Source organism: Gottschalkia acidurici 9a (assembly GCF_000299355.1).
Taxonomy (GTDB): Bacteria; Bacillota; Clostridia; order Tissierellales; family Gottschalkiaceae; genus Gottschalkia; species Gottschalkia acidurici.
The window spans coordinates 1,499,458-1,557,128 of record NC_018664.1 but is presented as its reverse complement, the minus strand read 5'-3'; the positions used below and the strand labels follow the sequence as shown (position 1 = coordinate 1,557,128).

General features: G+C 27.3%; 64 protein-coding genes (2 of these 64 only partly in view). 6 read left to right on the top strand and 58 right to left on the bottom strand.

All coding sequences use genetic code 11. The annotated features are described in order from the left end of the window. From CURI_RS07370 to CURI_RS15025, 8 genes are all read right to left on the bottom strand, one after another. Nucleotides 1-62, bottom strand: the beginning of a protein-coding gene (locus CURI_RS07370; protein WP_014967614.1) for a hypothetical protein. It extends 463 nt beyond the left edge of the window; 62 of the gene's 525 nt are visible here — the first part of the coding sequence; it begins with the start codon at nt 60-62; its stop codon lies off the left edge, out of view. Nucleotides 63-253: 191 nt separating this feature from the next. Beyond that, complete coding sequence (locus tag CURI_RS15825; protein ID WP_187287389.1) at nt 254-421, bottom strand: hypothetical protein; 168 nt, start codon at nt 419-421, stop codon at nt 254-256. A 311-nt stretch (nt 422-732) separates the two neighbouring features. After that, the gene (locus CURI_RS07365) at nt 733-1,125 is read right to left on the bottom strand and encodes a DUF6678 family protein (protein ID WP_041701647.1); all 393 of its coding nucleotides are present in this window, start codon (nt 1,123-1,125) and stop codon (nt 733-735) included. A gap of 279 nt (nt 1,126-1,404) precedes the next feature. After that, nucleotides 1,405-1,725, bottom strand: a complete 321-nt coding sequence (locus tag CURI_RS07360) for a hypothetical protein (RefSeq protein ID WP_014967611.1) — start codon at nt 1,723-1,725, stop codon at nt 1,405-1,407. Nucleotides 1,726-2,202: 477 nt separating this feature from the next. Then, nucleotides 2,203-2,382 (bottom strand): hypothetical protein, encoded by a 180-nt coding sequence (locus tag CURI_RS07355; RefSeq protein WP_014967610.1) that lies wholly within the window; start codon nt 2,380-2,382, stop codon nt 2,203-2,205. 152 nt (nt 2,383-2,534) lie between these two features. Beyond that, nucleotides 2,535-2,705 (bottom strand): hypothetical protein, encoded by a 171-nt coding sequence (locus CURI_RS15820; protein WP_014967609.1) that lies wholly within the window; start codon nt 2,703-2,705, stop codon nt 2,535-2,537. A 781-nt stretch (nt 2,706-3,486) separates the two neighbouring features. Continuing rightward, entirely contained in the window at nt 3,487-4,083 is a 597-nt protein-coding gene (locus CURI_RS07350) for a GNAT family N-acetyltransferase (RefSeq protein ID WP_014967608.1), read from the bottom strand. A 546-nt stretch (nt 4,084-4,629) separates the two neighbouring features. After that, nucleotides 4,630-4,998, bottom strand: a complete 369-nt coding sequence (locus tag CURI_RS15025; RefSeq protein WP_014967607.1) for a hypothetical protein — start codon at nt 4,996-4,998, stop codon at nt 4,630-4,632. A gap of 298 nt (nt 4,999-5,296) precedes the next feature. Here CURI_RS15025 and CURI_RS07340 point away from each other — a divergent pair, with 298 nt between their 5' ends. Beyond that, nucleotides 5,297-5,689, top strand: coding sequence for a DUF3888 domain-containing protein (locus CURI_RS07340; RefSeq protein WP_014967606.1), 393 nt, complete (start codon nt 5,297-5,299; stop codon nt 5,687-5,689). A 394-nt stretch (nt 5,690-6,083) separates the two neighbouring features. Here the strand turns inward: CURI_RS07340 and CURI_RS15345 are convergent, their stop codons facing one another. After that, on the bottom strand, nt 6,084-6,191 hold the full coding sequence (locus tag CURI_RS15345) for an AbrB/MazE/SpoVT family DNA-binding domain-containing protein (RefSeq protein WP_081580425.1): 108 nt from the start codon (nt 6,189-6,191) through the stop codon (nt 6,084-6,086). 231 nt (nt 6,192-6,422) lie between these two features. Between CURI_RS15345 and CURI_RS07335 the strand changes: the two genes are divergently transcribed. Further along, a complete protein-coding gene (locus CURI_RS07335; RefSeq protein WP_014967605.1) occupies nt 6,423-6,764 on the top strand; it encodes a hypothetical protein in 342 nt (113 codons plus the stop codon). A gap of 85 nt (nt 6,765-6,849) precedes the next feature. Beyond that, on the top strand, nt 6,850-7,110 hold the full coding sequence (locus CURI_RS07330; RefSeq protein WP_014967604.1) for a hypothetical protein: 261 nt from the start codon (nt 6,850-6,852) through the stop codon (nt 7,108-7,110). Nucleotides 7,111-7,986: 876 nt separating this feature from the next. On the opposite strand, the gene CURI_RS07325 is transcribed toward CURI_RS07330, so the two are convergent. From CURI_RS07325 to CURI_RS07305, 5 genes are all read right to left on the bottom strand, one after another. Next, on the bottom strand, nt 7,987-8,466 hold the full coding sequence (locus tag CURI_RS07325; RefSeq protein WP_014967603.1) for a hypothetical protein: 480 nt from the start codon (nt 8,464-8,466) through the stop codon (nt 7,987-7,989). Between the two features lie 748 nt (nt 8,467-9,214). Further along, nucleotides 9,215-9,385, bottom strand: a complete 171-nt coding sequence (locus CURI_RS15815; RefSeq protein WP_014967602.1) for a hypothetical protein — start codon at nt 9,383-9,385, stop codon at nt 9,215-9,217. 800 nt (nt 9,386-10,185) lie between these two features. After that, complete coding sequence (locus CURI_RS07315; RefSeq protein ID WP_014967601.1) at nt 10,186-10,755, bottom strand: GNAT family N-acetyltransferase; 570 nt, start codon at nt 10,753-10,755, stop codon at nt 10,186-10,188. A 251-nt stretch (nt 10,756-11,006) separates the two neighbouring features. After that, nucleotides 11,007-11,291 (bottom strand): hypothetical protein, encoded by a 285-nt coding sequence (locus CURI_RS07310; protein ID WP_014967600.1) that lies wholly within the window; start codon nt 11,289-11,291, stop codon nt 11,007-11,009. A gap of 699 nt (nt 11,292-11,990) precedes the next feature. Beyond that, complete coding sequence (locus CURI_RS07305) at nt 11,991-12,860, bottom strand: AraC family transcriptional regulator (RefSeq protein WP_014967599.1); 870 nt, start codon at nt 12,858-12,860, stop codon at nt 11,991-11,993. A gap of 543 nt (nt 12,861-13,403) precedes the next feature. Between CURI_RS07305 and CURI_RS16540 the strand changes: the two genes are divergently transcribed. Continuing rightward, on the top strand, nt 13,404-13,643 hold the full coding sequence (locus CURI_RS16540) for a DUF6485 family protein (protein ID WP_014967598.1): 240 nt from the start codon (nt 13,404-13,406) through the stop codon (nt 13,641-13,643). 1,502 nt (nt 13,644-15,145) lie between these two features. Here CURI_RS16540 and CURI_RS07295 read toward each other — a convergent pair. The 35 genes from CURI_RS07295 to CURI_RS07140 all read right to left on the bottom strand — a co-directional run bounded on the left by CURI_RS07295 (nt 15,146) and on the right by CURI_RS07140 (nt 46,952). Continuing rightward, complete coding sequence (locus tag CURI_RS07295; RefSeq protein WP_014967597.1) at nt 15,146-16,006, bottom strand: CPBP family intramembrane glutamic endopeptidase; 861 nt, start codon at nt 16,004-16,006, stop codon at nt 15,146-15,148. 588 nt (nt 16,007-16,594) lie between these two features. Continuing rightward, entirely contained in the window at nt 16,595-17,098 is a 504-nt protein-coding gene (locus CURI_RS07290) for a DNA-deoxyinosine glycosylase (RefSeq protein WP_014967596.1), read from the bottom strand. 446 nt (nt 17,099-17,544) lie between these two features. Next, the gene (locus CURI_RS07285; RefSeq protein ID WP_014967595.1) at nt 17,545-18,171 is read right to left on the bottom strand and encodes an AAA family ATPase; all 627 of its coding nucleotides are present in this window, start codon (nt 18,169-18,171) and stop codon (nt 17,545-17,547) included. 346 nt (nt 18,172-18,517) lie between these two features. Next, on the bottom strand, nt 18,518-19,231 hold the full coding sequence (locus tag CURI_RS07280) for an aspartate/glutamate racemase family protein (protein ID WP_014967594.1): 714 nt from the start codon (nt 19,229-19,231) through the stop codon (nt 18,518-18,520). 392 nt (nt 19,232-19,623) lie between these two features. Continuing rightward, nucleotides 19,624-20,088, bottom strand: a complete 465-nt coding sequence (locus CURI_RS07275) for a GNAT family N-acetyltransferase (protein WP_014967593.1) — start codon at nt 20,086-20,088, stop codon at nt 19,624-19,626. Nucleotides 20,089-21,338: 1,250 nt separating this feature from the next. Beyond that, on the bottom strand, nt 21,339-21,800 hold the full coding sequence (locus CURI_RS07270; protein WP_014967592.1) for a GNAT family N-acetyltransferase: 462 nt from the start codon (nt 21,798-21,800) through the stop codon (nt 21,339-21,341). A 38-nt stretch (nt 21,801-21,838) separates the two neighbouring features. After that, nucleotides 21,839-22,291: a peptide deformylase gene (gene def / locus CURI_RS07265; RefSeq protein WP_014967591.1), complete on the bottom strand. Its 453-nt coding sequence runs from the start codon at nt 22,289-22,291 to the stop codon at nt 21,839-21,841. Further along, a complete protein-coding gene (locus CURI_RS07260; RefSeq protein WP_014967590.1) occupies nt 22,292-22,528 on the bottom strand; it encodes a helix-turn-helix transcriptional regulator in 237 nt (78 codons plus the stop codon). Nucleotides 22,529-23,090: 562 nt separating this feature from the next. Further along, entirely contained in the window at nt 23,091-24,551 is a 1,461-nt protein-coding gene (gene pdxR, locus CURI_RS07255; RefSeq protein WP_014967589.1) for a MocR-like pyridoxine biosynthesis transcription factor PdxR, read from the bottom strand. A gap of 30 nt (nt 24,552-24,581) precedes the next feature. Continuing rightward, a complete protein-coding gene (locus CURI_RS07250; protein ID WP_014967588.1) occupies nt 24,582-25,169 on the bottom strand; it encodes a MerR family transcriptional regulator in 588 nt (195 codons plus the stop codon). Between the two features lie 130 nt (nt 25,170-25,299). Beyond that, complete coding sequence (locus tag CURI_RS07245; RefSeq protein WP_041701636.1) at nt 25,300-26,295, bottom strand: M42 family metallopeptidase; 996 nt, start codon at nt 26,293-26,295, stop codon at nt 25,300-25,302. Continuing rightward, entirely contained in the window at nt 26,282-27,280 is a 999-nt protein-coding gene (locus CURI_RS07240; protein WP_014967586.1) for a M42 family metallopeptidase, read from the bottom strand. Before CURI_RS07240 ends, CURI_RS07245 begins: the two co-directional genes overlap by 14 nt. Beyond that, nucleotides 27,271-28,326 carry a M42 family metallopeptidase gene (locus CURI_RS07235; protein ID WP_014967585.1) on the bottom strand — a complete coding sequence of 352 codons (1,056 nt, stop codon included), beginning with the start codon at nt 28,324-28,326 and terminating at the stop codon, nt 27,271-27,273. The genes CURI_RS07240 and CURI_RS07235 overlap by 10 nt, the downstream gene beginning before the upstream one ends. Nucleotides 28,327-28,417: 91 nt before the next feature. Then, nucleotides 28,418-29,200, bottom strand: coding sequence for a CheR family methyltransferase (locus CURI_RS07230; RefSeq protein ID WP_014967584.1), 783 nt, complete (start codon nt 29,198-29,200; stop codon nt 28,418-28,420). A gap of 102 nt (nt 29,201-29,302) precedes the next feature. Further along, on the bottom strand, nt 29,303-31,285 hold the full coding sequence (locus CURI_RS07225; RefSeq protein WP_014967583.1) for a bifunctional 4-hydroxy-3-methylbut-2-enyl diphosphate reductase/30S ribosomal protein S1: 1,983 nt from the start codon (nt 31,283-31,285) through the stop codon (nt 29,303-29,305). A gap of 33 nt (nt 31,286-31,318) precedes the next feature. Beyond that, a complete protein-coding gene (locus CURI_RS07220) occupies nt 31,319-31,897 on the bottom strand; it encodes a lysophospholipid acyltransferase family protein (protein WP_014967582.1) in 579 nt (192 codons plus the stop codon). Between the two features lies 1 nt (nt 31,898). After that, the gene (gene cmk / locus CURI_RS07215; RefSeq protein ID WP_014967581.1) at nt 31,899-32,555 is read right to left on the bottom strand and encodes a (d)CMP kinase; all 657 of its coding nucleotides are present in this window, start codon (nt 32,553-32,555) and stop codon (nt 31,899-31,901) included. Nucleotides 32,556-33,263: 708 nt separating this feature from the next. Further along, a complete protein-coding gene (locus CURI_RS07210) occupies nt 33,264-34,493 on the bottom strand; it encodes a BaiN/RdsA family NAD(P)/FAD-dependent oxidoreductase (protein ID WP_014967580.1) in 1,230 nt (409 codons plus the stop codon). Between the two features lie 2 nt (nt 34,494-34,495). Further along, nucleotides 34,496-35,107, bottom strand: a complete 612-nt coding sequence (locus CURI_RS07205; RefSeq protein WP_014967579.1) for a histidine phosphatase family protein — start codon at nt 35,105-35,107, stop codon at nt 34,496-34,498. A gap of 158 nt (nt 35,108-35,265) precedes the next feature. Further along, entirely contained in the window at nt 35,266-36,132 is an 867-nt protein-coding gene (locus tag CURI_RS07200) for a MurR/RpiR family transcriptional regulator (RefSeq protein WP_014967578.1), read from the bottom strand. Next, nucleotides 36,132-36,722 carry a tRNA 5-(aminomethyl)-2-thiouridylate-methyltransferase MnmM gene (mnmM, locus tag CURI_RS07195; protein ID WP_014967577.1) on the bottom strand — a complete coding sequence of 197 codons (591 nt, stop codon included), beginning with the start codon at nt 36,720-36,722 and terminating at the stop codon, nt 36,132-36,134. The genes CURI_RS07200 and mnmM overlap by 1 nt, the downstream gene beginning before the upstream one ends. A gap of 3 nt (nt 36,723-36,725) precedes the next feature. Continuing rightward, the gene (locus CURI_RS07190) at nt 36,726-37,157 is read right to left on the bottom strand and encodes a GNAT family N-acetyltransferase (RefSeq protein WP_014967576.1); all 432 of its coding nucleotides are present in this window, start codon (nt 37,155-37,157) and stop codon (nt 36,726-36,728) included. Nucleotides 37,158-37,290: 133 nt separating this feature from the next. After that, nucleotides 37,291-37,998, bottom strand: coding sequence for a pseudouridine synthase (locus CURI_RS07185; RefSeq protein WP_014967575.1), 708 nt, complete (start codon nt 37,996-37,998; stop codon nt 37,291-37,293). A 36-nt stretch (nt 37,999-38,034) separates the two neighbouring features. Next, a complete protein-coding gene (locus tag CURI_RS07180; RefSeq protein ID WP_014967574.1) occupies nt 38,035-38,520 on the bottom strand; it encodes an FAD-dependent oxidoreductase in 486 nt (161 codons plus the stop codon). Nucleotides 38,521-39,442: 922 nt separating this feature from the next. Continuing rightward, the gene (locus CURI_RS07175) at nt 39,443-40,201 is read right to left on the bottom strand and encodes a class I SAM-dependent methyltransferase (RefSeq protein WP_014967573.1); all 759 of its coding nucleotides are present in this window, start codon (nt 40,199-40,201) and stop codon (nt 39,443-39,445) included. A 999-nt stretch (nt 40,202-41,200) separates the two neighbouring features. Beyond that, nucleotides 41,201-41,374: a hypothetical protein gene (locus tag CURI_RS15810; protein ID WP_014967572.1), complete on the bottom strand. Its 174-nt coding sequence runs from the start codon at nt 41,372-41,374 to the stop codon at nt 41,201-41,203. A 789-nt stretch (nt 41,375-42,163) separates the two neighbouring features. Next, the gene (locus tag CURI_RS07170) at nt 42,164-42,844 is read right to left on the bottom strand and encodes a hypothetical protein (protein WP_014967571.1); all 681 of its coding nucleotides are present in this window, start codon (nt 42,842-42,844) and stop codon (nt 42,164-42,166) included. Between the two features lie 3 nt (nt 42,845-42,847). Next, nucleotides 42,848-43,051 (bottom strand): hypothetical protein, encoded by a 204-nt coding sequence (locus CURI_RS07165; RefSeq protein ID WP_014967570.1) that lies wholly within the window; start codon nt 43,049-43,051, stop codon nt 42,848-42,850. Nucleotides 43,052-43,053: 2 nt separating this feature from the next. Beyond that, entirely contained in the window at nt 43,054-43,299 is a 246-nt protein-coding gene (locus tag CURI_RS07160; protein ID WP_144276008.1) for a hypothetical protein, read from the bottom strand. Next, nucleotides 43,299-43,472, bottom strand: a complete 174-nt coding sequence (locus CURI_RS15805; protein WP_187287426.1) for a hypothetical protein — start codon at nt 43,470-43,472, stop codon at nt 43,299-43,301. Before CURI_RS15805 ends, CURI_RS07160 begins: the two co-directional genes overlap by 1 nt. Nucleotides 43,473-44,264: 792 nt before the next feature. Continuing rightward, nucleotides 44,265-44,426 (bottom strand): hypothetical protein, encoded by a 162-nt coding sequence (locus CURI_RS15800; RefSeq protein WP_187287425.1) that lies wholly within the window; start codon nt 44,424-44,426, stop codon nt 44,265-44,267. 623 nt (nt 44,427-45,049) lie between these two features. Then, the gene (locus CURI_RS07150; RefSeq protein ID WP_014967567.1) at nt 45,050-45,640 is read right to left on the bottom strand and encodes an accessory gene regulator B family protein; all 591 of its coding nucleotides are present in this window, start codon (nt 45,638-45,640) and stop codon (nt 45,050-45,052) included. Next, entirely contained in the window at nt 45,637-45,924 is a 288-nt protein-coding gene (locus CURI_RS07145; protein WP_014967566.1) for a hypothetical protein, read from the bottom strand. Before CURI_RS07145 ends, CURI_RS07150 begins: the two co-directional genes overlap by 4 nt. A 45-nt stretch (nt 45,925-45,969) precedes the next feature. Next, nucleotides 45,970-46,110 (bottom strand): hypothetical protein, encoded by a 141-nt coding sequence (locus tag CURI_RS15795; protein ID WP_187287424.1) that lies wholly within the window; start codon nt 46,108-46,110, stop codon nt 45,970-45,972. Then, entirely contained in the window at nt 46,107-46,952 is an 846-nt protein-coding gene (locus CURI_RS07140) for a hypothetical protein (RefSeq protein WP_420805156.1), read from the bottom strand. Before CURI_RS07140 ends, CURI_RS15795 begins: the two co-directional genes overlap by 4 nt. 857 nt (nt 46,953-47,809) lie before the next feature. On the opposite strand from CURI_RS07140, the gene CURI_RS07135 reads away from it, so the two are divergent. Then, nucleotides 47,810-49,525, top strand: coding sequence for a recombinase family protein (locus CURI_RS07135; protein ID WP_014967564.1), 1,716 nt, complete (start codon nt 47,810-47,812; stop codon nt 49,523-49,525). On the opposite strand, the gene CURI_RS07130 is transcribed toward CURI_RS07135, so the two are convergent. The 8 genes from CURI_RS07130 to CURI_RS07095 all read right to left on the bottom strand — a co-directional run bounded on the left by CURI_RS07130 (nt 49,520) and on the right by CURI_RS07095 (nt 55,669). Further along, complete coding sequence (locus tag CURI_RS07130) at nt 49,520-50,314, bottom strand: FAD-dependent oxidoreductase (protein ID WP_014967563.1); 795 nt, start codon at nt 50,312-50,314, stop codon at nt 49,520-49,522. The two genes, CURI_RS07135 and CURI_RS07130, sit on opposite strands and share 6 nt — an antisense overlap. Continuing rightward, nucleotides 50,307-51,275, bottom strand: a complete 969-nt coding sequence (locus CURI_RS07125; RefSeq protein WP_014967562.1) for a sulfide/dihydroorotate dehydrogenase-like FAD/NAD-binding protein — start codon at nt 51,273-51,275, stop codon at nt 50,307-50,309. Before CURI_RS07125 ends, CURI_RS07130 begins: the two co-directional genes overlap by 8 nt. 110 nt (nt 51,276-51,385) lie before the next feature. Beyond that, nucleotides 51,386-52,507, bottom strand: a complete 1,122-nt coding sequence (locus CURI_RS07120; protein WP_014967561.1) for a D-alanyl-D-alanine carboxypeptidase family protein — start codon at nt 52,505-52,507, stop codon at nt 51,386-51,388. A 58-nt stretch (nt 52,508-52,565) separates the two neighbouring features. Further along, nucleotides 52,566-52,988, bottom strand: a complete 423-nt coding sequence (gene ytfJ, locus CURI_RS07115) for a GerW family sporulation protein (protein ID WP_014967560.1) — start codon at nt 52,986-52,988, stop codon at nt 52,566-52,568. A gap of 27 nt (nt 52,989-53,015) precedes the next feature. Beyond that, nucleotides 53,016-53,630, bottom strand: coding sequence for a DUF2953 domain-containing protein (locus CURI_RS15020; RefSeq protein WP_014967559.1), 615 nt, complete (start codon nt 53,628-53,630; stop codon nt 53,016-53,018). 81 nt (nt 53,631-53,711) lie between these two features. Further along, nucleotides 53,712-54,251 carry an SMC-Scp complex subunit ScpB gene (scpB, locus tag CURI_RS07105; protein ID WP_014967558.1) on the bottom strand — a complete coding sequence of 180 codons (540 nt, stop codon included), beginning with the start codon at nt 54,249-54,251 and terminating at the stop codon, nt 53,712-53,714. 15 nt (nt 54,252-54,266) lie between these two features. Beyond that, complete coding sequence (locus CURI_RS07100) at nt 54,267-55,004, bottom strand: segregation and condensation protein A (RefSeq protein ID WP_014967557.1); 738 nt, start codon at nt 55,002-55,004, stop codon at nt 54,267-54,269. A gap of 20 nt (nt 55,005-55,024) precedes the next feature. Beyond that, entirely contained in the window at nt 55,025-55,669 is a 645-nt protein-coding gene (locus tag CURI_RS07095; protein WP_014967556.1) for a site-2 protease family protein, read from the bottom strand. 856 nt (nt 55,670-56,525) lie between these two features. Between CURI_RS07095 and CURI_RS07090 the strand changes: the two genes are divergently transcribed. Beyond that, nucleotides 56,526-56,747: a hypothetical protein gene (locus CURI_RS07090; RefSeq protein ID WP_041701627.1), complete on the top strand. Its 222-nt coding sequence runs from the start codon at nt 56,526-56,528 to the stop codon at nt 56,745-56,747. Nucleotides 56,748-56,959: 212 nt separating this feature from the next. Here CURI_RS07090 and CURI_RS07085 read toward each other — a convergent pair whose 3' ends face one another. After that, nucleotides 56,960-57,671, bottom strand: the 3' portion of a protein-coding gene (locus tag CURI_RS07085; RefSeq protein WP_014967555.1) for an alpha/beta fold hydrolase. The gene runs 101 nt beyond the window's last position; 712 of the gene's 813 nt are visible here — the last part of the coding sequence; its start codon lies beyond the right edge, outside the window — the gene reads right to left on this strand; it ends in the stop codon at nt 56,960-56,962.

Sequence of the window (57,671 nt, the reverse complement as noted above, 5' to 3'; positions counted from 1 at the left end):
ACAATTACTGTCCCTATAATGATTAAGAATATAATTATATAGTTCCTATAGTATTTCTTCATTTGTATCTTCCTCCTTTAAGTTCAATTATTTCATAATATCTAACGACTACGACCTAATTATTATCAAAACTATACCATATTTCCTATATATTTTATAGTTGAATAGAAAGTACGTTAACTTTCAAACATCTTATTATTCAATTTTCAAAGAACATTTTACTAATTAGTTTACAACTTAAGTAGTCTATATATTAATAAACTCTAGGACTATTCTGTATAGTACTCTCCAAGTGTAGTTGTCCTTTATTGTTTTTCATTTCTATTTTAAAATAGTCCAATGTTCCTTCATTTTCTGCTAACTTAAGTACATTATCTATATATTCATTCATCTTTTTATCTGAATTTAAACATAAAAACACCGTAAAATTCAACTTTTAATAATACGGTGTTTTTTATAAGTATTCAATTTTTATCATAATTCACAATATAAATAAATTTTAGCATCTACTATACTGACTGTCCTCCAATAACAATGATAATTCCAATAATTATTAAAAATCAAGAAGATACAAAGTATGCCAACCATTTTTCTATTCATTATTTTATCCCCTAACATTATTAATTTTTAGGTATAAATTTTCTAACTTATTATTTTTTTAAATCAAACTATTGTGTCGTGAAATAATCATATTCCGAAATACTAATTACACTGATTTTTTGTATCCATAAATCATAATATTTTTTCTTTTAATTCGTATGGTATATTATTTCTCTTTAAAATCTCTAAAACTTCTTCGGTTTCATCAATCAACTCGTCATCGAGTAAATTTCCTTTGTGTTTATAATAGTAAGGTGATATTTCCATCCATTCTATCCAGAAGAATGGATATAATAAATCTAAAGACCAATCTCCCCAATATGTTGGTTTCAATGCCATTTGAGGGGTATCCTCTGACAAAATATGTTTCAAACAGTATGCAGGAGGGAATTCTAAATCATGTATATCATTTATGAGTTTTTTCCATTTTGTATTATTCATTATCGAAAAATAACCATTCTTTTCAATGAATTCTTTAACTTTTTGTTTTTGCTTTTCAATTCTTTTTAATACTTCATCATTCATAATCATATAGCCTCACTTCTGGCATGTTGTAGATAGTTTTTTATATCACATTATAATCATTAGCACCATATACCACTGAAAATAAATCACATTTTAAAATTCTCAATTTATCACTCTTAGTCTATATCTGCTAGTTTTAATAATATGTTCACAATATCTAACTGTTGTGTCGTAAAATAATAAAGTTCAGTATTACTGTTTATATATTTTTTTCATAATATTCTCTTAAATCATTACTAAATTTCATAAATTTTTCATAACCCACTCTATTCCCCAACCTTAGTTGTTGATTGGCTTTCTTTCGTATAGTTCTATCCAATTACTTTTAACCCCTCCATACCCTTCAAACATAGGGTTTCCTTCTACTACTAACTTCATATTAGGATTAGGATTTCGTGGGCTATTCAAAAATTGTTTCATGCTTTCTATGAAGTGAGTTTTGTCAAAATCAAAACGAAGCCCATCTACTCCTTGTTCTCTTGATATTTTATTAAGAACATTAGATATCTCTTCATAAGTTGCATTTTTAACATCAACTTTCTCTTTTCTAACTTCGACTTCAGGAGTTGTTTTGATCTCCATAAAATTTTCTTTATTCATATTTTGTTTTTTACCACTCCTGTATTCGGTAAGTATGTATTAATGTTTCTAGATTGAACGTTCATAAAATAACCTCCTTATTATACTCAATATATTAGTCGTCATATTTTAACGAAGTATTACTTTGTCAAATATAACTATTACAACTTAATCAATATTTATATTCCATTTTATTTCACCTATTTCACTTTACCCCATCCCCTCTTTTTTGAATTTCTAGCTTTCTTAGTGATGTATCCAATCTCTTTTTATTTCTATAGTAACCTCTTCTCATTCTCTCTGTTCTCTCCGTAACAATTTCTCTCCTTATGATATTTTCTTTTCTGACAATCTCAGTTTCTTAGTCTTATGTATGCTATAGCAATTCCATATATTTTATACTTTTTAAATATTTCTTCTTCTCCCTATTTATATACTTTTGAATGCTACTCCATTTATATTGCTATTAATCTAAATTGCTTATGACTTATCTTGTTTCTATTCCTTTCTCACTTTGTCTACATGATGTACTTCTGCTCCTTTTCTGCCTTTTATACAACACGTTCTAGTTATAAGACACTTATATAAAAACCTTTCTATATCATCTGTCCTTAATGATCCTAGTTCTGCAAGTAGTACTCCTTCTTCTATCACATAATCTATAGCTGTAATTATCAATCCTCTTGCCTCTGCTATGTTGCAATTTGATAACTATATGTTTTCTCTTCCACTTGGATAGTGGTATAAATATTTAATAAATTTTTTGTTTATTGTAGTATCTCGCCTAAGTCATAAGCTATATCTCCAATAGTTGCATAAAATTTTGCATCCTACTCTATCGTAATCTTTCTTTCATCATTTAATCTTATGTCAGCATAAGTTTTCTTTACTTGCTTATACCTCTCCATATCATATTTAAGACATTTGTTAGGTATTGTAGTAATAAGATCAGTCCCTTTATCTACTTCCTTAATTGCCTTAATTTCTAAAGGGTAATTCATATTATACTCCTTTGTAAATAAAAAAGGACACCTTAAACTTAACCTCAGTGGTTTTATCTAGAGTGTCCGACAGTATGTCTAGTAGGAATTATTTAGTTGTATAATTTACTTGTGCCTGTAACATAAAAATATCGTAAATTCAGTTTTGAATAATACGGTATTTGAATCATTTATTAGATTTTGCAATCATTAAGCCTATTAATATGATTGAAATTTATTTACTCCAAATCTTCTTTGCCAATCATTACTATATTTATTATAAGGTATGTTAAGCATATTACTAGCAACATATCAAGTTCAATATTAAGTAAGGTGCCTTCTATTATAAATTCTAAAGCTATATATGTTATAATTACAATGCCTATGCTAGCAATTGTTTTTTAAACCATTTTTTCGTGGGTATTCTCACCATATCTCCTCCATAAACCATTAATATATAAGATCTTACAATCTGAGTTTAACTATTATCAAGATTATATCTCATCTTCTATATATTTATAATTAGAAAACATATTAATTCTAAAACACCATATTATTCAACTTTCAAAGAACATTTCATTACTTAAATTATAACTTAAGTAGTTTGTTTATTGATAAACCTTAAATCTGTTGTGTATATCTTTCTTTCCAATTCTGTTAACTTTACATGTACCTTTTTATTTGAATTTGAATGCAAAAACACTGTAAAATTTAATGCTGAATAATACAACATTTTAAATAGCTATTTGATTTTTAAATCATTGCATATAATGATAGAATTGTAACTAGCTAAAGCAAAAAATTATACTCTTTTTACTCGTAGTCTCATTCTTATTATAGAGCCATGTCCTCTATATGACATGAAAAAGTTACTTTGTTCTTCAAATTGTTCAAATCCAAGTTTTTCATATAGTCTTTTAGCATTAGTATTTTTGGAGAAAACCCCTAGTAAATAGCTTTTATAGTTTATATTAGAGTGTAGAAATTTAATAAGCTGTGTAGCTACACCTCTTCCTCTATATTTTGCATCTGTTGCTAAGTAATCGACATGTCCCTCATCACTATTTCTCACTATAGGTTTTCCTAGTATTGATTTCATTTGAATATACATCATAAATCCCTTAAATTTACCTAAAGTTTTTTGACATATATCTTTTTTTAAACAGATTGGACGTTTTTTATTATTACCAAGTCCTAAAATTCCGATGACTTTATCCTCATAAATATAAGCATAAAACATTGAAAAATCTAAAGTACTACGAAATAGTTCTTTTAAAACATCTTTATCTGTTGAAATAGTATTAAGTACATTATAAAGTCCATCTACAAATATTACCACTACATCATCTATGTATCTTTCATCTAAATCAGATACCTTATTAATCTTATACTTTTCCATAGTAAACTCCCTCCTTGTAAAACAGCGGTGTTATTTCTCAATTTTTCCTTAAATCTAAATTAGCTGTAATGATTATACCATATTATTACAACTAATTTAGATTTATACTTAATAGTAAAGCATAATTTTTATTACTTATCACCTTATCACCGTACTATTCAATCTTCAAATAACATTTCTATTTATTAATTTACAGACTAAATATCTTATCTCTTAATAAGCCTTAGATCTATTCTGTATAGTACTATCTAAATGTAGCTTACCTTTATTATTTTTCATTTCTATTTTAGGGAAATCCATTATTTCTTAATTTTCTGCTAATTTAAGTACATTATTTATATACTCATTCATTTGTTCTTTTAATTTTTCTTTCGTATTTGCCATATGCACCTCTATTTTATAAGTCTTCTTGCCAACCATGTTAACTTTACACTTGTCTTTTTATTTAATTTTGAATATAAAGACATCGTAAATTCAGTTTTTAATAATCGATATTTTTAATAATAAATATGTCTATTAATAAAAAATTGAATTTTATTTTAGCTTTTAAAAAATAATCAAAATAAATAAAGTAATTGCTATCATTGTATACGTAGCTATGCAGACAACATCATAACTTCTTTTTTGTTTTAGTAACTTTCTCCTTTTTATAAGATAAACTGGAATGAACCATATGACCCAAGGTAAAAGTCCTTTAGTTTCATATCCTATCTTTTTAAGCTTTCTCTCATCAAAGATGCCTAAACCCACATTAAGAAAAGCTGGAACTCTTATTAAGAGTTTACTTGAAATACTATTCATCCTGGTTATTGGAATGTCTATTAGGGATACCACTATAGCTAGTATCGGAATAAATGCTAAAATCCAGACTAGGGTATTGTCAACCCGTTCACTCTTTGTTTGTAAATCATTCACTATTATTCTCCTTTCATCATTTATTATAATCTTTTAGGTATATGACTTAATTATTATCAAAATCATACCATATATTACATATGTTTTATAGTTAAACAAAATATACTAGATTTTAAACACCTCATTATTCAGCTTTCAAGGAACATTATAGTAATATTATGAATCAGAGAAGGAAGAATTCCCTTTTTAATTATCTTCTTTACTTCAACGCTATATTAAAACATATGCTTATTTAAAATAATTTCAAAATAAATTATATGACTAACACATATCCTAGGTAGAGAAAGGAGTTGTTTATATGTTAAAAAAATCCAGTAACGTTCTCTTAATGACTCTTTGTATCCTCATTGTTTTTACTTCCCTTAGTTTTGGTTCTAATTTAAATAACGCTGGTGGTGAATCTAAGGAAAAACTTTATGAGGATTTCCTGCTAACTTTCCTTTCAACATATATCCTTGAAGGCATACATGACTACTATGGAGAGTATAGACAATATATGGATGCAAAGGTTTTATCAATCGAAAGGTTAGAAGAAGGGTCATACTACTTTAAAATAGTAGTTCAAGTAACAACATTTGTAGGAGCACATAATCCACCATATGGAATAGAAATAGTTACTATACAGCAAGATGTTCATGGTATAAAAGTAATTGATTTTAATCACGAGGATTTTAAAGATGATAATAATTAAAGGATAAGTATTTTAATGGAAAAGGCCACTTGATTTTACGGTCTTTTCTACTTTTAGAGTATCAAGAAAAGCACTTAGATTAAGTTACAACATATAACTACTAAAATTTAATTATTATCAAAACCATATCATGTTTTCTATATATTTTATATCTGTTAGAAAAAATATTAATCTTTTAACACTATACTATTCAATTTTCAAAAAACATTTTATCAATTAATTTATAATTCAACTAGTTTTTAGATTTAATTCTTTTCATACCTTTATAACTTTTTCAAAATCCTGAATCTTTATTTCTAAAATTCTCCGAAACAACCAAGGCAAATATTCTTATCTCTAAATCTTTAGCCTGTTCATAAAACACGCAATATAGTGCATATTTCTTAAGTATTATTTATTTTCCATCTACATAAATTTCTAGTGGTGTTCCTACTAATATTTCAAGAGTGTTTCTTAATTCCTTTGGTATAACTACTCTTTCTAACTCATCTGCTTTCCTCATTATTCCTGTGTACTCTTAAAACCTTCTCCTTACAACTCATTTTCTCTAACACTTTCCATGATTAGTATGAAAAGATTATGTAAATATAACTTAGACTAGTTAAAACCAGAAATACATCTCACTAGCATTTTTTCTATTGAGACATTACTTAAAACACTTTACGATTTTACATATCAAGGGAATAATGGTGACATATTGGTATGAAAATAGATTAAAAAGGAAGTTTTACATATGATAAAAAAATCAGACAAAATAATAAGTATATCATTAGCTAGTTTAATAATTTTAAGTTCATCTATAAAGTCACTAGCATTAAAAGAAAATCATCAAGAAAAAAATCAAGATAGTAAAGTATTAGAACAAGTCAAAGCTCCTCAAGAAAAAATTTCTGACAATCAAAAAAAATATTCTTATAATCAATACTTGGAAATTGCTTCAGAAGTTTCTCAATCGACTGGACAACAAGTTGATGTATTGTCGATGAATGAATTTAAAGAAAGTGAATGGGTATATCTAGATAAATCCAAAGGAATAGCCATAGAATTAGCAAATTACACAGTAGAAACTTCATGAGAGAATATAGTTAGATGTAGGCATTTTTGCTATAAAGGGTTCTACAAAGAAGATAACTCTTAAAGTCGATAATACTTCTGATACATTGTTAATAGACGGTTCATTTGAAACAGAATATAATACACTCTATCAAGGTCAAGTATTTTCAGATATAAATTCTATTACTTCAAAATTAGCTGCAAGGAGTTCAAATTCGTGGACTCACAATGGATATGATTATAGGCGTATAGATTCAGGTAGTACATATGAAGTAACGGTTGGTGGAACATATAAACGCCTTGGTGCATCTACTAATGTGTACTCAACTGCTGAATTTTATTGTACCTTAAGAGGTGCTATTCAATAAAAGCTAAATGTTGAACTAATAGCTCAAATTCAGCCTGCAAGATATATTCGATGTCTTGCAATCTAGAGTTTTTCTATTTTCAGCATAACTAAAGAACCCTACTCTCGTCTTCAGCTTCACCAGCAACCTTTTTAAAAGGTAAAAAAGAGAACTTTTTATAATAGAGTTTTTATATTAACTATATTGTTAAAAGCTTTAAAATCAAATAGATAGATATAAACACTAAATATGTCATCTCTTTCAAGATGAAAACTTTATGTATGACATAGTTTCAAAGTTTTTTTATAATTAGTGGAAAAATAATAATATATACAAAGAACTAATAACATGGCACTATAAATGCTTTATCTATTTAAGTAACAGTTAGTAACACTCCTTTTAATTAAATTTATGTCTATTATATATAGTACATCCAACTATAATAATTGAAAATTAATTTATTAATAAATTGAAATATTTAGAGTAATGAATTGAAACTGAAGATTAAAGAAGTACGAACGAAAGAAGGATTTACGCTCTCACAACTTGCTCAAATAACTAATATATACGTTACTATCAGCAAACACCCCGTAACCTTCTTCATTCATGCAATGCATACATATATCTTAAAATCAATATATACAGTTGCTATCCATACAAAATGAATTATCATATTTTGTTTTAACATCTTTTTTATAACTCAATATTATTACCTCTATTTACTTGTATTGTGAAACAAAAGCACCGTAAAATTCTGATTTAAATAGTACAGTGTTTAAAATAACATTTGATTTTTATCTTATTTAACAGTTTGAATAATATTGTATGATATCCTAAAATAATAATTTAGATAAATTATTTTTCATATTAAATTAACAGACTCTAGCTTTTATTTTATTAAATCTTAATCTTTTTCTCTTTTAATCTCTTATATTTAACGCCTAAGCCTATAAGTAAAGATGGAATCAGATTCGTAAATAGTAGCAATATAGGTGATACTGTTATGTCTAAGAAAAAATAAATCATAGTAAAGGGGGCATAATATAAGTTAAACATCATCCAGTATTCATTTAGTTCTTGTGGAGTTTGAATTAAGTTATATTTTATTTTTATAAAAGTGTATGTCCAAAGTCCAATGCCTATTAAACCTATAGTAACACCTTTAAAGAAATCATAATTTTTATCTTTTTTAGTGCTTAAGAGTGAACCTATATAAATATAGCAAATTAAAAATAGTATTGTGAAAAGAAATCTACATAACATATTAGTTGTGTACATTCCGAACTTAGGTCCACTTATTACAAACCCTATTAAAAAGATAAGAGTTATAGCTACAATAGCCAGGTGCATTAATAATGATTTGATATTACTTTTCATTTTTATACTTCCTTCTTCTTAGTTTTAAAAAAGCTTTCATATATACGATCCACTTCAAGTTCACCATATCTTACTTATACATCGTAAAATAGTAATATTGTTCTTATAGCTACCTTTCTTCATACATATCATAGCTTCCATCATAAGTTTTACTTGAAGTATCAGATTTTCTCATCAATAACATATTTACTGGATTGTAAAAATCAACTTTTGTATGATGAAATCCATAAAAAACAACTTTAGCTATTAATTTCTGATTTTTCTCATAAACAATATGCTCTGGCTCATAAAAGAATGCAAATATATAAATTATACAGAGGCAACTTATAATTATAATACCTCCAGTAAGTAAGTCAGATATTATTTCTAAAACATTTCTTATAATATAATCTATAATTATAAAATAAAAGTAGAAGATTAATCATATATAAAATATCTATCCATCCTCTGAATAATAAATTCTTTTTTAACGCTATTGCTCCTCCAACTTTATAGGAAGTTATTACAATTAAATTTACTAATGCTACATATAATAAAATGTTTTTATTACTTCTCATCTTATTCAAGAGTGATTCCTCCATTTAATTCATCGTATCTAAAGACTAGGGCTTAATTATTGCCAAAATTATACCATATTTTCTATATAATTAATACTTAAATAGAAAATTTATAAATTTAAAAACACCGTGTTATTTGATTTTCAAATAATATTGCTATTTATTGAACTACAATTTAAGCAGTTTATCTATTAATAAACCTTTAATCTATCTTGTATAGTATTCTCCAAATATAATTGACCTTTATTATTCTTGAAACATTCTATAGTACCCTCATTTTCTGCTAAACTAAGTACAATATATATATATATATATATATATTCTTTCATATGATCTTCTAAATTTTCTTCTTTATCTGTCATAAATTCCTCACCTTTGTTTTGATAATTAATGTCTTAAAATAGAGCTCTTAATAAGTTGTTATTCTTGAATACAAAGTCTTAGTATTGTGATAATTACAATGTATACAGTTTATCGCTTTATTCTGTTGTGTTATAATGAGTTTGATTTTTCATTTTCATTTTTAGGATAGTGGTGCCTTACACTCTCTTATTTTTTAACTTTTTGAACATCCTAGACAAATATTTTTACCTTTAAAAATTGTTACATCTTTATCCTGTCAATTCTTCTGAAACTGAACAGTCTAACATAGATATATGCTCCACTCTGTATTTGTAACAGTATATAAACTTAAAGTAGCTATTCATATCCTTCAGATCATTCCTTTCATGATCCGATTATTTTTAAGCATTGTAAAGTATTTTTTATTATGGTCATTTCCAATATGTCTATTATCGTCTAGTCTTATTTCTACAAATGTTTTATCCTACTCTTTAAATCTACCTATTGTATATCTTAGTCGTTTCTTTGATAAGAATATCTGTAATATGTACGTTCTTCCACTTCTTTAGTTATATTAATCTCTAAAAGTTAATTCATATTACACCTTCCTTGTAAATAAAAAAGAACACCTTAAACTTAATGGTTTTGTCTAAAGTGTCCGACGTTATGTCCGGTAGTGCTTATTTAGCCTTATAATTTATTTGAATCATAAATAAAAATAACGTAAATTTTTTCTAAATTATATGCCATTAAGATAGGTTGTTCGACTTTTATGATCCTAATGTTTAATAGTAATCAAAACATACTAATGAAAGTATAACTATATGTTATGGTAATCAGATTTTATTATGCCATAATATATTTTGTCATCATATTCTTTTTCATCTTCATAAAATATTGTCTGTTTTAAAACTCCTTCACACTTCATTTTTGATTTTTTTAGTACTTTACCTGAAGCTATGTTTCTTCCTCTATGAAAAGCCTGTAATCTATTTAGTCCTGTTTTTTCAAATGTAAATTCTATTATTGCATTTAAAGCTTCTGATGAATATCCTTTTCTTTGATATGATCTGCTAATACAGTACTCAATATCTGCAAAGCGATGATTTAGATCAATATGACAAAAAGCAATTTGTCCAATATTTTCACTATTTTCTTTTAAAATAATTGCCCATCTATAATATTGATTATTAGAGTATAGCTCAATCCATCCTTCAAGTAGTTTTTTTACTGACTCATCACTTTCATATACTGGCTCTCCATAGTTTAGCTGAACTTCTTTATCGCTTATCCAGTTTTTTAACATGTCATTGGCATCCTCCAAAGTAAATCGTCTCAAGACTAGCCTGTCCGTTTCTATTGTTTCTGTTCCTACATTAACTAAGTCCATCCCTTCTCCACCTCACAAAATATATGAAAATTTTCTCTACAGTTATAGATCAAATATATTTCAACTGTAAGTTATTACATCATGGTTTCCATATAATCACATAAGTCTCTGTAAGAATAGTTCTCCTTAAAACACTGTAAAGTTCAACTTAAAATAATACATTGTTTTAAATAAGTGTTTGACTTTGTAATTATTACGCCTAGTAGTATTATTACGGATTAATTTGAAGCAAAAAACTTTTTTAACCCACTCTAAAACGGTCTCTCTACAAATAATGAACCGTCACACTCACAAGTTATGCTCCATGCTTCCATTATTTCATTATCATTCATTCCATATAATATCCATGCATTATCCATATCAGTTTCATTTAGTATAGTTAGATACTTCTTATTTTCAAACATTATTTTTATACTATTATTATTTAGCTCCACTTCCGTAATTTTTGAACCATTCATCCACATTAAGCTTGATAATTCATACGCTCGAATTGGTTCAAGAGGTTCAATAATGTGATTACAAGAATATTTTTGCACTTTATCATTCCACTCATAAATAGAATTAAACCACCATTCACTATATATATTTAATTTTATATTCCAAGGTATTTTATATCCATTTATTTCAGCATGTGAATTTTTTCAAAATATAATGTAAAACCCCTCGTATTACAGAAAAAACTTGTATAGTAAGGATTCTCTAATAATGTACAGATTACCATCTCTGCTTTTTTATAATTTTCCTTACATTTACTTTTCATATAAACACCTTATCCTTATTTAAATGCTTCTATTTTGTTCATAATATCTAATGACTATAACTTAATTACTATCAAAATTGTACCATATTTTCTATATATTTTATAGCCAATGGAAAACACATTAATTTTAAATACCGTATTATTCAGTTTTCATAGAACATTTCTATTTATTAAATTGCAACTTAGGTAGTTCATCTATTAATAAACCTTCGATCCATACTGTATAGTACTCTCTAGGTACAATTGTCATTTACTATTTTTCATTTCTATCTTAAAGTAGTCCAGCGTTTCTTCACTTTCCGATACTTTAAGTACATTATCTATATATTCATTCATTTATTCTTTTAATTTTTCTTTCTTATCTTTTTATATGAATTTGAGGATGAGATTTCTGTAAAATTCATTTGTGAATATTATGGAATCTTAGAAGCTTATTCAATTTTATAGTTTTGATATTTTTAGAAATTAATACTGATTATGCATTTATCTTTTTCTTAACAGGAATCCATATTTCACAAAAGCAATCTACGCCAAAACCTTCTGAATATAGTTCAAAATCAGTATCATCAGTCATAATATATTCTGAACCCGGAAGAAACTCCGAAAAAATTTTATTCCAAGTTTCTTCTATACAATCTCCACCTTTACCAATACATTTAAACACTGCCCATAATGTGGGTTTAACCTCCCAGATATTATATCCATTAGGAGCATTATCACCATTAAATTCCATACCAATGCCATAGTCAAAATGTGTACTTTCTTTTGATATTGATGCACAGACTCCGTAAGTATCATGCTTAGTAGTATTTTCTTTCAGCTCACCAAATACACCATCATTCCAACATTCTTTCCAGAAGTCTTGAATCTCAGTATTTCCCTCTTCTAAAATTGATTCATTTCTAAACTGCATAACCTTAGCTAATACTTTAAATCCTTTTCTCTTTTCAATTCTGTAGTCCATAACAGTACCACCTTCTAGTTTTATTTTAACAAGAAGACGATTAAAAGATTTTAATTTTATACCCGCATGTCTTGCCGCACTAGGTGTAACACCATGAAACCTAGTGAAAGCCTTTGTAAAACTCTCAGGAGAGTGATATCTATATTTTGAAGCAATATTAATTACCTTTTCACAAGATATAGATAATTCTTGTCCTGCCATAGACAATCTTCTATTTCGAATATACTCATTTGCTGTAATACCAGTTACTAGACTAAATGTCCTATGAAAATGATAATTTGATATGTATAAGTGCTTAGCAACATCTTCATAGGTAATCGGTTCTAATATGTGTTCTTCCATATAATCTATTGCTCTTTGTAAATTTTGAATAAAATCCATTTCTCATCACCTCTATTTTAAATTATACTAGACTATAATTATTATTTCCTATCCTATCTTGCTTTCATTTGTCTTAATAAGACTTAACTGATCTTTACTTTCTATACTACAATAGTATAGAACGAGTCTTAGCAATAAGATACCATATCTCACCAAATGCATATCAATGTATTTTACAAAAGGTATAATAAATATCTAGAATTTCGTATTGTTCAACTTTCAAAAATCACTTTACTAGTTAGCTTATAACTTAGTTCGTTTTAAAATTTAATTCATTTTTTATATATGAACTATTTCATATTCTTATAGTTTTATATTGTCTTAATTTTTAATAATCCTAATTCTTTATTTCTCCTAAATAACCTGAACATATATTTTTAACTATATTCCTCCTCATAACTCAAGGAGATTTTCCAAATCTTTAAATGTAACTCATCTACTTTTTTACTATTCCAGTTGAATTAATATTTATTTCTCACTCGTAATTAATATTAATTCTATTCTTGTTGGTAACTAAAATATCTGTTATACTAAGCTTTAATCATGCTAATACTATTAAAAGGAGTAATTATGGAAAATCAAAAACATTTTTGTACTTGTAGTGACTTAAGTTGTAAACTAAACCCTCATAACCATTCCAATGGATGTGACCTCTGTATAAAAAAGAATCTTAAAGCTAGAGAAATTCCAGGTTGTTTTTTAAAATTAGTTAATAATGATACATCAAAGCTTAAAGAATTCACTATTGAAAAATTTGTTGATTTCTTTAATCAAAATAAGTAATAATAGTTAAAAATTAGACTAGTATTAGCATATATTTTTTAGAGATCTATATTCTTCTCTACGTAAAAAACATCTTATCTCAAAACTACTATAGCTAAAGCCGTTATATTTTCGCTAATATATAATACTAGTTTAGTGCTCAAACTTCTTCATTCTAGTCTTTTAGTTTATATACTTCCATTTTCTATATTAAATATGTTTAATTACTTGCTCCTGATGATTCTTCTAGTTTGGTCTAACTTACCTCCTTCTTGTGAGAACACCTATAAATATTTACCTTGTCTCACCTTCATAATGACTTTAACCTCTATTAAATAGTAATTTCATCTACTCCTTTGTAGATAAAAAGTTATACCTAAACTTAAACTTTGGTGGTTTTGTCTAAAGTGCTCACTGGTATGTATAATAAGACTTATTTAGTTGCATAGTTCATTTATATTATACTTTGTACATTTAAATTAATTTTAAGTTTTAATTTAACCTTTTAATCATAAGAAAAGTATTTCTTATTTTATATTGTCCTTTAACCATAAGTGCATATAATATAACTTTTATATAGTAAAGGCTCTTAGTTACTACAAGCCTATAACTTTAATAAGGGTGTGAATATTCCACTAGTTATGAAAAATAAATCTCCTTTTCATAACCATTTTGAGCATAATGATAGAAGATGCAAGTAACTAAAAGTATTTTCACTTTGTTGAGACTATAGCTACTAGTTAACTTTCATCAAATTGTATTTACAGCATTAATTCAGTATCACATATTGTAGTATAGTGACAATTTGTTTCTTACTTATCAAAACTTAATTAATTTACTTATGAATTTTTCTATCTTAAAATAATAGAATATCCCTTCATTTTCTACCAATTTAAGTGCACTATCTATATACTTATTCATATGTCATCTATACTTTGTAAGGCTGCTGTATATCCTTTTTACTAATTCTGTTAGCTTTATACTTATCTTTTCGTCGACTTTTATTTGAGTTTAAATATAAAAAATAATAAAATTCAACATTGAATAATTCTATATTTAAGATAAATGTAAAGTTTTTATTTTGCTTTACAATATAATAAATATTATGAATCTAACTACATTACTTAAGACTAAAATCATGATATTATAACTGTATCTCTTTCCTTTATAAAATAAAAAGACAGGTTATAACTATAGAAAACTATAATATATCCTGTAGTATTTATATCCACTAGCTTATCTCACACTTACAATATATCCTATATTAGTCTATACAATATATTTTATACAGAAATGCTCTATCCCTGAAGTTATCTACTCCAAGTTCATTAAGCAACTCAATTATTTTCAACTAACTCCCTCCTCTTTAAATAAGAACAGGAGGAAGTTCCTGTTCTTATTTAACTAGTGCTTTTGGCATTTAGTTTTCCAAAATGCCGCAGTAGGCTATGTAGAAATAAATCTGTTGACCTATCATGCGTCCTATTTTTTATTTTTTACTTTTACCACATTTATTAATATAATTAATTTACTTCACTACATTCAATACTGACTTTATTAGTCTTCCTCGTAATTATAATTAATATTGGAATAAGCATAAATATTATAGATTCAAAGATAGACATACGTATAATCATTCCTATATTTAGCTTACCATTAATACTTACATGAACCAGATTAAGAATAGAATTCATCATAAAATGTGATATCCATGGTGTCCAAATAGAGTTAGTATAGTAATACATAACGCCAAGAACAATACCTATAAATATCATAGGTATTGAGTTTATTATTAAGGCCATTATAAAGCCACTTGCTCCGCTCACTATACCACTTATATACCATTTAAATGCCCAAGGAATATGCCATATACCGAACAATAGTCCTTGTAAAAATATAGTCATTTTAATAGAATATTTTTTATTTAATAGTGGAATCATTACTCCTCTAAATAAGCTTTCTTCCATAAAGCAGTTAATTACATTACCAAATAAAAGAAATATTGCAAAACCCACACCACCTGTAACACCCGCTTTAGGATCAATAGCTGATATTAGTAACTTTGGCGAATCAGAAGAAAATATCATAAATTCACCTACATACCCTATAAACATTAAGACAACTGTAACAACAGCTCCTAAAATAAAAATAGACAATTTATTATTAATATTAAATCCAATATCACTCATACTATTATCTACCATCTTAACAAATAGAATTACAATTATAAATCCAATAATTTTTGATAAAATTATTTCACCTAACAAATCGTCAAGTCTCAAAACAAAAATATCTAATAGTCTAAATAGCATAGCTATACACATTAAATATATACTAAGTATTAATGGATTTGATGATGATAAACTTTTAAGTTTTTTTCTCATAATATTTCCCTTCTTTCTTAAATTAAGTTATAAAAATTTATATTTATTTCAATTTTTACAATGTAATTAATTATATAAATTCACTAATTAGCTCAGTTTATCTTTTTTATTATATTAATAGTTTCTAATGTACTAAATGTTCTTCTATATTTATAAAAATAATTTATACCAGTTAAATTAAACCTATCCTAAATGACTAATATTATAATTTTTCTTTAATTATTATATCATATATTTTCCAATCATTACTAAATTATTAAATTGAACCATTAGAATATACTTTTATAAATAGCTATCTCTGTAGTTCTGAATTTATTATTATTTTTGATAACATCTTATACAATAACAAATAACTCTTAAACTGTATTATTTTTTATCTTACTTAGGATATATCTTAAGCACAAGTAACATCCTATCATGTTGTAACTTCTATAAACTAAAAAATAACACTTTAGACTTATATTCAATGATTCTGCCTAAAGTGTTATTTACTATAATTTAAAAATATTTGCTGTTATTTTAGTTAATAATATATCAATAAATAATTATACATTTTTTTTATAACATATTTTACTTTTTCAATCTTTACTAATCTTCTTGTTCTAAATATTCTTTTATTACTTTCCATTCATTTAATTTTACTTCAAATGGAATTGTATTTGCTGGACTAGATGAATTTAGCTTTCTAAAAGTAATATTACTTGATATGTCAAAACCTACTTGTTTGCTAAATACGTCATAAGACTTAGCACCATTAAATAAAACAAATCTTATATTTGGATAATACTTAAACAAAGTACTAAAATCATTTGCTTCCTCATTTTTTATATTAGAGTCTAAACTTCCTCTCCTATCACAGGTTTTTATAACATCCCATATTGCAATGTTTTTTTCTTGTAGAAACTCTATCTTCTTGTTATAATGTTCTTCAACATTAAGGTCATATAAAGAGAAAATTATCTTCCAAAAACTATTTCTCGGGTTTGCATAATACTTTTGTTTTTCTAGCGACTCTTTTCCTGGGATTGACCCTAATATCAATACTTTAGATGTATCATTAACTATAGGTCTAAGTGACTTAATATTATTCATAATTAATATCCTCCGATAATATTGTTAAGTAATATATGCTTAAGTTTAATGATTATGGAGTCTTTTCTCCTATTGTAAAAAAAGGTATGATCCTCCTTGTAATAATACTTTAATGAAAAAGAAAAAGTCAAAATTATATATCACGATATTTTAATGTCATGAAAATTGGTCTTACTCTTATTAGATTAGATAAGATAATCTAACTCTTCTTATACATATTTAACCGGTATATTTACTAATATAGTCTTCATCTACTATATATTAATCTATAAATTTAACTTTTTATTACTTTTATTTATGCTATAAAATAGTTTATAACATATTCTCCTTCTACTCTTTTAAATCAACATATATTCACTTGTTCCTTTAATATTTTACTACTATCAGTCACATATTGTTTCTACTTTATGTATCTATAATAAGATTTTCTTTTAAACCCCTATTTTTTATTTTTCCTCTATTACAGTAGTTATGTCTTTAATAATTTCTTTTATATCCCTATTGACCTCTACTACATAATCACATTTGCATAGTCTAAATATCTCCTTATCTTTTTCTATTCTTTCATTAATTTTTAAAATTATAGTTTGAGTGTCTCTCATTTCTTCTATATCTGTATTTTTTAAGTATCTTTTATAAAGTCTATCTTCTCTAACTGACTTATCACATTGTAAAAATATTGTAATTATCTCTGCATCTTTAACAGTTTTATTTATTACTTCTGCGCCTTCTGGATCTATCACATAGATACTAGTTCCTTTACCCTTATACTGTTCTATAGTGGCAAAATAGTGTTCTCCATACAGTTCTTTATGAGCTATGACCCTTGGATTTGTCTTAAGTTCAATGCTAATTTTTTTATTTATAATCTCTTCTTTTGGAATACAGTTAATATTAAACATGTCTAATATTTCTTGTCTACTTATAAACTTATGTCCCCACTCATTAATTTCTCTTGGTTTTCTAGTTGTATATGAATGAATAATGTTATATCCTATTTTCTCTAGTTTTTTCGATATAGTAGTCTTACCTGATCCTGAAGAACCTACTAAGTTAATTATTCTATCTTTCATTCTTACTTCTCCTTTAAAAAAGATTACTATATTATTTAAATGTATTTTTATTCCCTAATCTAAAAATATACAGTTACATAAATTCTAAATATCTTAATTTCACTATAATTTCATTTATAGTATATTCTTTATAGTATTTCACAAAACACTATAAAATTCGGTGTCGAATAATACGGTATTTTAAGTATTTATTTAACAGTATTTTCTCTGATTTTCTTATACTTTTGACTTTTGCTGTTCTAGTATTTTTCGCTAAAAACCATTGCCAAGTTTTGTTATGCATAGATTTCTAAATATTTCTTAGTCATTATATATTCTTAAGGAGCAAGACTAAACAATAGTCTTATCATTTTTTACTAATATCCAAGTGTTTTATACTCAGATATCTTTTAACGAGTTCACTTGCAAGTTGTTTTGAAGAGTCTAAAAACTTAACTTTTGTCATCTCTTTGTCTATCACAACATTTAAATCTGTGCAGGCAATTATTATAGTATCTACATCTTCACAATAAATTTCTTCTATTAACTTTTTCCATAATACTCTTGCTTCTGATAAACTTTCTTGACTTTTGATTTTCAGTATAATCTCATTTATGCATAATTGCCATTCCTTAATAAACACAAATTCGCAATCTTTTTCCTTTATTTTTTCTTGATACAAACCTGACGTCATAGTAATCTCAGTAGCTAATATCGTAACCCTTGTTCTTGACTCTAATAGTAGAGTAGTCTCTTCTATGATATTTAAAACTGGCACTTTAATATCTTTAGTAATATATTCAAAGTATTGATGAGCACTATTACAAGGCACTGCTATTACATCCGCGCCACAAGATTCTAGTTTCTCAATACCCTCTTTGATTGAATTCTTTAATAATTCCTCATCAATCTTTCTATCTATATAAAATGGCGTTGGTAGGGAATAAATTATGATATGTGGATAGTCTATATCATATTTTGCTCCATACTGTCTTTGACATTCATCCAATATAAGTTCAAGAAATGGAGAGGTAGATCTGGGTCCCATACCAGATAGTACTCCTATTGTAGCTGTTTTCATATGACGCCTCCTAGTATATAACCTATAGTCTTTTATAATTGTAGACTACTTACATCGAATTTCTTTCATACTCTATGAATCATATATTTAATATTATTATAGAAACAGATAAATAGCTATAATTTGTTATAGCTATTTTACAATATAGTTTAGTTGTTTATACTCTGTATTAATACCTAACTTTTATTTTATTGATTATGTCAATTATTTGGAAAGTTAAATCATAAGTAAAGTTAACTATGTTTTAATGGAACTAGTTTCTATATTAATTTTCGAGATTTACCATTAGTAAAAAACTTATTATCTTTGTTTAATATTATTTTTATTATTTTTATTCTCCTATAGCCTAATAGTTTACTAATAGCAAAATCTAATTTTTTTATCAAATCATTCTATTTTTTAAGCTGTAACATCTTTTCAAACTTTGTTAAATAAATATTCTCACTGATTTTTATATCCTGTATTTTTTGATATTTATTTTTTAAATACAAATTAATAGCAGGTAAGTTTTTCTTTCCAGTACATACAACAGCCTTATTTAAATCTTTCTCAAATCCTTCTACAAAATCAAGCAATTTTCCCGCGATACCCATTCTAAAAAAATGAGGATGTACTGCAACTCTATGTATATCTAAGATATTTTCGGTAGTCTTATATGAAATGATTCCAGCTAGAATATTATTTATAAAGTACCCATAAAAATTTTCATTGCATTTACTTAAACTAGCGATTGTGTCTTTTAAAGGCGGTATTTCATAAAACTCTATAATCTCAGCTTCAACTTCATATGAAATTTTTTGTAGTTCTAGTATTTTCTTTACCGTTTGCATATCTTTCAAACTAAGTTTTTTAATCATATCTACTTTCTCCTTTTGTTTCTAGTAATTTTCTACAGTATAGTTAGATTTTATGTGTTTTGTAGTGGAAATTATAAAAAACTTACGAAACTACATGTTATAGCTAAAATATAAGATAATCTTTATCCATATGTTATATAATCTATAAAGTATTATGCTACTGATACAAACACTTTCAAATCATTTCATTAGGCTACTATAGAAAGTCGGCAAAAGTAAGCTTCCGGCTGTTCTAACGTGCTGATTCTGTGCATTTTCCTTCCGGTTTAAACATGTAATCTCTAAGACTTCTATCTCCGTGCAGAAAATGGAAATAGACAAATACTTCTTTACTCTCTACATAAAGTTCAATATCTTATTCCATCTTATGGTGCAGTTTCATTTTTTCTTTTCGCATATCTTTCTACTTACACTATAACGTAATTCTGAGAAAGAGAAAAGACTATTTATTTGCAGGTTTGAAATGAGCCTTCATCTAACAGAAAACCTTGTAAAATAGGACTTAAAAACCACATTAAGCAACTCAATTGCAAAAACAGATGTTAAAATTCATTTTATCACTCTATAAAATGATAAAGAATAGTCTTCCTAAAATATATGATAAAAAACATGAAAAAAACCTTAGTATTTATAATGGTATTCCCTGTAAGTATCTTTAGCAGTAATAAAAAAAAGCAAGCAGGGTGCATCTGTTGAACAAATAAGTGAGAGCAAAGACGTCGAAAAGAAAGACGAGAATAAGGGAGGCACGAATAGTTAGAATGAAACTGATATTTCATACTCTGTAAATATAGAAGATACTTATGGCCTTCTCCATACAAATTAAATCAATAGATGAAAACAGCAAACTATAGTACAGAGGATAAATTATATCACACCGTATACGTAAGAATGAACAAAGTAACTACAGTGAATGATGATGAAAAGGGATATATGGAAAATATACTCTATATAAGTTCTATGCAAAGTGAAATGCTTTTCTGTACAGTTATGAGCAATATGCCAAAACTGGTATCGATATAAAAGAAGCAGAAACCAATGAAAGATAAATGAGAAATGGACTTGGTTCATAGGAGAGAATCAAGAGAAGTTAAGGCTTACCACACAACCAAAACCATGCACTTTCCAATGTAATGTGATCTGGTTAAACTGACAGGTCGCAAGAAGTCTTAAAGTTAAAAATCTTATACATAATACTAGCCAAATTATCAATAAGATCTCTCAATATTAATAGTTACATACTATATAGATTACAGATACTTCCTTAATCTAATCATATCAATACATTCGATTCCATTTTCAATAATCTTATCTTTATAGTGTTGTTTAAAATAATCTTTATCTATACCATCTATACGGAATCCACATTTTTGATAAAGTGTTATCTGAATTATACTAGAGTTTCCTGTACCTACTTCTATAATTTTTGCATTTTCTTTCTTTGCTTTATCTATTGCATCTAGTATTAACTTCTTTCCTATTCCTTTACTTTGATATATTTCACTAACAGCAATATTGACGAGTTCAATAGTTAGGGGTCTTGTTTTTATAATTACATAGGCTCCTACAATTATATTATCTATATAAGCAGCATAACAGTCTCCTCTATGAATGTAATCATCTATACTTTCAGTCGATGGATCTGCTAACATAAGCAATCCATACGGAATTTCATCACCACTATTTAACTTCTTTACTACTATATCACTCATTTACAACCTCCTCAATTCAGTATTAATACAAAGTAGTGCTAATTTATATATTCAGTAACTAAATCAGTAAAGAGAATACCTTCTAAATGATCTATTTCATGACAGAGACATTTGGCAAGATCTCCTGTGCCTTCTAGTATAATTTCCTCACCATTTTCATTTAACGCTTGTACTATTACTTTTGCTGGTCTTATTAACTTTCCCCATTTATTTGGAATGCTCAAGCATCCCTCTATAACCTCTTGAATTCCTTCTTGCCTAATTATCTTTGGGTTAATTAGTTTTATAAGCCCATCTCCAAGATCTATCACAACTAACTTCTTTAATATACCTACCTGCGGAGCTGCTAATCCTCCTCCATTTTTTGTATTATACATAGTATCCACCATGTCATTCAGTATTTGTCTTACTTTTTCATCTACTAAGTCAACTTCCTTACTCTTTTTTCTTAATATTTCATCATCAAAGAGTCTAATTTGTCTTAATGCCATTTAAAATACACCTCTACTTTGTTGTGATCTTGATTTTCTTTCACTTTCTTCAAAAATAAAAACTTCTTCTATACAAGAATTAAATACTTTAGAGATATCATACGCTAACCATATAGATGGTTCGAATTTTTCTGTTTCAATAGCATTAATTGCTTGTCTTGATACACCTACAAGTTCTCCTAATTGTTCCTGAGTTAATCCAAAAGATTTCCGAAGCTCTTTTAATTTATTTTTCACCAATTGTCACCTCTGTAACGTTAACCTTACATTCAAAATATAGCATCACTATATATTCATGTCAAGTTATTATTATATATAAGTTCATAAATTAATGTCTTATGATTATTGGTTGATACAGTTTGTGACTTATTTATCGATGATTATATATAGTAAAAAGTTTATAAGCGATAGTTAAAGAAATTTCATGCAAACTATGATGTAATAGTAAAAGAAATTATTAAAGATACAATATATGATATTTACATCTAAGGCTAAAAGCAAAAAATTAGTAAATTATATAGTAAGACTTCTAATCAAAACTAAGTAAGTGATGCGATTAAAGCTTAAATATTTATAAGTTTTGATATTTATATTAATACTCTTCTAAACTAAGATTTAAAAATTTACTTATGTTAAATACAATATTGTAATGCCAGTAATTTTTTATAATTAAGTAATCATATTTAGAAAGTAAGATATTGCTATATATCTAATCTATAAAAATCTTTTTTATTATACTAGACAAATAAAGACCATAACTACACTAATTTACATGCAGCTATGATCTTCATAGGGTTTATTAAATAAATGTATTATACATTTCTACGGATGGTCTTATACGTTTATATTCTTCTAAAAATTCCTCTATAATTTTGGAAAGTTTATTTATTCCTAATCTTATCTCATCACAATCTAGAGATGCCACACTTAATCTAAAGTGCTCATTGTCTGTTTGATTTACATTAAAAGCTGAGCCTGGAGCTATAGATAAGTTATTCTGCAAACATTTTTTATATAGTTCATTTGAAGAATATCCGTCAGGTAACGAAAACCAAAAGTTTAGACCCCCTTTTGGTAATATATATTTTATATCTTTAGGCATATACTCTTTTACACTTTCCACCATCACAGTAAACCTATTCATATATTCAACACTTATATACTCAAGATTCTTTTTCCATTTTCCGCTAGATAAATAGACATCAAAGGATCTTTGAATGAGTCCAGATGTTGATATATCAGAAATATGCTTAGCAGAAAGAACTTCATTGTATATAGCTCTAGGAATTACCATGAAAGCTAGTCGCAATCCTGGCATGGCTATTTTAGAAAAACTTTTTAAATATATAACTCTATCATCCTTATCTAACGATTTTAAAGTTTGATTATCATCATTATTGAAAGATAAATCACTAAGGAAATCATCTTCTATTATATAAAAATCGTATTTACTAGCCAACTCTAGTAACTGATACTTTTTATTCACAGAATACGAATATCCCGTGGGATTTTGAAAAATAGGCATTACATAAATAAATTTAGGTCTAAAGCTTCTAAGTTTGTTTTCAAGATCTCTTATGTCTAAACCATCTTCCTCTAAATTAATTTCTATAACCCTAGCAGATCTAGACTTAAAGACAGCAATAGCACCAGAATAAGTAGGGTTTTCTGTAAATACTATATCACCATAGTCTATCAATGCTTTAGATAAAATATCTATCCCTTGCTGAGCTCCTGATATAATTTGAATATTATCTTCTGAAGTACTTATACCATATTCACTTAAATAGTTTTTAATGGAATTTCTTAGAGGATAGTATCCTTGGCTTTCTTGATACGTAAAAGCCATTCCTTTATCTCTATCTAGCACCTGATTAATAGCTATTTTAATATCCTCTATAGGAAACAAATCTTCAGTAGGAGCAGTGCTTACAAAGTTAATTATATTATTTTCTTCCTTTGTTGAACTTCCATCATCATCTCTAAACGCTAAAGATCTATTCTTATTTAATATATCTTGCACAAATGTACCACTACCTACTTTTTTATATACATATCCTTTTTGTTCTAATAAATTATATGTATTTACTATAGTTACATTATTAACATCTAGTTGCTTAGCCAAATGTCTTATAGTAGGAAGCTTTGAATGTGGTTCTATATTTCCTTCTAATAGTAATTGTTTAATTTTTTTATACAACTGAATATACAAGTACTCGTCACTTTGTTTATCTAATTGTATGTTCTCTAGTTTTTCCATTGATTTTCCTCCACATATGTTAGACCATAGTTACTTTACTTTAAATAATCTTTTTAAAAAACTTTTACTATTTTGCTGCTCTTTTTCTAACTCTTTTTTTATTCTATCCAACTCATATGCGTTTTCCTGTACTTTTAGTTTAAGCTTAGCATTTTCACAGATTAAAACATCACGTTCCTTGCTGTTTATATCTGTTCTTAATTGCACAACCTCTTCCTTGAGTTCACCTATAGCTTTCAAATTCTCATCATTAATACTAATAATATTAGGAGCTATCTCTTCTACTATTATTTCTTTGAATATTTCAAACATCTCTTCTTGATTTAAAGCAAGCTCAGTGTCATTTTTAACTAAAGACGTAGCTGCTATCTCATCTTCTACTAGCATTTCTGGCGAATCAAGAATTAGTTTTATTTGTTTATTTGAGAAACCTTTTTCTTGTAAAGTTTTTATATAGTTAAAGGTCTCAATTTCTTTATAAGTATAGTATCTATGGTTAACGCCATTTCTAGGAACTTCAATGTCAAATTCCTTTTCGTAGTATCTAAGCACATGAGTAGGATAGTCAGTTATCTCTGATATTTCTGATATTGTATATTCTTTGTCTGTATCGAACATGTTTCAGTCCCCCTTTTGAAACCTCTATACTTAAGTATTCTTTATTAAAATAGATTTTCCTCTAGTAGTTTTCCACTATTAATCATCATGTTTCGATACATTGAAACATTAAATACGAATATTTTATTTATTATATATCTATATCCTTTTCTAATATTGACACTAATAGCTTTATACAGCTAATAATATCTTCTTTAAACGCAGTTTCATTCGGGCTATGAATATATCTAGTAGGTACGGATATAGCACCTGTAAGAACCCCTTCTCTAGATAGGTGTATTGCTCCTGAGTCTGTACCTCCATATTCGAGAACTTCTATTTGATAAGGTATACTATTTTCCTTTGCAACCTCTACCATAAAATTCTTAACTTTAGGATTAACAACTATACTATTATCTTTTGCTTTTATAGCAGCTCCCTTACCAAGACTAACAGCAAATCTTGTAGCTCCTGGAGTATCTCCACTTCCAGTTACATCTAAAGATATCCCTATATCTGGATTAATAGAATAAGAAGATGTTTTAGCTCCTCTAAGCCCTAGTTCTTCTTGAACAGTGAATGTAAAATATATATCATTTTTGTTAGTAGATAGTTTTTTAATAGCTTCTATGGCTATGTAGCACCCTACTCTATCATCTATTCCACCCGAAACCACTCTAGTATCGTCTTCTATGTATTCACTATGATACACACACGAATCACCTATGCTAATAAGCTTCTCAGCATCTTCTTTACTACTTACTCCAATGTCTATATACATATCATCCAGCTTTATTTTCCTAGCTCTTTTTTCTTCTGCATATAAAACTCCTATAGTTCCATTTTTAAATATAACCTTTTGCCCTAAAGATATTAGTGGCGAAATTCCACCAATGTTTGTGAATCTTAAAAACCCCTCTTTTTCTATATCTGTAATCATCAATCCAATTTGATCCATGTGAGCCGCAATCATTACTTTTTTTCCAGTTCCTTTTTTATGACATATCAAATTTCCAAGATTATCTACTTTTATCTCATCAACATATCCTTTAATCTCTTCCTTTATAACCTCTGTTATGTTTTCTTCATCACCAGACGGAGAATATGAAGATAGTAGTTTTTTAAATAGTTTACTATTCATTTCCATTATTATTACCTCCTAATAATTTAAGTGTTTCTATTAATAACTTCTCTGTATTGTTTATATCTTGAGTACTCATTACATTAACTGGAGAAAATTCATATCTACAAGGAATAGATATTCTCGCTATTTTAGATCCATTGCCGGAAGTTTGTATTTTATTAGCATCCGAAGAGCTGCAGTCAAAACCAGACAGTTGATAGTCTATATTATTATCCTTAGCAATACTTGCAAGCTTCTCAGTTAAATCCCTACTAAAATGAGTTCTATTTTCCATAAAAGATATTATGGGACCATTATTAAGAGATTTTTCCTTGAAAGAACTATCTAAAATTATATTAATATCAGGATTTATATAATAGTTAGCTGGTTCTCCACCAAATATACCTATTTCTTTCATAACAGAAAATACTGCGTAGAAAGATATATCGCTATTTCTTTTTATAGTATCTATTAATATATTACAGCCTGCCCTATTATCTAGAGCCTTACCCTTTACTAAATTATCTCCAAAATCTATAAAATTACTATCAAAAGATACGTAGTCACCAATATTAATTAACTTTTCTGACTCTTCTTTACTACTACTCCCTATATCTATGTATAGCTGATTATATTCTAATGACTTTTTACGCTCATCTTTTTTTTGAAGATGTATTGGTTTAGCTCCTATAACTCCCTTTATTTTATTATCTCCTACTAATACAGGCTTGGATATCAATACTCTACTATCAATATCTCCAACAAGTGTAAATCCTAGTAATCCTTCAGAATTTATTTTGTTTATCATAAGGCCAACTTCATCCATATGTGCAGATACTACAATTTTAGTTTCATTCTCCATTAGTCCTTTTTTATAAGCTATTATATTTCCTAATCTATCAACTTTAATATCAGCAACATAGTCTTTAATCTCATTTATTATAAAATCTCTAACTTCTTTTTCATTTCCCGATACGCCATTTAATTCAGATAATTTTCTTAATAGCATAGTAATCCCTCCAAGTTATCACTTGTAATACTAGATATGAATGTGGCTAATAGCTTTCCAGAAGTCTTAACATCCGTTAAATTAACTACCTCTGTAGACGTATGCATATATTTTAAAGGTATAGAAATAAGCAATGTTGGTATTCCACATCTAGTTATTTGTATAGCTCTTGCATCTGTACCAGTTGGACCTGGATCAATTTCATACTGGAAAGGAACATTATATTCTTTACACACTTCAATTAGCTTAGCTCTTAATTTTGTATGTATGTTTCCACCTATTGTTATTCCAGGACCTTTTCCTAATTCTAAAGTTCGCTCTTTAGGAAGTTCTGGTGTATATCCAAAGCTCACATCTATAGCTATTCCTATATCCGGGTTTATTGCAAATGTACTCGTAGTTGCCCCTCTAGTTCCTACTTCTTCTTGAACAGTTCCTACAAAATATACGTCTGATTGATGTCTAAATTTATTTAACTCTTTAGCGCATTCGTACATAACTCCTATACAAGCCCTATCATCTAGAGCTTTTCCACTTATATTATTGTTTTTAAGCTCTATCAATTCTCTTTTTACTGTAACTACATCACCTATCTGTACCAGTTCTTTAGCATCTTTTTCATTAAATCCAATGTCTATTTTTAAGTCATCAATTCCTAAAGCTTTACTAGTATCTTCATATGCCTTAATAGACTTTGCAGGAACTATTACTCCAAAAACTTTATCTTTCCCATGAATTATTACTTCTTGATATAGAAGAACTCTTGGATCAAAACCACCAATTGTAGTAAAGTATAAAAATCCGTCTTCATCTATATCTTTTATCATAAGCCCTATTTCATCCATATGTGCAGCTAGCATTATCTTTATATTTTTAGAATTATTTTCACCTTTTTTTATGCATATTGTATTATATAAAGAATCCACATAAGTTTCATCGCAATGCTCATTGAAAGTATCTCTTACTAAAGTAGATATATTTTCTTCGTATCCTGAAACACCATGATTATTGCTTAGTTTCTGTATAAATTCTTTTAAATCTTTCATTGTTTCTCCTCCTTAGAACACGATTATATAGTTGTCTCAACTTAAAAGACCAGTAATCTACTGGCCTTTTAAACTATGTATCTAATATACTCTAACTATTATGTGTAGTTTTTTCATAAAAAAACATTTTAGATGACTTTAAATTATATCTTTCAGGCATTATTATTTGTTCTGTACTCCCTACAAACAGTATTCCGTCATCTGTTAAAGCATCATGGAACTTTTTATATATTAAATCTTTAGCCTCTTCTGTGAAGTATATAAGAACATTTCTACAAAGTATAAGATTATATCCACTAGGATACTTATCTTCTAGTAAATTCATTTGTTTAAAATCAACGCAATTCTTAACTATATCTTTCACTTTAAAAGATGTTCCAACCTTATCAAAAAATTTAGTTTTAAAGTCTAATGGAAGATTCTGAAGACTCTTCTCACTATAAACTCCCATCTTAGCTTTTTGAATAGCACCAAGATCTATATCAGTGGCTGTTATCTTTATGTCCTTTATATCATAGAACTTCGATAAAAGCATAACTAGAGAGTATGGCTCTTCACCAGTAGAACAAGCACTACTCCAAACATTAAGTTTTCTATTACTTTTAACAAGTTTAGGAAGCAAGTCTTTCTCTAGTGTATTCCATTGGGCAGGATTCCTATAAAATTCCGACACATTTATAGTAAGATAATTTATAAATTCATCAAACAATTTTTTATCTTTTTTTATAGACTCAAAGTAGCTATCAAAATCTTTATAACCGTTTCTATTTCCCAAGGAAGTTATTCTTCTCTTCATTTGCTTTTCCTTGTATAAAGACAAGTTAATACCTGTCAGTGTATACACTTTGCTTTTGAACGATTCATATTTATCCATGTCTTCACATCCTATTTATTATAGCATAATTCTATTATACCAAAAAAAAGCACTGTGGCAATATCTATACCACAGTATAAGCTTTTAAGTTTGATTATTTTTTTATTTATCTTGTGTATCTTTTATATTTAAAATATCCCCTATTGTGAAATTATCTTCTTCATTATATTTATCTAAATATTCACTTGTTGAAGTATCCGCTTCTTTTATACTCAGTTCCATTTTTCTTTCATCAGGACTTATGTTTAGAATTTTTACCTTTACAGTGTCATTCATGTTAAGTACATCTGAAGGTTTAGATATGTTTTCATATGTGATTTGAGATATATGAACTAAACCGTCTACTCCAGGCTCTAGCTCTATAAATGCTCCAAAGTTTGATAGCCTCACAACTTTACCTTCCACTATATCTCCTATCTTGTATTTACTAACTGCACTTTCCCAAGGGTGAGGAATTAATTGTTTTACTCCAAGGGAAATTCTATTTTTTTCTTTATCAAGATCTAAAATAACAACTTCTATTTCATCATCTACATTCACTACCTCCGATGGATGTTTTAAACGTGACCATGACAAGTCTGAAATATGCGCTAGTCCATCTACTCCGCCTATATCTATGAATGCTCCAAAGTCAGCTAATCTCTTTATCTTTCCATTTAATTTTTGACCTTTTTTTATTTTAGACCATACTCTTTCTTTAGTATTTTCTATTTCTTCAGATTCAATTATTTTTCTCGACATAACTATACGATTCTTTTCTTTATTAAACTCTATAATTTTAACATCTAGCTCTCTTCCTATAAGTGAATTCAAATCTTTTATGAACTTATTTGACACTTGAGAAGCAGGTATAAATCCTCTTAATCCTTTCACATTTACTACAATTCCACCATTTACAACTTCAGTAACTTTTACAGTTATAATATCCTCATTCTTATAGTTACCTTCTAAATCTTGCCAGCTCTTTTTATTGTCTACTCTTTTCTTAGAAAGTAATACATTACCCTCTCCATCATTTATTTCAAGTACAAGTACATCTATTTGTTCCCCTATCTTAACTACTTCATATGGATTCGTGTTTAAATCATTAGTTAGTTCTTGCTTAGTAATTATGCCATCAGACTTATATCCTATGTTAACTACTACCTCTTCCCCTATAGATATAACTTGTCCTTTTACAATATCGCCTTTACTTATATTTTTAAAACTATTCTCTAACAATGCCGCCATATCATTATTATCTTCTGAAATATTAACCATTTTATCATATACCTCCTCTATTATCCATGTAGGCGTAGACGCTCCAGCTGTAATTCCTATTTTATCATGTTTTTTTAGTGCGTCTAAAGGTAACTCATCAGCAGTCTCTACATGATACACATTTTTACAATACATTTTACTGATTTCCACCAGCTTTTGAGTATTCGAACTATGATATCCGCCTATAACTATCATCGCATCAACTTCTTGTGAAACATCTTTACATGAATTCTGACGAATATGCGTAGCATTACATATAGTATTACATATTTCAACATCAGTTGATTTTTTTGATACTAATTCAGATAACGTTTCAAACTTTTCATTAGTTATAGTAGTTTGTGCTACTATACAAATTTGATCTAAGCTAGGAATTTTATTTACATCTTCTTCACTATTTACTATATACGCCTTATTATTACACCAACCATTTATACCTATGACTTCAGGATGATTGCGATCACCTATTATAACCACATTTTTACCTTTATTATAGCACTCATTTACTTTTTTTTGTATTTTTCTAACAAAAAGACATGTACAATCTACAATATCTAACTGTCTTTCTTCTGCAATATCATATATATCTAAAGGAACACCATGTGATCTTATAATTACTTTACCTTTACCTACATCGTATATACTATCTATAACCTCTAATCCGGTTTTTTTTAGTTCCTCTATAGCTTGATTATTGTGTATTAGTGGGCCTAATGAATATACATTTTTATTGTCGTTGGTATTTTGAAATATATTCATAGTGGTATCTATAGCATTTTTAACTCCAAAACAAAATCCAGAATTTTTTGCAATAAGTACTTTCAAGTTAATACCTCCTACTTTATAAATTTAAAAAAATTATTTTAAATCATAGATTTCTTTTAATATTAATTCACTTAAGTTTTTATATTGATCTGTATCTATTTTCTGATCATAATATTCATTAAAACTTATTGGCTTTCCAATAGTTAATTTTAACTTCTTAAAAAGCTTGTACTCTGTATCAATATATATGGGTATAATTGGAGATTTAGACTTTATTGCAATCATAGCTATACCTGGCTTGCTATTATTATCATTCACATCATGAACTCTAGTTCCTTGTGGAAACATTGCAAATGCATCATCTTTATTTAATATTTTAATAGCCATTTTAATGGCACTTAATCCCCCTTTATCTCTATCAACCGGAAATGCTCCTAAATTTTTTATCAAAAATCCTAATACTTTTTTTTCAAATAGCTCTTTTTTAGCCATATAGTTTAATTTTCTAGGTGATATAGCTGCTAAAACTAAAGGATCTAATAAACTGACATGATTAGAACATATAATAACTCTTCCTTTTAAAGGTACATTTTCTAATCCCTCTATATCCATCTTATACATTATTCTAAAAATAAAGTTAAACAATGTACATGTAATCTTATAGAAATACATTTTAATTATCCTTCTTAATTATACTTAATATTGTATCTACCACATCGTCGATACTTTTATTTGTTGTATCTATTTCTATAGCGTCATGACTCTTGATAAGTGGCGATATTTCTCTAGTCTTATCTATTTCATCTCTTTTTTCTATTTCTTTTTTTATGGTTTCAAGTTCAACTGTATCAGAGTTAGCTTTTAATTCATTAAATCGCCTTAATGCTCTTTCTTCCACAGACGCATTTAAGAAAAATTTATATTTAGAATTAGGTAACACAGATGTTCCTATATCTCGTCCATCCATAATTATATCTTTATTCTTAGCTATATCTTTTTGTAATTGAACAAGCCTTTCCCTAACTTCTTTTATTTTAGCTACTATGGATACTTTATTACTAATTTGATTGTTTCTAATTTCATCATCTACTACTAACCCGTCTAAATATATATGATTGTCGCTAAAGTCTATAGAAGTGTCATTTAGTACAGATGATATAGTTTTGAAATCTTCTAAATCTATATTATTTTTAATTAGTTTTAGTGTAAATGCTCTATACATTGCACCTGTATCTATGTAGTCAATATTAAGTTTTTTAGCTATAATTTTAGCTATTGTGCTTTTTCCAGCACCAGCAGGCCCATCTATAGCTATAGATATATTTTTCATGATTTGTAGTCCTCCCTATAACAATATAGTACATTCATTATAATAAATTATATGTTTAGCATCAGCATAATCTTTCTTTGGTACTCTTAATTTAAATGTTTGTATAAAATTTATTAATTATTAAAAGAATAGAATTTTACATTAATTATATATATGTTTTTATTAAAGTAAAATTTCTATTCTCTCATAATCTTAGCATTATTATAACATGAAATATCTATTCTAAAAGTAAAATAAATTTATTAACTTTAAATATCTTTAGCAGCAATACAAATTAGTGAATATATGTATTTCAAATTTTTTTCACTATAATATAGTAAGAAACAAGAAAATTTGTGTTCTACAGATCTAATAAATTAAAAATAGGGTCTATAGCTTAATAAATTAAAAGTATTACTGAAAGCCTTTCAAATATAATAATTATAAAGATATATTTTTTTCAGAGATAATACCAGAGTAGAATTTGATATGAATTTAAGCAATATTTATATAAGTTAAGATTTAAAACAGATTAACATCTACTCATACTAGTCTATATAAAGTATGTATTCTGAAAATTAAATAGATTAATAGAATAATAGACACACTTAAAGAATGTAGGAACTTCCGTATTCTTATTCTCTACATTCTTTAGTTTATCATATTTATATTTAAGTATGATTTAACTATATTTAAAATTCTATGTCATTTAGCTTGTGATTCTTGTACTTAACAATTTAATCCAGCTATATATCCTGTCGAGTATGCAATCTGAAGATTAAATCCTCCTGTAAGAGCATCTACATCTATAACTTCTCCTGCAAAATATAAACCTGAAACTATTTTAGATTCCATAGTAGAAGAGTCAATTTCTAAAGTAGATACTCCTCCCGAAGTAACTATCGCTTCATTCAAAGGTCTAAACTTGGAAAAGGTTAACTTAAAACCTTTTAAAAGTTTAATTAAATTTTTCCTTTCTTCTTTGGTTATCTGATTTACAAATTTATCTTCAGGTATTTCTGATAATCTTACAATTATCGGTATCAATTTAATAGGTAATAAATCATCTAGAGAATTCTTAAATTGCTTTTTAGAATATTTTTCAAAATCATTTATTATTCTATTCTCTAGCTTTTGCTCATCTAAAGCTGGTTTCAAGTCTATAACTATCTCAATATTTGTATTATTGCTTGTGTATTTATTTATATAGTTACTCATAGTCAGAACAATAGGCCCAGAAATACCATAATGGGTAAATAGCATTTCTCCGAAATCTTCAAACACTTTTTTATTATTCACATATGAATATATTCTTACATTTTTAAGAGAAAGACCCTGTAACTCTTTTATAAATGATTCTTTAACTTCACATGGAACTAAAGCTGGTTTTAAATTCTTTATTGTGTGATTAAAGTTCTTAGCGAAAACATAACCATCTCCAGTTGAGCCTGTTTGCTCATAAGATTTTCCTCCTGTAGCTATTATCACCTTATCAAAACTTTCTATTTTTCCATTTGGGAATTCTATAAAGAATAATTCATTGTTTTTAACTATTTTTTTTACTTCTTGATTTAATTTTATTTTTACATTGTTTTCTTTTAAATATCTTTCTAATGCCTTAATTACATCACTAGATTTATCACTTTCAGGAAATACCCTGTTTCCTCTTTCAGTCTTTACCTTTACTCCGTAATTATTTAGAAGATTTATAATATCTTGATTTGTGAAAGTATAGAATGAGCTATATAAAAAAGTATTATTGTTAACTACATTTTCTATAAGAACCTCTATATCCGCATTATTTGTAATGTTACATCTACCTTTTCCTGTTATAAACATCTTCCTGCCTAGCTTCTCATTTTTTTCAAATATTGTTACACTTTTCCCAAGGGATCCTGCGGTTCCAGCTGCTATCATTCCTGCTGGTCCCCCTCCTATCACTGCTACTTTTTCTGACAAAATTAATCCTCCCTAACATGATTTGTATCATTTAAAACTTTTATTACTGGCGAAAACTCCCTAAATTCTATGATACTTAAACCTACATTTCCAATAGTTATTTTATTATATTTTGAAATATCTATATCTAATATACCTAATATTAATGCTTTTATAGCTGTTCCATGAGATACAAGTAATATATTCTTATTAGGGTTTCTCATTATTAAATCATTTACAGTTTTCAACATTCTGTCTTGTAATTCCGAAAGCTTTTCAGCCGTTTCAAGATTTAGCTTATGAGGTTCTTTTCTCCATAAACTGTATTCTTCTTCATAGTCTTTTTTTATTTCATCTAAGTTTAGTCCTTGCCAAATTCCAAAGTTTATTTCTCTAAGTCCTTCAACTTTGTTTATATCTAATTTTAGCTTATTACCTACTATCTTAGCAGTTTCATAGGCTCGTTTTAAATCACTAGTATATATTAAGTCTATTTCTTCATTATACAGCCTATCAGCAGCTTGCTTAGCTTGTTTAATACCTTTATCTGTTAATTCAGTATCTTCTTGCCCTTGAACTTTGTTTAATATATTCCATTCAGATTGTCCATGTCTAAGTAAATATAATTTGGTCATATAAGCCTCCTTTAATAAATATAGTATTATTATATCAATTTAATAATATTAATCTAGTTATTTTTAGCAATCAATTATGATGATATTCTTCGTCATTAATTCATTTAAAATAGAGAAGTCACTCTTATAAATAAATCTTATAAAAATGACTTCTCTATCTATAGCTTTCTATCATATATATTATATTCTTCCCATATATTTTCTAGTTCTTGAAAGTATTCCGCCACCTCATTCTTTACTCTCATACCTATTGAAACTATTAATGCATTTATAAGACTCATCGGAGCTACCAATGAATCTACAAAGGAAACCATATTGTTCCTTGCAAATAATGTTAAGTGTGCAATACTCGTTATAGGAGACGCCTCACTATCAGTTATTCCTATGACTTTGCATCCCTGATCTCTGACATATTTCAATGCATCCAAGGTTCTCCTCGAATACCTTGGATAACTTATACCTATAACCACATCATCTTTAGTGACTCTTATAAGTTGTTCAAATATATCACTTATTCCTAAGTTCACTACCTTTACATCATCCAATATTACACCTAAGTAAAATCCTAGATATGAAGAAAGTGCATTAGAGCTACGAAGACCTAATATATAAACTTTTTTTGCTTTAAGAATACTATTAACTACCTCTTCAAATATCTCGGTATCTATATCATCTATAGTATGTCTTATGTTCTCCATATCAGTCTTTAGTATTTTCCTTACACCTATATTTTTGTTAGAATAGTCATCTTGAGACATACTTAATCTCTGTACAGTAGTTAACTTACTTTTTATTAACTCTTGTAATTCACTTTGAAGATTAGGGTAACCATCATATCCCATTGTATTAGCAAATCTTACTACTGTAGATTCACTTATTCCTACTACTTGACCTAATCTTGCCGCTGTCATAAATGCTGCCTTATCATAGTTAGATATTATATAATTTGCTATAAGTTTTTGGCCTTTACTTAAGTCCTCAAACTTTTCTTTAATTAAATTTATTAAGTCAATTTTCTCTTCCATTATCTCATTTCCTTTAAAAAGCTCATATTTTTTTCAATGGCATAAAGTATTGGTGGATTATTTATCTGATTTATAAACTCAAATTTTAAAGTATTAAATTTTTTCTGACTCAATTCTTTAAGTAGTTCATCTATATATCTCTTCTCTACTTTCCCTTCATAGTGTCCATGATATACTGCTAGAAGCATAATTCCGTTAGGCTTTAGTATAACTAAACTTTTCTTTATAGCCTCTAATGTAGAGTCTTTTCTTGTAACTATAGTATGGTCTCCTCCAGGCAAATATCCTAGGTTAAATATTATAAAATCAACTTCTTTACTTATATAGCAGTCTATTTTTTCATGTCCATCATTTATCAATTCTACCCTATTCTCTAAATTTTCTTGTATTAACCTCTTTTTTGTATTTTTTATAGCTATACTTTGAATATCAAACCCATATACCTTTCCAGTTTCACCTACTAATTCAGCTAATTTTATCGTATCTTGACCATTTCCAACAGTTGCATCTACCACTATGCTACCTTTTTTTACAGTTCTATCAATTATCTCCTTAGCTATACTTATTATACTGTTGAGATGCTTATACAAGTCCTATCTCCCTCCTGAAGATTTACAAGGTCTGTTAAAAAAGCGTTCTAAGTTGACTTCTAATAAATATTCTTCCTCGTGTTCTACATTCTTTAAGTAATTCTTGTTTTTTTCAAATCCTTTTTTAATTAAATAATCATCAATTGTCTTATAGTAAACTCTAGATATATTATTTCTAAAACAATAGTTTAAAGCAGATCGTAATAGCGCATCTCCCAAATCTTGCCCTGTTTCTTTTTTGTCTATTACTATATATTTTAATATTCCTATATCATGATAGCACGTTAACTTACATACACCAACTATTTTATCATCTAAAAGTAAAATATAAGTAACATCGTTATCTTTATGTTCATCATTTATATTATACTGCCTTAATATATTTTTTAAAACTTCTTCTTCTTTTTCTGAGTTTATTTTTCTCGCTATGATCATTTTCTTCCTCCGTTAAATAATTTTGCCTAAAATTCTTTTACTATAATAGCATCTTAGATATATGTAATGATAATTAAATATATATTAAGTTACTACCTCTGATTGATATATAGCTAGAGGTAGTAGCTTTTTCTTACTGCCTTTTTAAGTACTCTATCTCCTTTTTTTCTAAAAACCTCCATTTTCCTAGTGGTATTTTTTTAAGATTAATTTCTCCAATTGCAATTCTTTCTAATTCTATAACTTCATGACCTATTTTTTCACACATTTTTCTTACTTGTCGATTTTTCCCTTCATGAATTTCTATTTCTAATATAGAGTTTCCTTCAAATTCATTAATTATTTTTACCTTTGCTTTAGATGTAATATAATCATCTATCTTGAGTCCTTCTCTAAATTGCTTAAGCTTATGCTCTTTAGGTATACCTTTCACTTTAGCTATATATTTTTTACTTATTTCATGTTTAGGATGTGTAATTTTATATGCAAGATCTCCATCATTTGTTAATAATAGTAGACCAGATGTATCACTATCTAATCTTCCGATTGGATAAACACGCTCTTTAATATCACTTATTAAATCTATTACCGTTTTCCTTCCAAATTGATCTGAAACGGTTGTTATATAGCCAGTTGGTTTATTTAAAGCTATATATACTTTATTTCCTTCAGGTTTTATCCTTTTATCATCTACAGTTATATTATCCTCAAGTGAGTCTATAGATACTCCTAGTTCTTTAACTATAATTCCATTTACTTTAACTCTTCCTTCTTGGATTATTTCTTCTGACTTTCTTCTAGAAGCAACTCCACATTGAGCCATAAATTTTTGTAACCTCATTTTTAACCTTCCTTTATCTGAAAATCTTCAAGTTCATTATACTAATTTTTCTTCATATATTCCAAGTAAATTTAATCCATCTATTTTCTTCCTAATTTCCTCTATGTTTGTAGTATATAATCCTGTAACCTTCATTCTTTCAAAAAATTCTGAACCCGCAAATGTAAATCTTTTCTTAAGTCCATCTTTCGTACCTATGCTCTCATTAGCATAAGCAATAATATCTCCTACTGCAAGATTCCTTGGAAGCTCTAATAGAGGCATTCCTAAACTTAATCTTACACTATTGTGCCCTGCTAAACTTCCTGTAGTTATTGCTTCAGTATGACCTACAAATAAACCTGCTTTTTCTCCACCACACAGTAAGTTATCTAATCCAGCAACTTTCATTTTATTATCTCTTGGAGCTATGGAAAGATATCTAACTGAGTTAGCTTTCCCACCTGAGTAAGGATCTTCATATCTAGCACTTTCTAGTCCTCTTATTTTTCTCAATCTTTCAAGTGGATAAAATGAAGACATTAACTTAGCATGTGCAGTATGAACAAAAGAACAACATTAAAAACACATTTATCAATATAGAAAATATCATCTCCACATTATATTCTACACTATCTAGGTATAATATATCTACTATACTTTGCAAGTTAAGAAAAATGAGTAATACAACTATTAAAGAATTATTAAATGGAACATAAGTAGAACTTATTCCTATAACAAATTTTATTAATAAGTTACAAACAAAAAATACTATCCACAATATTTTAAAATTTTATTCTCACAACATAATTTAACAGCATATTATTTTCCCTAGAATAACTTAGAGTTATTAGTTTAGTCATTACATTTACTAATTAAAATGATATCTATTTATTAAACTATTGCTATTTGTTTCATAGTTTCTCTTTGTCCCTTTCACTTAAAGATTTTAATACAGACTGATATGACATATTTAAAATATTTTCAAGATTTCGTCTGATACATTAACATTTAACTATCTAAAGTTCTAATACTATTTGATCATGTAATATCCTAAATAATATGCTCATATTTTTTCTCAATACTGTCCAATTAAAATAGTGCATTTTGGAATTACAGACTCTCTTTTTTCCTCACCTTTACATTGCATTATTATTACCTTTCGATCCATTATATGTAAATGCCTCAATTCTATCTTTAAATCTTTTTAATCCTTTTCTACAGGCAATACTTATTGATCCATTTACTCTATATAAGCTCCCATATTTATATATGTTTTTATTTATTGTTTACTTTCATATTTTAGTTTTTTATTTATTTATTAAGATATTGAAATATTTATAACAGTAATAGTATTATCTACTTCTTCTGTCAATACACTAATATACTTTTAAATCTAACATAAAATTATAAAATATTTAAAGGGTTTGAATGTTAGATATCAAACCCCTTATTATATAAGTAGCTATTTTATATTTTTACATACTATAATAAATCTGTGTTCAAAACTTTCTACATATGACTTTTGTTTTAGTTCTTTATATAAGTCATATAGTTCATTAAAGCAACTATCTACCGAAAAGTTTGGAAACTCCCACTCTATGATTTTTGCAAAGTATACAATAGAACCAACATCATAAAAATGTAAGTATGGAAAATACTCATTCTTATATATGATGTTAAAGAAGTTTTCTTTTAATTCGTATATAGCATTATCTAAGCTAATGTTCTTAAATTGCGGGTTAAAATCTTTTATTAACCGATTCGAAAGAATTTCATTATTTCTCCCACCAACTTGTTGAGTAATAAATATACCTCTAGGCCTTAATATTCTCTTTATTTCTTTTACATCATACGATTCATGTCTATTTATAATCATGTCAAAAGAATTATCTTTAAAAGGTAAGATTTTATCTTGGTATATTTGGTACACACCAATACCTAGCGGAGCTAGTTTTTCCTTACATACTTTTATATTAAGTTCCCACATCTCTGTAACTGAAGTTTTATTATATGGATGATTTAAAGATAATAAGAATTCTCCTCCACCTGTTCCCATATCAAGTATTTTATATTCTGATTTTAAATACTCTTTTAATATTTTTTTATAGTTCCAAGGTAGCTTTTCATCATACCATCTGCTGTCTAAATAAGAAAAATCCCATCCTTTAAAAACCTTATTCTCTTCCTTCTTCCATATTCTTCTAAGTCTATCACGATTCATAACCCTTTCCTCCCTAATATTATCTGGATACTAAAAAGGACGATGCAGTTACGCTGATAGTAATATTTTTCTTTTCTCGGTACAATATACTATCATTTATATAAACTGCACCGAGTAATTAATTCGTTTTATTCTCATAAGAATTCATCTACTTTTATATAATTAAACTTCATAGATAGTAAAATTATAATATTTATCTTAATTCATTATATCAAACATTTACTGGAAGTCGTATGTAGTATTTGTAAATATTGAAATTCAACAATAAGTAGATCTTAGGATATTAAGATAAAGATATTATATATAGCATATAAGCCATATAAAGAAATTAAGTCTCTCTAAATATCATTTTAACAAATATTATTTTTGTGGAGTAAAAAGAATAATCATTTTTATCATTGTATAACACTTACGTTATGCTCGTATACATATTAAAATTGCCTTATTACATAAAAAAGAGCCTTTGCTGCTTAGACCCTTTTTTAAATTAAGTTAACCTTTTTAACTTCTCGGTAGATTTCCTATCATTTTGTAATATTTCACATACAAGATCTCTTGATTTATAATCCGGATTACCTCTCCAAAACCTTTTCAGATATATTTCTCCTTTAATTTCTATCTTCTCTTTCGGTTGCGAATATAACTTGCTAGCATGTCAATATTTTGTCTATGGTGCTTTTGGACATCTTTAAAATAATTTTTTATATTTCCGTTTTCTAGCCTTAATGTAAAGTTATTGATCCTCTCTATTGTCATATACTAGCCCTTTAAAGGTCTATTAAAAGTGATTTTGTTGTCTCTAAGCTATCAGCCACTTATCTTTTTCTTTGTTATTATGTTTAAAATTATTTATTTTTTATTATATTTCCGCCATTTCAGCAATTAACATAGATATTTAATTTAACTTTATAATTTGTTCAATTATTTATGATTCTATATTTACTCAAATATTTTAATTATTTTTTAAGATTAAAAGAACAACAAGTAGGCTCTTAGTCTCTATCTCATTACTAAAGTAGATATTCCCGCTACAAATCCACAATGTAAGCATATAACTTCTACTACAGGATTTACCTTTCCTTTTTGTTCCCACTCATAACTACCGTTTTTACTGCTTAAAGGATAGCTGCTTGATAAGTTATTGCATATATCCCATTCCATGCCATTACACATAGGGCATCCTTTTTAAAATTTTCACCTATATGATTTATAATTTTATCTTTATCCATCTACTATCACTCCCCTTTACATATAAATTTCTATGTAAAAGATAATATTCCTTTATTTCTCTGATACCATCCTAAATATTTACTATTTCAAATTTTCACATATGAACTTGTTCTTAAAATTACTCTAGCTTTAGTTAAATCTTCATGAAATCCCAATATAGACTTAAGTCTTTTATGATTTTTTCTAAACTCTTTCTCTTTTACCTCCATTTCTTGAAAAATCTTGTTTTTAGCGACTGTTTATGTCTTTACTGCTTAAGTTTTCTCTTTATCAATGAGGTATTTTCATTATTATATTTTTTTAGAAAATCTTTGTTTTCTATCACTATAAGTGAATGTAAAACTTAAAGCGTTGAAGCTAGGGAGTATTCTTTATTCAAGCCAGATTCGTTATAAGATATAATGTTTATTTGTAATATCATATAATTTAAAAGTTCTTTGTATTGATTGAAATATTTTCAAAATCAATATTATTTTCTTTTTGTATTTTGGGTTTCCCATAACATGATTTTCAGCACAGACTTTCATTATTCTTAGTAATAGAACAATTATAACAAGCATGATATTTATATATCTTTTTATTAGGGATCTCTTATTGTAGAGACCCCTATATTTACTTAGTCATAATTAGTTTCTAAAAACTCTGCATACTCTTTCTCAGTCATTGGTTCTTCGTCATTCCAATAACATATTCGTAGATATTCTTCATAGCTGTATCTCCTCATAATCTCATCTACCTTTGCTTATTTTGACAATCTCTACACAATGCTCGTCCAAATTTATTATTGCTATATGCATTTACTGCTTGTATAATATCTACTCCACATTCTAAGCACTTATAGTCTGTTTCTTTATCTTTTTCAGTGTTGCTTTTACTGTTCGTATTGCGATTAATATTGTCTGCTTTTATATGCTTTCCTGTCTCATATCTTACTGTTCCTTGGTTATCAACTATAACTAGTCTATCTATCTCTTTGTTTTCGTTATAACTTATTTCTTTAACTCTAAACTTTGTTTTGACATTATACTTTCCTTTATTCTCAATTATCTCATTACTATTTAAACTAATCCATATAAAAGGAGCTGTATAAAGTTCTCTACCTATACCTAAGTTAAAACATGCTCTTTTAAAGCTATCTGATGCTTGCCCTTTTTCTTTTTCTGCATAGCTTTCAACTCCAACATCTTGTTTACTAATCCACATTTGTTTATCTTTATCCCAAACTGATATAGTACAAAACAGGTTATTATTTATAAGCTCATGCTTTCTTTGCCATCCCATTATTCCAAAGGTTTCATCTAGTATTTTCATATCACATCTTGCATCTTTAAACAGAAGCAAAGAACATCCATTTTGCTTTACTGTTTGTACTCTACATTCTATTTCATCAGACCTTAATGCCCTGATATTCACTTTCTATACCTCCTCTTTCACTTTCTCAAGTGCTTCTATTGTACTTTCTATAAGATTCTTATATTCTGTTAAACTAATCACTCTACTTCTTGCATAGTCTCTCATGTCTTTTGTATATTCTTTATTCTCAATTGCTTTTATGTGTATCTGTAAGTTTTCATCTATATTTTTAAGTCTGTATTTCCATTCCTTTATAAGCTTTTTCATGTTTAATATCCTTTTGCTATCTTTCTGAAGATATCTGCTTTATCTTCTTTTAGTGAATACCTGTCCTCTTGACACTTATTAATATCTAATTTTAATCTTATTCTAAGTTCATGTAAGCGTTCAGTTGAAGGCTCTATTATATTTAAAATCTCATCACCACTAATTGCTTCATCACCTTCTAAATCATTTAAAGTATTTATGGCTAACTCTACTTTTTTTAGTGATTCTACTGACTCTGTATACATCACTATACTTCCTCCTTCATTAACCAATTTATGCATTCTTCTAGTGATTTGAACTTTTGTTTATAAGCTTTCCCTATATTATTATTTACTGCTATATATAAATTAGCCTTGGTATCTTTTGCCCAAAACAGACCTAAAGGTTTATGAGTATTTATAACATCTCTTATAATTTTCATAATCATTTTCGTCATTCATTCCTAAAGCTATAACTTGTTCTCTAGTTTTTTGTGATCTATTTAAAATCTCTTTTTCTTCTTTTATGTATCCTTTATCCAATCACTATTTTTTTAAAATTTTTATGCTATCGTTATTTTTTAAAGATTTAAATAATGATTCTTTAAAGCATGTATATTCTTTTGTATTTTTTCTTTACACTTTGTTCTTAAAGGAGATATTGATAACTTTTATAATAGTTCTAAGAGATTTAAATTATTGAATTATTTCTCTTCATAAAGCTCATTTCTATGTAGTATAACGCTTATATTAAACATATTTTTAAGCTATCAAGTTTAAGTTCTTCAGAGTGTCAGATCTGAAGAACCTTTTTCTTTTTAATTTATTGGCCAATAAAGCTATAATCTTCACTTTTAGTTCTATTGTTTCTTGTGTTTGTCATTATATATACTGATAACTATTATATCTATAGCTCTATCTTATAAACTGTAGAGTCTCATAGTATTATTCCTCGATTCTAATAGTTAAATAATTATATTAAACATTTAAGATCTTCTTATTATGTTATTATTATTTTCAACCGTATTTTAGTGTAAATCATAAGATCTAATTGTATATTCTATAGCAGCACACGTTATTTAATTCTATTTTTATAGCGAAGGTTTATTAATGCACTACCTTTCGTTATATTTTGTCCTTTTCTTAAAATTTAAGATTAATCCTTTAATACTGTAAAAAGCAACTATATACAAATAATTTTTAAAGTCTAATGTTGTGTTTATCTTACGTCTTTTTTAAAGAAATTCTTCTATATCTTCTTTCTCTAATTCTTTTATAAGATGATCTACTTTCTCTTTTGTACCTAACTTCTTTATCCATATATCTGTGAGTACATCAGTCATTCTTTCTTTTAATGGTTGAATATCTTTAGGCAAAATCAGTTCAACTTTATACATTTTCAACCTCCTTACTAAATGCTATGTGTACCACTGAATGTCCTATGACAGTCTATTAGCTAGTTTAAAGCTAAGTTAATAATTAACTAATTTGAAGTAAATATACTTCTTCACTACCTTATAGCTTAGCCTGCACTTACTTCTTTTTATGAGCTTATATTTATAGGATAGTTTTATCTTAACTTTTTCCATAGTGTTACTTTCCAATATTCTAACACTAATATATAGATAACTAAAAGATTAGGAACATAGAAATATCTAGTTTAGAATCTATTAAAATAAATCTAAATGACTTCATTTAAGAAATGATAAAATTTATCTGTATTTAAATTATTACAGTGTAATATGTAAAATTACTAAATATATAAACGCTTTGAGAATTCTTTTAAAAAATACAAAATTCAACATATCCTTAGTTAAACAAAAGAGAGGTAAAATCTATTAATAGATTTTACCTCTCTTTTGTTTAACTAGCTTTATAATCTAAGCTTATATATCGCAGCCATATTTATCTATATAATTACCATACCAAAGTATATATTTTATCATTACTATATTCCTCCTTGTCTTATACTAATAAGTCTACAGCATAAAAGGAATATTTGTTTGTGAGCTTTATTATATTATTTTTTCTCATGTCCTGCAATTTTTTTAATATATTGAATTTTACCAATTAAGCAGTTTATTACTGTAAAAATTAGCGCTAAAGATATAAACTGATTATTTGTATATAAATTTATTGATAACATTATTATTAGGACTATAATCCCCTGTTTTTGTAACTTTAATTTATGTTCTTTCTTTAGCTTTCTCACTACATTATCTACCGTTCCTATTTTAGCCAGCATGAAAGCAGAAGTAATGCTCATAATTATAAGAATTTCGCTTTGGGTATGAGTATTTTTAAATAAGAAATATACGATGAGTGGAAATATTAGACTTAATATAAAACATCCCACTTCACTTTCTAGATGCATTCCACCAAACTTTCTTTTTAAAATTAAAAAGCTAATAGTAAATACATATATATCATTATCTATTGTAAATAGATTTGATAATATAACTAGCATTGTTATAAGTAGAGTAAATGTCATGATTCTATAAACTATATATTCTAACACTTCTCTCCATTCGTCTTTATCATGTTTATCTTTGTTATATTTATCGGTATGTTTATATATTTTATATGCAAATAGTTTAATAATTCCATTCATTTCTTTGCTCCTGTTTTTTTAATTAGCTTTTGTACAAAAGCCTTACTTGTTAATTTATCCTTTTGTATATCTAGTACATTTGATATATTATTTTCATTACTTTCTATAATTCTCTTCATTCTCTTTCTTATAGTAGAATAGTCTCTTTCAAATTCATTTATAATAGTTTGAACGAAATTATCACACTGATTATTTCCTTTAAATATAGATATTATTTTATACAGAAATGCTCTATCCCTGAAGTTATCTACTCCAAGCTCATTAAGTAATTCAGTTATTTTCAACTAACTCCCTCCTCTTTAAATAAGAACAGGAGGAAGCTCCTGTTCTTATTTTTCTAGTGCTTTTGACATTTTAGTTTTCCAAAATGCTGCAGAGCATGTTTGAGCTTGTACGGCTAACATTGAAAATAAAGAAACTATTAACCTCATAGTAGTTTCTATTAGTTTAAGAGCAAACTTTTTATTCATTCAGTCACCCTATTAGGTATATCTAATTCTTCAAGATATTGATCACAGATTTTTTTATACTCCCTAATTCTCTCCTCATCTGCTAATTCTAATAAGTCACGAAGGATTGCTTCATCTCCCTGTAATAAAAATTCCTCAAAAATATAATAGTTTTTTGTTCTGTTAAGAAGATACAATACTATGAATATAAAAAGTATATTTTCCATAAAATACATAAACATGTTTAATCTTATATAGCTATCTTCAAGTTTTAAATTACTAATATTTAACTTTACATATAAGTCTGAATAGCTAGCATTAAATATTACGCATAATACTAATAAAGATATTATAAATACAATAGTTATTTTTTCTTTAATCTTAAGATCTCTCCATTTACACGAGATCATATTTATATTACTTATGTGCATATTAGCTTTATAAAACAATACTAAAATAATAATCTGAATAACTCTAGTTATAATAGTTACATTAATTCTATTCTTAAAATAGACTCCATTTTCTATATACTTTAAAACTGGAAATGTAACTATTTCTGATGAAAGTATTAGAAACATAACTATACTTCCAATTATTATACTTTTTCTAGTGTTCATCTCGAATATAAACTTATAACTTGCTATATATGTAATAAGACAAAATATACTTATACTTTGAATACTTGTTGCTCTACTCCTAATAAAATATATACCTATTAAAATAAACATTACTGATATGAAAAGTTTTAAACCCCATAGTCTTATCTGTTTAAAAAAATCATTACTAAATCCAAGTACTAATCCTATTAAAATTACAATAAATACTTCTGGTACACCTACTATTAATATTTCCTTAAGAGTCATAATATCCACAAATACATCACCTCTTATATTAATCTTAACACTTATTGTTATATTAGAGAAGTAGGGCTTTTGTCGACATCTTCCGACAGGAATTGTAAAATCATTTGATTGATTGCTAATTTTACACATTTAAATAAATGTCAAATTTTGCGATAGATACATGCTTTTTAGAAAATATTTGAGCTTATTGTTTTTATAATGATTGTAGATAAAAAGAAAATTTGTATCAACTGTTTTAATATTTATATTAGTACTAACTTCTATTTCTGATATCGCAAAATGTAAAGACATAGATGCTAATATTAATAACTATAGTTCAACACCTAGAGAATAAACTATTAATGATAACTTTTATAGTTACCAACAATAATTTATAAAAAAGTCATATAATTTCTAATAGCATCAGATCTGCTCAGACTTTAACTTATCATTTATATGGATCAAATCTGAATATATTATAATTGATAGATAGAAATTATATAGTGAAGTTAATCAAATTAGAGATAAAGATATACATAATCTAGTATCAAATTATCAAGTGCTTAATTTTAGACAATTATTATTAAGCAATCCTAATCTTCCTATAATTAGTCTTAGCTCTTTTCTAATTAATTTATCTTTATCCATTTTTATCGCCTCATTTAATCAACATTATCGCTTAACCATACTATATCGAGGCACATATTTCAATATATAAAAACGTTATTTTCCCATACTTCAGTTGGTATTAGAGTTTACACTCTAATATATTTATAAACAGTAATATAATAAAGTAATTAGTTCATAAAGTCAGCAATTAAAAATATATATTATAATATGTACTAATTTAAACACTAAAAAGCAAAGGAGATGAAAATTTGAAAAGAGTTGCTATATACTCCCGTAAATCTAAGTTTACAGGAAAAGGAGATAGTATTGAAAATCAAATTGAAATGTGTAAAAGCTTTGCTACTAGACAGTTAGGTGAAGATCTTAAATTTATATGTTATGAAGATGAAGGATTCTCTGGTGGGAATACTGATAGACCTCAGTTTAAAAAATTAATGAAAGACGCTAGAAATGAAGAGTTTGATGTTCTAGTGTGCTATAGATTAGATAGAATAAGTAGGAATGTTGCTGACTTTTCTGTCCTAGTTGAAAAATTGCAATCTCTTAAAATAGATTTTATTTCTATAAGGGAGCAGTTCGATACCTCTACACCTATGGGAAGAGCTATGATGTATATCGCTAGTGTATTTGCACAGTTAGAAAGAGAGACTATTGCTGAACGCATAAAAGACAATATGATTGAGCTTGCTAAGAATGGAAGATGGACAGGTGGTAGAATACCATTAGGATTTAATTCTGAAAAAGTAGTATATATAGATAACAAAGGATCTAAAAAAGAAAAATCTCTTTTAATTATAGATGAAAAAGAAATGAATTTTGTTAAGTTCCTATATGAAAAATACTTAGAGTTAGGTAGTTTACATAAACTTGAAATCTATATGCATGAAAACAATATAAAATCAACAAATGGTATAATATATGAGAAATCTACATTAAAAATAATTCTTCAAAATCCTGTATATGTGAAATCTAGTAATAAAGTAATTGACTACCTATTGAAAAATAATTGGGAAATATATGGAGAGCCTGATGGTATGCACTCACTACTAACCTACAATAAAACTGAAAATATTAGTAGAGGTGGTAAAAGTGTTAAGTTAGTAAACACTACTGGCAAAAGATTTGCGGCCGTCAGCAAAATAAAGGGAGCTTTAGAACCCGATCTATGGTTAAAAGTGCAAGAACAGTTTGATATAAATAGAGATAAGTTTCCACGACTCGGAAAAACTCACAATGTACTTTTAACAGGTAAAATACGATGTGGCTATTGTGACAGTTATATGACTGTTCAGCATGGAAGAGTGTCTAAGGTTACAGGTGAAAAAGTATTTTACTATGTATGCTCTCTTAAAAAAAAATCTCGAAAAAAGCTATGTGATAATAAGAATGCTAATGCTTCAGAGTTAGATGATTTAGTTATAGCTAGCCTTAAAAAACTTGCCGAAGAAAAGAATGAATACATATGTAAATTGAAATCTAAAAATAAAGAAATCCTAACTAATAGTAAAAGTGAATTAGAAAAAGTCACAATCGAAAATACTTTGAAGGAAAAGAAACTTCAGATAGATAATTTAGTTAATAAGCTCTCTATAAATACTAGTATAGATGAGATACTTATGGATAAAATAAAATCATTAAAAGAAGAATGTAATGGCCTTAGCAAGAAATTAAAAAATATAGATAGTGAAACAAAAGATATAGAAATGGAACAATTAGATATTAGTTTTATTTCAAGTATATTAAATAGATGTGCTTTAATTGATAAACTTTCTAGAGAAGAACAAAAACAACTAATAAATGCTTTAATAGACACTATATATTGGTACGGTGATAAGAAAAAAATAAGAATTAAATTTATAGGTACTAGTACGGATCCTGATAGCAATTATGGTGATTTTTCCACAAGGGAGTATACAATTGATGAACTGGAGCAACTCAATTCAGAGTTGTTCTTTTGTTCATAGTGCATGACCAGTATCTAGTAAGATCACATTCTGTGCGAATTCCTTTAATGCATATTGCTGACAAACCTTAATATTAAGTTTTTCTAAGTTTATATCCTCATCTGGAATTTTTAGTATCACTACGCCTTCCCTATTTAAGGTCTCAATAACCTCTTTACTTAATGAATCTTTATTTAACTTGCAAGATCCACTAAACGCACCATAGCATTCATCTCCTCTTTTTCCAACTATATCTTCAATTCCAGCTAAACTACTAATACTTGCTCTTGGCCCATATGAAGGACATCTTAATATGCACATGGAGCAACCATTTCCATATTTTAAACAGTTACCTATTGGCCCCGTGGATCCAGTAGTTTCTATAAATACATCACCATATACTATAGTTTCATCTGCTAATACTATACCTTTTAATTTACTATCTTCCATTATAACGTCCATAGCTCTGGCTTCAAGAAGCACTTTTATACCTCTGTCTTCTAACAATCTTCTTACCTCGGGTTCTACTTTAGTAACATCATATAGTGTGGCATGATCATGTCCCGGAAATTTTATATTTTTATGTCTAGCTACTTTATCTGTTATATTGAATAGTTCAGAAGCACCCAGTAAAATATTTTCTTCTGTAGCAGTAAATCTACCATTATTTCTCATTATACCGCCTACATTACCTAGTCCTACTAAAAGATCTGTTTTTTCTATTAATGTGACATCACCACCAGCTTTTTTAGCACTTAGTGCAGCTGCACATCCGGCCCATCCTCCTCCAATAACTATAACTTTAGTCATTAAGAACTCTCCTCTCTATTACTTTTCTTGCATCTAATTGCGTTTTACAAGATTTTGCTCTTACTCCATCTGCTAGCCTTATAGTACATCCACCGCAAACTCCTTCCCCGCAACAAATTTCATTATTATTAGTAACTACTATAAATGGATCTTTTTTAGTTTCATCAATCATTCTTATTATTGAACTGTGAAGTACATCAGATCCGCCACTATAAACTAATCCTATATCATTATTTTTTAGGATATTCTTAATTAACATTTCACCACTACTACTCTGGAGATTTGTTTCTATAGTTTTCATATTTAAACCTTTTATAAAATCCTTTATAAACACATCTCCTATAGCTCCTTTATCCACGATAAACGTCACATTATTTTGGTTCTTAAGTAATTTCTTTACTACCAGTATTGCTGGTGCTTGTGCAATTCCTTTTACTACTACAAGACATTCCTTGTTTGATACTTTCTTTAAGTTTTTCATTCCATATAATCCATTCCAGTAAGGTCCTCTAACTAGATACTCTTCTCTATCCTTCTCAAGTTTCTTTGTTTTAGATCCCAATATTTGATACGCTATATATATATATCCATTTACTTCATCTACATCCATTATAGACATTGGAGTATCGAAATAATGTGGTAACTCTTCTCCTCTTAAAAAAACATAAGCACCAGGTTCCTTCAATTGTCTTGCTAATGTGTTATTTACTTTAAGTTTTAATATAATGCAATTGTCACTTATATTTTTTATCTCCTCTACTTTAGCAACATTAGACTCCCTTTGCTTTTTCCTCTTACAACCATTCATAACATATTCCTGATATATGCATATTCCCCTCCAATTACACTCACAAAATTCCTTTCCTTGTAAGTGTGAGCACGTTATACAATCATTTGTTTCAGCTAAGTAACAAGGACAATATTCACTTCCTGCATCAATGCATTCTAGTCTATGTTTCAAAGATTTATCCTCCTCTCAAAATATAATATTATAATATATAGATTATTTTATAATTCATATTTTGTTACAAAAAATATAAAGGTCTGATTTTATTAAATCAAACCTTTATACTATATTATTTTCTTAAGCATATCTTTTATTTTATTATATTTACTTTTTTCACTTACCTTATCATTAGATACTAAATCTGTAGTAGATATTAACTCTCCTTCTAGAAATGTTTGTAATTCACCAATTTTATCCCCTTTGTTAATAGGTGCACTTAATTCCTTAGGTAATTTCACAACTGTTTTTATTTTATCCTTTTCTTCCTCTTTCAGTGGAATTATTAACTCATCTTTTGTAATTACTGATATATTTTCTTTAACTCCATTTATTACATCTATATTCCTTATGAATTGATTTTCACTATAGATTACAAAAGATTTATAGTTTTTAAAACCATAATCCATTAAAGTATAGCAGTCATTAAACCAGTTTCCATCATTAAGTACTACAGCTATTAGTTGTGTACCATTTCTAGTTGCAGTTGTGACAAGACATCTTCCTGCAGCCTTTGTAAAGCCTGTCTTTCCTCCATCTCCACCTTCATACTCCCATAGTGTATTATTTTTATTATAAAAATGTTTATTTATTTCTCTCTCTGCAATCCATGTTCTAGCTTTTGATATTTCTCTAAATTCTTTACTTTTAAGAGCCTCTTTGGTTATAATAGCCAGATCATAAGCTGTGGTATAATGATTTTCATCATGCAAACCATGTGGATTCATAAAGTTACTATTTTTAGCTCCAATCTGTTTAGCTTTTTCATTCATCATTTTAGAGAATTCTTCAGTTGAACCTCCTATTTCATTAGCTATAGCCGTAGCCGCATCATTTCCTGATCTAAGCATAAGGCCATATAGTAAATCTCTTAGTGAGATTTCTTCATTCTCAGCTAAATATATACTTGATCCTTCTATTCCAACAGATTCCTTTTTAATAGTTACTTTTTTATCTAAATCGCCTTTCTCAATTGCTACAAGTGCAGTCATTATTTTAGTAGTACTAGCCATTGGGAGTCGTTTATCACCATTGTTTGAATACAATATTCTACCTGTAGCAGAATCTATTAAAACAGCACTTTTTGCTGATAATTTTATACTATTATCTTCTGTACCATATACAGTAACTATACCACTTTGAAATAATATTATAGCTATAATAATGGTAATTAGTCTTTTAAACTTCATATTATCACTCCAAATAGTCCAAGTGTAGTTTTGTATTGAAAAACTAAAGAGCAGTTGTTTACTCTTTAGTTTTCATAATCACTTTCACATATATCATTGTCATTATTTTTTTACTTTTATCATTTTTTTTCATTTCATTTGATATTTTAGGAATAAAGTCTAATATACTATTTAGCATATTATTTCCTTGATCTACAGGTAATAGCTTCATCTTACTGTTTCCAACCACCATGAAAGCTACTGGTTGAACTGATACTCCAGCTCCTGACCCACCAGCAAAAGGAATTTCCTCTTCTCCTTCTTTATCCACAACATAATTTCCACCACCAGATGCAAATCCAAAAGAAACTTTAGATATAGGTATTATTACCTGGCCATCCGGAGTCTGTACAGGGCTTCCTACAATCGTGTTTACATCTATCATGCCCTTAATGCTTTCCATAGTAGTTTTCATTAGTCCCTCTATAGGATGATCTCCCATTTACTTCACCACCTTTTAAATTTGTAACTAAATGTTTACAGGTTTCGCTTTACGTCTTGCAATAATAATATTTACTAATCTCAGGATAATTATACAGTTAAAATTTACTTCTAAAATATTCTTATTAAATTCTGGAGTAATATTTATATTCATTTCTGTAAAACTTTTTTTTCTAGTTATAACGTTTATGGGTATTCCAACTAGAAAATTAGTAGCTCCATAAATTATCGCAGTTGTAGCAGCATCATTTAATCCAACCTTAATATCTAGATTAAATTTCTCTATTATCATTTTTTCCAATATGTAATTTAATATTTCTTCATATATTTCCTTATTTTTTTTAATAATATTTATATAATTTTTTATTTCATTTAAATTTAACTTCTCTTCTTTTTTTGTATATGAATCTTTTTCTTTCCGAGCTGTGATTGTCTTTAAAAGAGGTTTATTTTCATGTAAAATTAAATCTATAAATTGAACTTCATATTGGTGCTTTAATAATCCTTGAAGCGTAGAAGCTCTTATGCTAAAGTAGCTATGTTCATCCTTTATTTTTATAGTAATCTTTATTTTATAAGTACTTAACAATATAGCGAATATAATTATAAATATAAAAAGTATAAAAAATATAATTAATTTCAATCTAATTCACCCCATTCTATATATACAGTTTAAAAGTTATTTTTCCCAATAAAAAAAAAATAACACAAAAACTTGTGTTATTTAAATATTCTTCTCTTCTTTATCTTCAATTATTTCTTTTAACTGAGGTAATTGTTTCAATGTATCTAGTCCAAAACACTTTAAAAACTCATCTGTAGTACCATACAATATGGGTCTTCCTGTTTTCTCTAATCTACCAGCTTCTTTTATTAACTTCTTTTCTAATAAAGTTGATATTGCCTTATCACACTTTACACCTCTTATAGCTTCTATCTCACTCTTAATTATCGGTTGTTTATAAGCTATAATAGATAGTGTCTCCAGTGCAGCAGCAGAAAGTGTTTTACTTTCCTTTGGTACGCAAAGTTTTTTCATCCATTCAAAGTGTTCTGCTCTTGTACCTAACTGATATGTATTATTAGTTTTTAGTATTTGTATACCTCTTCTTTCATAATTAAACTCATCTATCATTTCATGCAGTATATCATTAACTTCCTTTTCAGGGATTTCCAAAACGTCCCTAATGTCTTTAATCGATAAAGGGTCACCCCATGTAAATAATAACCCTTCAATTACAGATTTTATCTCTCTCTTATCCATAAGGCACTCCTAGTTTTATTTTGTATTTTTTAATTCTACTACTATTCTTGCAAAATTCCCTTCTTGTTTAATAGATACAAGTTTTTGCTTTATAAGTTCTAGTAAAGCTAAAAATGTCACTACAACCATTGCTTTCGTATTTTTATCTTGAAATAAATCTTCAAAAAACACTTTTTTTCTATAGTTAACCATATCTAAGATACTATCAATACTTTCCTCTATTGTTACTTTATCTCTTGCTATTTCTTTATATTCTACCTCTTTTTCATAATCAATACACTTTTTTAATATTTCTTTATACACAACTATTAAGTGGTCTAAGTCTATATTTTCGAACGCAATATCCTCTTCTTCATATTCTATTTCTTCTTTTGCTTTATAATAAATCTTACTATATAATTCTTCTCTAGATTTTAGTTTTTCAGAAGCATCTTTATACTTTTTGTACTCTATAAGTCTTCTCACTAAATCAACCCTCGGATCTAACTCGTCCATAGATTGCTGAAAACCTTCATCTTTCTTAGATACAGGTAAAAGCATTTTTGATTTAATTTCCAATAGTGTAGCAGCCATCACTAAAAATTCACTAGTAACGTCTAGATCTAGTTCTTTCATAGTTTCTATATGAGCTATATATTGATCTGTTATCTTAGATATAGGTATATCATATATATCAACTTTTTCTTTTTCTATAAGATGATAAAGTAAGTCTAGTGGGCCTTCAAAAGATTCTAATATAATATTATACTTCATTTTTTTCTCCTATTTTATATTTATATTAATCTAATTAACATATTTATCATATCCATTATAAGGCTATTGCCTATAAATAATAATTTTCCTAGTATTTTATCAATTCTATTAGTTATTAATAAAACAATTAAAGCTGCATATAGGTATCTTTCATATTGATAAAACTTAATTTCATATTTCAAAGGTAGTAAACTTGCTACAACTTTAGAGCCATCTAGCGGAGGAAATGGAAGTAAGTTGAATATTCCAAATGATAGATTGTATTGCATAATTATATACACAATGCTTATGAAAATATCATTTGCTTTTAACTTAACACTTATTACAAGCACTATTATAGTAATAATTACTATAATAAAATTTGTAAAAGATCCAGCTAATGAAACAATTATATTATCTCTTTTTCTATTTTTAAAATTATTTGGATTTATTGGAACTGGTTTTGCCCATCCAAATCCAATTACATACAACATTATAAAGCCTAAAGGATCTATATGTGATATTGGATTTAAAGTAAGTCTCCCATAATTTTTAGCTGTAGAATCTCCTAGAAGATATGCAGAATATCCATGAGCAAGTTCATGAAATATGATGGCAATAAGTAGCCCTGGTAAGGCAATTGATTTAGCTATTATCCAATTGAACATATTATCTACTGCTAGCATTATATTCACTCCATTTCTTACATTAAATATTTATATACTACACAAAAACTTATTGATATTATATATTTAAATTACAAATCTTACCGGTCTATTTAAAAATATGAATATAAAATAATGTTTTTATCTTACATCCCTTCAAATTTAGTTACTATCTATTATACAATCTACAAGTGAAAAAAACTAGATTAATTTCTTGTCTTTTTCATTTGTAGATTGTACAATGCATGTTATTGATTAGTAAAGCTTTAGTATAATTAAAAGCTCCTTTCCTATATGCTTACTTAGTTTTGACTCTATTTCTGCAAACTAGCCTTCATTTTGTTTAATTTTAAATATTTTTAATTAGTAATTTTATAATAACTATGTTAGAAATACCTCACTAATTTCACTTTATGGATTTTTTGTATTTTTTGTTACCCTATAAAAATTTCTTTATACTTATAAGATTACTATTAAAGATAATCTTAAGAAATAATTTAATATTTATCGTTAACTTATTATTAATTAAAAGAATTAAGAGAAATATAACAAGATTTACATTTTTTATAAAACCTTATGTTAATTTATAATTATATTCTTATGCATTCATAATATCATGATTATATAGATAAAAGTAGTATGTCAAACTAACTCTATCATTTTTAACTTGTAATTCCTGTATTATATATAATAAAACTTTATTTATATTTTAAATCTAAAATAAACAATAATCATTAATTTTTTACTTTTTTATTAGATTTCTTATAGTATTATTTAAAATTATATTATAGCCATATTTTTATAAGTGGAAATTTAAATAAATATTTCTCTATATGAAATAATAATAAAGTATTATTTTATATAGGGAGGATTTATAATGACTTTATGTTGCAAATATGAGAAATTTAGTTGTTCTTTTCCGGGTACAGGAGATCTTTGTTATAGATATAGTAAGTGTACTGAAGATCATTTTTGTCCAACACCTGAATCAGGTTATAAACTTATAGGTTCTTATCCTATCGCTGATTGTAATCAATGTCAAAATATGATTCTAGGAACACTTCCTAACAGAGGTAATATAAAATCCTTTAATAAATAATATTAATATAGAAAGTATTATTTATTAGTAAAAGAGATGAGGTCTCACCTTCATCTCTTTTGTTTAGTATGTATTAAATTTTTAATAATTCTTTAATCTCATTTTATAATATATTTTAATAAAATATACTTTTTCAATAATAAATTACTCTCATTTCTAAATTAGATTTTCGTGAATAACTTATCATTTTGTAACTTTCACCTTTCACTTTTTTATTCTGTAATAAATTTTGTTAGTTCTTCGTTAAATTTATCTCGTTGATCATAGAACGCTCCGTGACCACTATATTGAAACGGTATAAGTCTTGAATTTTTAATTCCTTGTTCTTGTAATTTGCCTAGTTCAAATAGAACAACTTTATCATGAATACCATGAATAATTAATGTTGGAACATTTATCTTCTCTAAGTCATAAAATAATTCTTCACGTAACCAAGTATTTGCTATTGCAGCAGTTGCCCATCCTGCTGCTTGTAACCCTAATTGTAAAAACCAACTAGCAAATGGCTCTGTTATATGCTGAAAGAAAAATATGTCCCCGAAGTTGCTTAACATTTTAGGACGATCGTTATATGTATCATGAATGATATTAGTCACTACTTCTCTGTCTAGACCATATGGAAAATTAGGACGTTTAATGAGACTAGGAGTCGCTGCTGCAAAAAGAGCAAGCTTGGATACTCCATGTCCATTATGTCTAGCCATGTATCTAATAGCAATTGCTCCCCCTGTTGAATGACCCGCTAACACAAAATCATTTAGTTTTAATGCATCAACCACAGCTCGGACATCATCTGATAATCTATTGTAGTCATATCCCGTAAATGGCTTATCCGATTCACCAAACCCTCTTTGATCTATACCAATGCATCTATATCCTTTTTTAGGGAGTTCATTAAACTGATATTCAAATAGCTTATGACTT

What these genes read in the sequence shown, in the direction of transcription:
- CURI_RS07120 (WP_014967561.1), bottom strand. Translation starts at nt 52,507, where the DNA reads ATGAAGTTTAAAAGACTAATTACCATTATTATAGCTATAATATTATTT.
- CURI_RS07200 (WP_014967578.1), bottom strand. Translation starts at nt 36,132, where the DNA reads ATGGAAGAGAAAATTGACTTAATAAATTTAATTAAAGAAAAGTTTGAG.
- CURI_RS07095 (WP_014967556.1), bottom strand. Translation starts at nt 55,669, where the DNA reads ATGCTAGCAGTAGATAATATGTTCAATTGGATAATAGCTAAATCAATT.
- CURI_RS07315 (WP_014967601.1), bottom strand. Translation starts at nt 10,755, where the DNA reads ATGGACTTAGTTAATGTAGGAACAGAAACAATAGAAACGGACAGGCTA.
- CURI_RS07190 (WP_014967576.1), bottom strand. Translation starts at nt 37,157, where the DNA reads ATGATCATAGCGAGAAAAATAAACTCAGAAAAAGAAGAAGAAGTTTTA.
- CURI_RS15345 (WP_081580425.1), bottom strand. Translation starts at nt 6,191, where the DNA reads ATGAGGAAAGCAGATGAGTTAGAAAGAGTAGTTATACCAAAGGAATTA.
- CURI_RS15810 (WP_014967572.1), bottom strand. Translation starts at nt 41,374, where the DNA reads ATGTGTAATGGCATGGAATGGGATATATGCAATAACTTATCAAGCAGC.
- CURI_RS07205 (WP_014967579.1), bottom strand. Translation starts at nt 35,107, where the DNA reads ATGACCAAATTATATTTACTTAGACATGGACAATCTGAATGGAATATA.
- CURI_RS07130 (WP_014967563.1), bottom strand. Translation starts at nt 50,314, where the DNA reads ATGACTAAAGTTATAGTTATTGGAGGAGGATGGGCCGGATGTGCAGCT.
- CURI_RS07175 (WP_014967573.1), bottom strand. Translation starts at nt 40,201, where the DNA reads ATGAATCGTGATAGACTTAGAAGAATATGGAAGAAGGAAGAGAATAAG.
- CURI_RS16540 (WP_014967598.1), top strand. Translation starts at nt 13,404, where the DNA reads ATGCTAATACTATTAAAAGGAGTAATTATGGAAAATCAAAAACATTTT.
- CURI_RS07295 (WP_014967597.1), bottom strand. Translation starts at nt 16,006, where the DNA reads ATGAGAAAAAAACTTAAAAGTTTATCATCATCAAATCCATTAATACTT.
- CURI_RS07090 (WP_041701627.1), top strand. Translation starts at nt 56,526, where the DNA reads ATGACTTTATGTTGCAAATATGAGAAATTTAGTTGTTCTTTTCCGGGT.
- CURI_RS07180 (WP_014967574.1), bottom strand. Translation starts at nt 38,520, where the DNA reads ATGTCTTCATTTTATCCACTTGAAAGATTGAGAAAAATAAGAGGACTA.
- CURI_RS07220 (WP_014967582.1), bottom strand. Translation starts at nt 31,897, where the DNA reads ATGTATTTCTATAAGATTACATGTACATTGTTTAACTTTATTTTTAGA.
- CURI_RS07280 (WP_014967594.1), bottom strand. Translation starts at nt 19,231, where the DNA reads ATGAAAACAGCTACAATAGGAGTACTATCTGGTATGGGACCCAGATCT.
- CURI_RS15805 (WP_187287426.1), bottom strand. Translation starts at nt 43,472, where the DNA reads ATGAAAATTATAAGAGATGTTATAAATACTCATAAACCTTTAGGTCTG.
- CURI_RS15795 (WP_187287424.1), bottom strand. Translation starts at nt 46,110, where the DNA reads ATGAATAAAAAGTTTGCTCTTAAACTAATAGAAACTACTATGAGGTTA.
- CURI_RS07150 (WP_014967567.1), bottom strand. Translation starts at nt 45,640, where the DNA reads ATGAATGGAATTATTAAACTATTTGCATATAAAATATATAAACATACC.
- CURI_RS07305 (WP_014967599.1), bottom strand. Translation starts at nt 12,860, where the DNA reads ATGGATTTTATTCAAAATTTACAAAGAGCAATAGATTATATGGAAGAA.
- CURI_RS07340 (WP_014967606.1), top strand. Translation starts at nt 5,297, where the DNA reads ATGTTAAAAAAATCCAGTAACGTTCTCTTAATGACTCTTTGTATCCTC.
- scpB (WP_014967558.1), bottom strand. Translation starts at nt 54,251, where the DNA reads ATGGATAAGAGAGAGATAAAATCTGTAATTGAAGGGTTATTATTTACA.
- cmk (WP_014967581.1), bottom strand. Translation starts at nt 32,555, where the DNA reads ATGAAAAATATATCTATAGCTATAGATGGGCCTGCTGGTGCTGGAAAA.
- CURI_RS07275 (WP_014967593.1), bottom strand. Translation starts at nt 20,088, where the DNA reads ATGATTAAAAAACTTAGTTTGAAAGATATGCAAACGGTAAAGAAAATA.
- CURI_RS15820 (WP_014967609.1), bottom strand. Translation starts at nt 2,705, where the DNA reads ATGAATTACCCTTTAGAAATTAAGGCAATTAAGGAAGTAGATAAAGGG.
- CURI_RS07245 (WP_041701636.1), bottom strand. Translation starts at nt 26,295, where the DNA reads ATGGAAATGAATAGTAAACTATTTAAAAAACTACTATCTTCATATTCT.
- CURI_RS07240 (WP_014967586.1), bottom strand. Translation starts at nt 27,280, where the DNA reads ATGCTATTAAGAAAATTATCTGAATTAAATGGCGTATCGGGAAATGAA.
- CURI_RS07285 (WP_014967595.1), bottom strand. Translation starts at nt 18,171, where the DNA reads ATGAAAGATAGAATAATTAACTTAGTAGGTTCTTCAGGATCAGGTAAG.
- CURI_RS07230 (WP_014967584.1), bottom strand. Translation starts at nt 29,200, where the DNA reads ATGGATAAATATGAATCGTTCAAAAGCAAAGTGTATACACTGACAGGT.
- CURI_RS15815 (WP_014967602.1), bottom strand. Translation starts at nt 9,385, where the DNA reads ATGACAGATAAAGAAGAAAATTTAGAAGATCATATGAAAGAATATATA.
- CURI_RS07335 (WP_014967605.1), top strand. Translation starts at nt 6,423, where the DNA reads ATGATAAAAAAATCAGACAAAATAATAAGTATATCATTAGCTAGTTTA.
- CURI_RS07140 (WP_420805156.1), bottom strand. Translation starts at nt 46,952, where the DNA reads ATGACTCTTAAGGAAATATTAATAGTAGGTGTACCAGAAGTATTTATT.
- CURI_RS07325 (WP_014967603.1), bottom strand. Translation starts at nt 8,466, where the DNA reads ATGAAAAGTAATATCAAATCATTATTAATGCACCTGGCTATTGTAGCT.
- CURI_RS07185 (WP_014967575.1), bottom strand. Translation starts at nt 37,998, where the DNA reads ATGAGGTTACAAAAATTTATGGCTCAATGTGGAGTTGCTTCTAGAAGA.
- CURI_RS07270 (WP_014967592.1), bottom strand. Translation starts at nt 21,800, where the DNA reads ATGAGTGATATAGTAGTAAAGAAGTTAAATAGTGGTGATGAAATTCCG.
- CURI_RS07360 (WP_014967611.1), bottom strand. Translation starts at nt 1,725, where the DNA reads ATGAATAAAGAAAATTTTATGGAGATCAAAACAACTCCTGAAGTCGAA.
- CURI_RS07165 (WP_014967570.1), bottom strand. Translation starts at nt 43,051, where the DNA reads ATGAAAAAGCTTATAAAGGAATGGAAATACAGACTTAAAAATATAGAT.
- def (WP_014967591.1), bottom strand. Translation starts at nt 22,291, where the DNA reads ATGGCATTAAGACAAATTAGACTCTTTGATGATGAAATATTAAGAAAA.
- CURI_RS15800 (WP_187287425.1), bottom strand. Translation starts at nt 44,426, where the DNA reads ATGTATAAAGTTGAACTGATTTTGCCTAAAGATATTCAACCATTAAAA.
- CURI_RS07350 (WP_014967608.1), bottom strand. Translation starts at nt 4,083, where the DNA reads ATGGAAAAGTATAAGATTAATAAGGTATCTGATTTAGATGAAAGATAC.
- pdxR (WP_014967589.1), bottom strand. Translation starts at nt 24,551, where the DNA reads ATGGAAAAACTAGAGAACATACAATTAGATAAACAAAGTGACGAGTAC.
- CURI_RS07100 (WP_014967557.1), bottom strand. Translation starts at nt 55,004, where the DNA reads ATGAAGTATAATATTATATTAGAATCTTTTGAAGGCCCACTAGACTTA.
- CURI_RS07235 (WP_014967585.1), bottom strand. Translation starts at nt 28,326, where the DNA reads ATGAAAGATTTAAAAGAATTTATACAGAAACTAAGCAATAATCATGGT.
- CURI_RS07290 (WP_014967596.1), bottom strand. Translation starts at nt 17,098, where the DNA reads ATGAATAATATTAAGTCACTTAGACCTATAGTTAATGATACATCTAAA.
- CURI_RS07250 (WP_014967588.1), bottom strand. Translation starts at nt 25,169, where the DNA reads ATGTTCGATACAGACAAAGAATATACAATATCAGAAATATCAGAGATA.
- ytfJ (WP_014967560.1), bottom strand. Translation starts at nt 52,988, where the DNA reads ATGGGAGATCATCCTATAGAGGGACTAATGAAAACTACTATGGAAAGC.
- CURI_RS07365 (WP_041701647.1), bottom strand. Translation starts at nt 1,125, where the DNA reads ATGAATGATGAAGTATTAAAAAGAATTGAAAAGCAAAAACAAAAAGTT.